Annotated in this window: 44 protein-coding genes (1 of these 44 running past the window's edge); 26 read left to right on the forward strand and 18 right to left on the reverse strand. The window is 73.5% G+C overall.

The window, feature by feature from the left end; translation table 11 throughout:
• Window positions 1–92: 92 nt before the first annotated feature.
• From ACIQU6_RS01835 to ACIQU6_RS01850, 4 genes are all read right to left on the reverse strand, one after another.
• The gene (locus ACIQU6_RS01835; protein ID WP_403479658.1) at window positions 93–377 is read right to left on the reverse strand and encodes a hypothetical protein; all 285 of its coding nucleotides are present in this window, start codon (window positions 375–377) and stop codon (window positions 93–95) included.
• Window positions 378–518: 141 nt separating this feature from the next.
• Window positions 519–1,247, reverse strand: a complete 729-nt coding sequence (locus ACIQU6_RS01840) for a phosphatase PAP2 family protein (protein WP_403479659.1) — start codon at window positions 1,245–1,247, stop codon at window positions 519–521.
• A complete protein-coding gene (locus ACIQU6_RS01845; RefSeq protein WP_403479660.1) occupies window positions 1,244–1,900 on the reverse strand; it encodes a phosphatase PAP2 family protein in 657 nt (218 codons plus the stop codon). The genes ACIQU6_RS01840 and ACIQU6_RS01845 overlap by 4 nt, the downstream gene beginning before the upstream one ends.
• Before the next feature lie 106 nt (window positions 1,901–2,006).
• Window positions 2,007–2,732 carry a DedA family protein gene (locus tag ACIQU6_RS01850; RefSeq protein WP_403479661.1) on the reverse strand — a complete coding sequence of 242 codons (726 nt, stop codon included), beginning with the start codon at window positions 2,730–2,732 and terminating at the stop codon, window positions 2,007–2,009.
• Window positions 2,733–2,846: 114 nt separating this feature from the next.
• Between ACIQU6_RS01850 and ACIQU6_RS01855 the strand changes: the two genes are divergently transcribed.
• Both ACIQU6_RS01855 and ACIQU6_RS01860 read left to right on the forward strand, forming a co-directional pair.
• Window positions 2,847–3,296, forward strand: coding sequence for a BlaI/MecI/CopY family transcriptional regulator (locus ACIQU6_RS01855; RefSeq protein WP_403479662.1), 450 nt, complete (start codon window positions 2,847–2,849; stop codon window positions 3,294–3,296).
• Window positions 3,293–4,255 carry a M56 family metallopeptidase gene (locus tag ACIQU6_RS01860; RefSeq protein ID WP_403479663.1) on the forward strand — a complete coding sequence of 321 codons (963 nt, stop codon included), beginning with the start codon at window positions 3,293–3,295 and terminating at the stop codon, window positions 4,253–4,255. Before ACIQU6_RS01855 ends, ACIQU6_RS01860 begins: the two co-directional genes overlap by 4 nt.
• A 177-nt stretch (window positions 4,256–4,432) precedes the next feature.
• Here the strand turns inward: ACIQU6_RS01860 and ACIQU6_RS01865 are convergent, their stop codons facing one another.
• Window positions 4,433–5,938: an ATP-binding protein gene (locus tag ACIQU6_RS01865; protein WP_403479664.1), complete on the reverse strand. Its 1,506-nt coding sequence runs from the start codon at window positions 5,936–5,938 to the stop codon at window positions 4,433–4,435.
• A 1-nt stretch (window position 5,939) separates the two neighbouring features.
• Entirely contained in the window at window positions 5,940–6,674 is a 735-nt protein-coding gene (locus tag ACIQU6_RS01870; RefSeq protein ID WP_403479665.1) for a response regulator transcription factor, read from the reverse strand.
• A gap of 293 nt (window positions 6,675–6,967) precedes the next feature.
• Here ACIQU6_RS01870 and ACIQU6_RS01875 point away from each other — a divergent pair, with 293 nt between their 5' ends.
• The 4 genes from ACIQU6_RS01875 to ACIQU6_RS01890 all read left to right on the forward strand — a co-directional run bounded on the left by ACIQU6_RS01875 (window position 6,968) and on the right by ACIQU6_RS01890 (window position 10,460).
• Entirely contained in the window at window positions 6,968–8,221 is a 1,254-nt protein-coding gene (locus ACIQU6_RS01875) for a glycosyltransferase (protein ID WP_403479666.1), read from the forward strand.
• Between the two features lie 217 nt (window positions 8,222–8,438).
• Window positions 8,439–8,993 carry a GH25 family lysozyme gene (locus ACIQU6_RS01880; protein ID WP_403479667.1) on the forward strand — a complete coding sequence of 185 codons (555 nt, stop codon included), beginning with the start codon at window positions 8,439–8,441 and terminating at the stop codon, window positions 8,991–8,993.
• A 99-nt stretch (window positions 8,994–9,092) separates the two neighbouring features.
• A complete protein-coding gene (gene nadE / locus ACIQU6_RS01885; protein ID WP_403479668.1) occupies window positions 9,093–9,923 on the forward strand; it encodes an ammonia-dependent NAD(+) synthetase in 831 nt (276 codons plus the stop codon).
• Between the two features lie 174 nt (window positions 9,924–10,097).
• Window positions 10,098–10,460 (forward strand): hypothetical protein, encoded by a 363-nt coding sequence (locus tag ACIQU6_RS01890; protein ID WP_403479669.1) that lies wholly within the window; start codon window positions 10,098–10,100, stop codon window positions 10,458–10,460.
• A gap of 15 nt (window positions 10,461–10,475) precedes the next feature.
• Here the strand turns inward: ACIQU6_RS01890 and ACIQU6_RS01895 are convergent, their stop codons facing one another.
• From ACIQU6_RS01895 to ACIQU6_RS01925, 7 genes are all read right to left on the reverse strand, one after another.
• Entirely contained in the window at window positions 10,476–11,360 is an 885-nt protein-coding gene (locus tag ACIQU6_RS01895) for a cytochrome c biogenesis CcdA family protein (protein WP_403479670.1), read from the reverse strand.
• Entirely contained in the window at window positions 11,357–12,121 is a 765-nt protein-coding gene (locus tag ACIQU6_RS01900; RefSeq protein WP_403479671.1) for a DsbA family protein, read from the reverse strand. Before ACIQU6_RS01900 ends, ACIQU6_RS01895 begins: the two co-directional genes overlap by 4 nt.
• Window positions 12,122–12,179: 58 nt before the next feature.
• Window positions 12,180–12,602, reverse strand: a complete 423-nt coding sequence (locus tag ACIQU6_RS01905) for a hypothetical protein (protein WP_403479672.1) — start codon at window positions 12,600–12,602, stop codon at window positions 12,180–12,182.
• Between the two features lie 353 nt (window positions 12,603–12,955).
• Entirely contained in the window at window positions 12,956–13,483 is a 528-nt protein-coding gene (locus ACIQU6_RS01910; RefSeq protein WP_403479673.1) for an ATP-binding protein, read from the reverse strand.
• A gap of 274 nt (window positions 13,484–13,757) precedes the next feature.
• Window positions 13,758–14,525 carry an enoyl-CoA hydratase/isomerase family protein gene (locus ACIQU6_RS01915; RefSeq protein WP_403479674.1) on the reverse strand — a complete coding sequence of 256 codons (768 nt, stop codon included), beginning with the start codon at window positions 14,523–14,525 and terminating at the stop codon, window positions 13,758–13,760.
• Between the two features lie 99 nt (window positions 14,526–14,624).
• A complete protein-coding gene (locus ACIQU6_RS01920; protein ID WP_403479675.1) occupies window positions 14,625–15,851 on the reverse strand; it encodes an Ig-like domain-containing protein in 1,227 nt (408 codons plus the stop codon).
• Window positions 15,852–16,058: 207 nt separating this feature from the next.
• Complete coding sequence (locus ACIQU6_RS01925; RefSeq protein WP_403479676.1) at window positions 16,059–17,333, reverse strand: Ig-like domain-containing protein; 1,275 nt, start codon at window positions 17,331–17,333, stop codon at window positions 16,059–16,061.
• Window positions 17,334–17,636: 303 nt separating this feature from the next.
• Here ACIQU6_RS01925 and glgX point away from each other — a divergent pair, with 303 nt between their 5' ends.
• From glgX to glgB, 9 genes are all read left to right on the forward strand, one after another.
• On the forward strand, window positions 17,637–19,946 hold the full coding sequence (gene glgX, locus ACIQU6_RS01930) for a glycogen debranching protein GlgX (protein ID WP_403479677.1): 2,310 nt from the start codon (window positions 17,637–17,639) through the stop codon (window positions 19,944–19,946).
• 154 nt (window positions 19,947–20,100) lie between these two features.
• On the forward strand, window positions 20,101–21,984 hold the full coding sequence (locus ACIQU6_RS01935; protein WP_403479678.1) for an ABC transporter ATP-binding protein: 1,884 nt from the start codon (window positions 20,101–20,103) through the stop codon (window positions 21,982–21,984).
• Window positions 21,981–23,888, forward strand: a complete 1,908-nt coding sequence (locus ACIQU6_RS01940; protein ID WP_403479679.1) for an ABC transporter ATP-binding protein — start codon at window positions 21,981–21,983, stop codon at window positions 23,886–23,888. The genes ACIQU6_RS01935 and ACIQU6_RS01940 overlap by 4 nt, the downstream gene beginning before the upstream one ends.
• A gap of 387 nt (window positions 23,889–24,275) precedes the next feature.
• Window positions 24,276–26,267, forward strand: coding sequence for a M4 family metallopeptidase (locus ACIQU6_RS01945; RefSeq protein ID WP_403479680.1), 1,992 nt, complete (start codon window positions 24,276–24,278; stop codon window positions 26,265–26,267).
• A 295-nt stretch (window positions 26,268–26,562) separates the two neighbouring features.
• Window positions 26,563–28,194: a M4 family metallopeptidase gene (locus ACIQU6_RS01950; RefSeq protein ID WP_403479681.1), complete on the forward strand. Its 1,632-nt coding sequence runs from the start codon at window positions 26,563–26,565 to the stop codon at window positions 28,192–28,194.
• A 648-nt stretch (window positions 28,195–28,842) separates the two neighbouring features.
• On the forward strand, window positions 28,843–30,846 hold the full coding sequence (locus tag ACIQU6_RS01955) for a maltotransferase domain-containing protein (RefSeq protein ID WP_403479682.1): 2,004 nt from the start codon (window positions 28,843–28,845) through the stop codon (window positions 30,844–30,846).
• The gene (gene treS, locus ACIQU6_RS01960; protein WP_403479683.1) at window positions 30,843–32,570 is read left to right on the forward strand and encodes a maltose alpha-D-glucosyltransferase; all 1,728 of its coding nucleotides are present in this window, start codon (window positions 30,843–30,845) and stop codon (window positions 32,568–32,570) included. Before ACIQU6_RS01955 ends, treS begins: the two co-directional genes overlap by 4 nt.
• 339 nt (window positions 32,571–32,909) lie before the next feature.
• The gene (locus ACIQU6_RS01965; RefSeq protein ID WP_403479684.1) at window positions 32,910–34,364 is read left to right on the forward strand and encodes a phosphotransferase; all 1,455 of its coding nucleotides are present in this window, start codon (window positions 32,910–32,912) and stop codon (window positions 34,362–34,364) included.
• Between the two features lie 91 nt (window positions 34,365–34,455).
• Window positions 34,456–36,813 (forward strand): 1,4-alpha-glucan branching enzyme, encoded by a 2,358-nt coding sequence (gene glgB, locus ACIQU6_RS01970; protein ID WP_403479685.1) that lies wholly within the window; start codon window positions 34,456–34,458, stop codon window positions 36,811–36,813.
• A 117-nt stretch (window positions 36,814–36,930) separates the two neighbouring features.
• Here glgB and ACIQU6_RS01975 read toward each other — a convergent pair whose 3' ends face one another.
• The gene (locus ACIQU6_RS01975) at window positions 36,931–38,331 is read right to left on the reverse strand and encodes a cation:dicarboxylate symporter family transporter (RefSeq protein ID WP_403479686.1); all 1,401 of its coding nucleotides are present in this window, start codon (window positions 38,329–38,331) and stop codon (window positions 36,931–36,933) included.
• Between the two features lie 154 nt (window positions 38,332–38,485).
• Between ACIQU6_RS01975 and ACIQU6_RS01980 the strand changes: the two genes are divergently transcribed.
• The 8 genes from ACIQU6_RS01980 to ACIQU6_RS02015 all read left to right on the forward strand — a co-directional run bounded on the left by ACIQU6_RS01980 (window position 38,486) and on the right by ACIQU6_RS02015 (window position 48,587).
• Window positions 38,486–40,138 (forward strand): ATP-binding protein, encoded by a 1,653-nt coding sequence (locus ACIQU6_RS01980; RefSeq protein ID WP_403479687.1) that lies wholly within the window; start codon window positions 38,486–38,488, stop codon window positions 40,136–40,138.
• Complete coding sequence (locus ACIQU6_RS01985) at window positions 40,135–40,839, forward strand: response regulator (RefSeq protein WP_403479688.1); 705 nt, start codon at window positions 40,135–40,137, stop codon at window positions 40,837–40,839. The genes ACIQU6_RS01980 and ACIQU6_RS01985 overlap by 4 nt, the downstream gene beginning before the upstream one ends.
• 106 nt (window positions 40,840–40,945) lie before the next feature.
• The gene (locus tag ACIQU6_RS01990; protein ID WP_403479689.1) at window positions 40,946–42,307 is read left to right on the forward strand and encodes an extracellular solute-binding protein; all 1,362 of its coding nucleotides are present in this window, start codon (window positions 40,946–40,948) and stop codon (window positions 42,305–42,307) included.
• Window positions 42,307–43,161 carry a carbohydrate ABC transporter permease gene (locus ACIQU6_RS01995; RefSeq protein WP_403479690.1) on the forward strand — a complete coding sequence of 285 codons (855 nt, stop codon included), beginning with the start codon at window positions 42,307–42,309 and terminating at the stop codon, window positions 43,159–43,161. The genes ACIQU6_RS01990 and ACIQU6_RS01995 overlap by 1 nt, the downstream gene beginning before the upstream one ends.
• Window positions 43,161–44,015 carry a carbohydrate ABC transporter permease gene (locus ACIQU6_RS02000; RefSeq protein ID WP_403479691.1) on the forward strand — a complete coding sequence of 285 codons (855 nt, stop codon included), beginning with the start codon at window positions 43,161–43,163 and terminating at the stop codon, window positions 44,013–44,015. The genes ACIQU6_RS01995 and ACIQU6_RS02000 overlap by 1 nt, the downstream gene beginning before the upstream one ends.
• Before the next feature lie 151 nt (window positions 44,016–44,166).
• Window positions 44,167–44,913, forward strand: coding sequence for a helix-turn-helix domain-containing protein (locus ACIQU6_RS02005; RefSeq protein ID WP_403479692.1), 747 nt, complete (start codon window positions 44,167–44,169; stop codon window positions 44,911–44,913).
• A gap of 194 nt (window positions 44,914–45,107) precedes the next feature.
• Window positions 45,108–45,899 (forward strand): ABC transporter ATP-binding protein, encoded by a 792-nt coding sequence (locus ACIQU6_RS02010; protein ID WP_403479693.1) that lies wholly within the window; start codon window positions 45,108–45,110, stop codon window positions 45,897–45,899.
• Window positions 45,900–46,013: 114 nt separating this feature from the next.
• The gene (locus ACIQU6_RS02015) at window positions 46,014–48,587 is read left to right on the forward strand and encodes an ABC transporter permease (protein ID WP_403479694.1); all 2,574 of its coding nucleotides are present in this window, start codon (window positions 46,014–46,016) and stop codon (window positions 48,585–48,587) included.
• 99 nt (window positions 48,588–48,686) lie between these two features.
• On the opposite strand, the gene ACIQU6_RS02020 is transcribed toward ACIQU6_RS02015, so the two are convergent.
• Entirely contained in the window at window positions 48,687–49,712 is a 1,026-nt protein-coding gene (locus tag ACIQU6_RS02020) for an ATP-dependent 6-phosphofructokinase (protein WP_403479695.1), read from the reverse strand.
• Window positions 49,713–49,989: 277 nt separating this feature from the next.
• Between ACIQU6_RS02020 and pta the strand changes: the two genes are divergently transcribed.
• From pta to pyk, 3 genes are all read left to right on the forward strand, one after another.
• Window positions 49,990–52,137 carry a phosphate acetyltransferase gene (pta, locus tag ACIQU6_RS02025; RefSeq protein WP_403479696.1) on the forward strand — a complete coding sequence of 716 codons (2,148 nt, stop codon included), beginning with the start codon at window positions 49,990–49,992 and terminating at the stop codon, window positions 52,135–52,137.
• A gap of 25 nt (window positions 52,138–52,162) precedes the next feature.
• Complete coding sequence (locus ACIQU6_RS02030; protein WP_403479697.1) at window positions 52,163–53,407, forward strand: acetate kinase; 1,245 nt, start codon at window positions 52,163–52,165, stop codon at window positions 53,405–53,407.
• A gap of 117 nt (window positions 53,408–53,524) precedes the next feature.
• Window positions 53,525–54,952 carry a pyruvate kinase gene (gene pyk, locus ACIQU6_RS02035; RefSeq protein ID WP_403479698.1) on the forward strand — a complete coding sequence of 476 codons (1,428 nt, stop codon included), beginning with the start codon at window positions 53,525–53,527 and terminating at the stop codon, window positions 54,950–54,952.
• A gap of 132 nt (window positions 54,953–55,084) precedes the next feature.
• On the opposite strand, the gene ACIQU6_RS02040 is transcribed toward pyk, so the two are convergent.
• The 3 genes from ACIQU6_RS02040 to ACIQU6_RS02050 form a co-directional block, all read right to left on the reverse strand.
• Window positions 55,085–56,431 (reverse strand): hypothetical protein, encoded by a 1,347-nt coding sequence (locus tag ACIQU6_RS02040; RefSeq protein ID WP_403479699.1) that lies wholly within the window; start codon window positions 56,429–56,431, stop codon window positions 55,085–55,087.
• Window positions 56,421–56,981 (reverse strand): DUF6114 domain-containing protein, encoded by a 561-nt coding sequence (locus ACIQU6_RS02045; protein ID WP_403479700.1) that lies wholly within the window; start codon window positions 56,979–56,981, stop codon window positions 56,421–56,423. Before ACIQU6_RS02045 ends, ACIQU6_RS02040 begins: the two co-directional genes overlap by 11 nt.
• Window positions 56,982–57,238: 257 nt before the next feature.
• Window positions 57,239–57,671, reverse strand: the 3' portion of a protein-coding gene (locus ACIQU6_RS02050) for a DUF6230 family protein (RefSeq protein WP_403479701.1). It continues 188 nt past the right edge of the window; the window shows 433 of its 621 coding nt (coding positions 189–621); its start codon lies beyond the right edge, outside the window — the gene reads right to left on this strand; the stop codon is at window positions 57,239–57,241.

Below are 57,671 nucleotides of genomic sequence, written 5' to 3' on the forward strand. Positions count from 1 at the left end.
CGGCAACGCCGCAGGGGGTCCCCCCGCGCCCTTTAGGCGTGGGGGAGTGCGTGCCAGACGCCGCGACGCCGCGGAGATCCGTCAGAAGCGCCCTAGCGCCCGATCTCCCAGGCGAACGGCGGGAGTTCGCAGGCCCGGACGTAGATGTCCAGGGCCTGGGCGGCGGGGACGAAGGGGTGGACGCGGGCGCCGTCGAGGCCGGGGAGCAGCCGGGCGCAGTGCTGGACGCAGCCGGCGACCTCCCGGCCGTGCCGGTCGACGAGGGTGGCGGCGTCGGGCGGTCCGTCGCACGGGGTCGGGTCGGCGGGCGCGGCGGCGGGGCAACGGTGGAGGCCGCCCGTCGGGGCGACCGGCGGGACGCTCGTCTGCTGCTTCATTGCGATCCCCCCAGGGCGTGCGCGGTCAACGGGCGCGGCACCGGCGGTGGCGGTGGCCGGGCGCGGCCTCCGGTGCTCAGCACAGTGGCTGCTCGTCGCGACGGGGGTCCATGCGGCCTTGGGCAAGACCTGGGCCGATCGTCAGCGATTCATGGACAAGCTGCCGGGAGGGCTTTCGCGGCGCCCGTCGGGTGGCGGGACGACCAGGGGGTCCAGCAGCAGCGCGAGGGCGAGCAGGGCGGCGGCCAGCAGCCAGCCGGCCAGCACGTCGCCGGCCCAGTGGACGCCCAGGTAGACCCGGGTGAGGCCGACGCCGACGGCCCACAGGGCGAGCAGCGCGCACCAGGGGCGGCCGGTACCGGGGCGGACGCGGCGCAGCACGCCCCAGGCCAGCAGGCCGGCGGCCAGCGCGGAGGTGGTGGAGTGGCCGGAGGGGAAGGAGTAGCCGGTGGCGACGCCGATCCAGCCCGCGGCCGGCGGCCGGGGGCGGGCGAGCAGCTCCATCAGGCCGTAGCGAACGGCCTGGCAGGCGGCGAGGACGAGCACCGTGCCGGCCGCCGCGCGGAGCCGACCGCGGGCGTCGCGGGCGGCCAGCAGGCCGGCGAGCAGCGCCATCAGGTAGGGGACGACGCCGGTGCCGGTGGCGGTCAGGGCGCTCGCCAGGGAGCGCAGCGGCTCCCCGCGGTGGGCCAGCGCCCAATGCAGCGCGCCCCGTTCGGGAGCGAACGGGGCGCCGTGCCGCGCGGCCGTGGTCACGGCCAGGGCGGCGAAGAGTGCGGCGAAGACGGCCGCCAGGACGAGCAGGTGCCTCGGGGGCACACCGAAGCGCGGGCCGGTGGCCGGCTCCGGCGGCGCCCCCGAGGGCGTCACCGGGGGGATACCAGGGGGCGCAGTGGGGTCTCCAGTACGCGTTCGACGAGCGGGGCGGCCCGCCGGGCGAGCGGCATCAGGACCGCGGCCACCAGGGAGCCGACGATCAGGCCGACCAGCACGTCGTGCGGGTAGTGGGCGCCGACCCAGACCCGGGAGGCGCCCATCAGCAGCGCGGCCGGGATGGCGATGGCGCCGAGCCGGCGGTCCAGCAGCAGCAGCGCGATGGCCGCGGAGGCGGCGATGACGGAGTGGTTGCTCGGGAAGGACCAGTCGCCCAGGGGCGGGCACGGCTCGACGGTGGTGACGCTCAGGGTCTGGCAGGGGCGCTGTTCGTGGAAGAAGCTCTTGATCACGTCGTTGGCCACGTAGGCCAGGACCACGATGACCGGGACGGCCAGCGCCATCGCCATCGTCACGGGGGCGGGGTACCGGCCCTCCCCCGGGCCCAGCCGGCGGCGGGAGCTGCCGCCGAGCCGCTGCCGGGCGCGCCACCAGCCGGCCAGCATCAACAGCGCGAAGACCCCCAGCCCGAAGTCGGTCCAGTAGGAGACCAGGACGTTGAGGAAGTGCGGCATGTCCTGGGCGAAGCCGGTCACGGACTTGTACAGGCCGCCGTCGATCGAGGCTCCGCCGAGGGCGAGGTCGGTCACTGGGCTTACTCCTTGGCGGGTCGATGCGTGGTGCGTGGGCTGGAGCTACCGGGCGGTCTCGATGGGTGTCGACCGCCGGTGTGCACCAGCAAGTGTGCCGGGTCGTTCAGGGTGCCGGTGGCGCGGTGGCGTGATCCGGCGCATCGGCGGGCTCCTCGTCCGGCCCGCCGGACGGGCGCCGCCGCCGGGAACGCAGCACTTCCAGCGCGATCGGGGTCAGCGATGCCAGGACCACCAAGCCGACGACGGGCAGCAGGTAGCGGTCGACGTTGGGCACCGACGAGCCCAGCGCGTATCCCGCGAAGGTGAGGCCGAACGTCCAGATCAAGCCACCGGTGATCTGCCAGAGGGCGAAGGCGCGGGCCGGGACGTTCAGGGCGCCGGCGAGCGGGTTGAGCACGGTGCGGACGATCGGCACGAAGCGGGCCAGCACGATCGCCTTGGCGTGGCCGTAGCGGGCGAGGTACTCCTCGGCGCGGGCGGCGCCCTCCTGCAGCTTGCGGGAGCGGCCGCGGGCGAGCAGCGCGCGGCCGCCGCGGCGGCCGATCCAGTAGCCGGTCTGCGAGCCGAGGAGCGTGCCGACCGCCGCGGCGGCCAGCACCTGCGGCAGGGCGAGGTGGACGGCGCCGCCGACGCCGGGCGCGCACAGCAGCCCGGCGGTGAACAGCAGCGAGTCGCCGGGCAGGAAGAAGCCGACCAGGAGGCCGGTCTCGGCGAAGAGGACGACGGCGACCCCGAGCGCGCCGAAGGCGGCGAGCAGGGAGCCGGCGTCGAGGATGTTGACCGCCTGGGTGACGGTGTCGACGTGCAGTGCAGCGGCCGCTACGGCCATGTCAGTGGCCCCTCCCATAATGGGTTGTGGGCCTGCCGAAGCGGCGGACCCACCGTCTACAGTTCCGTAGACGGTCTACGGAACTGTAGACGACGGAAGGGTGGAGGCCGTTCCATGTCGGAGACACCACCCGCACAGCGCCGCCCCGCCGGCGAGCTGGAGGCGAGCGTGCTGGCGGCCCTCTGGGCGGCCGACGGCCCGCTGACCCCGGCCGAGGTGCAGGGCGAACTGGACGGCCGGCTGGCCCGGACGACCGTCACCACCATCCTCAGCCGGCTGCACGACAAGGGCGCGGTCTCCCGCACCCGGGCCGGCCGCGGCTTCGCCTACTCCCCGATACACGACTCCGCCGGGCTCACCGCCCGGCGGATGCGCAGCGAGCTGGACAAGCAGGACGACCGCACCACCGCGCTCGCCCGCTTCGTCTCCGAGCTGACCACCGAGGACGAGCGGCTGCTCCGCGCGCTGTTGGACGAGGTGGAGCCGGGGGGCGCGGCCGCCGGCGGCGCGGTCCCGTACGGCGCCGACGACGGCCACCACCCCGACCCCGGGACCACGCCGTGATCTTCGCCGTCTGGGTCCCGCTGCTGATGCCGCTGCTGGCGGTGCCCGCCGCCCGCCGGCTCGCCGAGTCGCTGCCGCCGCGGGCGGCGGCCTGGCTGCTGACCGGCTGCGCCGCCGTGCTCGCCGTCTGCACGGCCGCGGCGCTCGGTCTGCTCGCGGTCGCCGGGGCGCTGCGGCTGCCGCCGGTCGCCGCCTTGGGCCACCTCCAGCGCGGACTGCCGGGCACCGACGCGGTGGTGACCGTCCCGGCCGCCCCGGTCGCCGGGGCGCTGCTGGCCTGCGGCGTGATCGCGGTCGCCCGCCGCGCGCTGCGCCACCGCGCCGAGCTGCGCGCCGCCCGGCGCACGGCCGACGGCCACGCCGTCGCCGGCGACCTGTGCGTCCTGCCGGACGCGGTGCCCGACGCCTACGCCCTCCCCGGGCGCCCGGACCGGGTGGTGGTCACCGCCGGGATGCTGCGCGCGCTGCCGTCGGCCGAGCGGGAGGCCCTGTTCGCCCACGAGCGCGCCCATCTCGCCGGCCGCCACCACCTCTTCCTGCTGACCGTCGCACTGGCCGCGGCCTGGCACCCGCTGCTGCGCGGCCTGCGCGCCCCGCTGGCGTACGCGCTGGAGCGCTGGGCGGACGAGGCCGCCGCCTCCCGGGTGGGCGACCGTCAGCTCACCGCCCGCGCGATCGGCCGCGCCGCGCTGGCGACCCGCACGCACCCCGCGGCCCCGCCCCGCCCCGGCCCCGCGCTCGCCGCGACGACCGGCCCGGTCCCCCGTCGCGTCGCCGCCCTGCTCAGCCCCGAGCCCCCGACGGCCCGCCCCCGCCGCCGCGCCGTCCTCGGCGCCCACCGCCTGGTAGCCGCCGCCCTGCTGGCCTGCGTCGCCTTCTCCGCGGCGGGCGCGGTGGACGCCGCGGCCGACCTCCACCAGAACGTGGAAACGGCCCAGGGGGAGCATCCGGGGCGGTAGGGCGGGACACCTGGCGAAGGGCAGCCCCGCCGCTCCCCACCCGGTGCCCGGACCGTACGGCACCCCTCGGGCACCCGGACGAGCCCGTCAACTCCCGGCCGCCGCCCGGCCCTTGGCGCCCAGCGGGCAGGCGACACCCCGTAACGCCCCCGGGCGGCGGGCGTCGCGGCCGCCCGCTCATCCGCCCGCGCCCCCGGCCGCCTCCGTCCCTTCGACGGCCGGCTCCGGGGCGCACTCCGCGACCGTGAAGCCCAGGCGGGCGCCGCCGCCGGGACGGGGAGCGGCGAAGGCCCGGCCGCCGTGGGTCAGGGCTATCTCGCGGACGATGGCCAGGCCCAGGCCCGAGCCGGGGAGGCCGCGGGCGGCCGGGGCGCGGTAGAAGCGGTCGAAGACGTAGGGCAGGTCGCACTCGGCGATGCCGGGGCCGCGGTCGAGGACCTCGACGCGGGCCCCGGCGACCACCACCTCGATCGGCGCGGTCCCGTCGGCGTCGAACTTGGCGGCGTTCTCCAGGAGGTTGCCGACGGCCCGGTGCAGGGCGGCCGGGCGGCCCGCGACCACCGCCGGGCGGTCGGTGCGCACGGTGATCTCCCGGCCGGTGCGCCGGCGGGTCGCGGCGGCCGCCCGCTCGACGACCTCGGCCAGGTGCACCTCGGACGCCGGGTCGTCGCCGTGCCGCCCGGCGGCCAGCGCGACCAACTCGTTGACCAGGTCGGTCAGTTCGCGGGCCTCGCCGGCCAGGTCGGCGAGGAGCTCCTCGCGGGCGTCCGGCGGCAGCTCGTCGAAGCGCTTGAGCAGCGAGATGTTGGTGCGCAGCGAGGTCAGCGGGGTGCGCAGCTCGTGCCCGGCGTCCTGGACGAGCCGCTGCTGGTCGCGGACCGCGACATTCAGCCGACCGAGCATGTCGTCGAAGGCCCGGCCGAGCCGGGCGACCTCGTCCCGGCCGGCCACCGGCACCTGCACATCGACCCGGCCGTGCCCGGCGACGCTCTCCGCGGCCGCGGTCAGACGGACCAGCCGCCCGGTGATCCGGCGGGCCAGCCACCAGCCGACGGCCCCGGCCAGCGTGATCACCCCGGCGGCCAGCAGCACGGTGCGCTGCTGGAGCGCGGCGAGCAGGTCCTCGGTGCCGCTGAACTTCTGGGCGACCTGGACGGCGCCGCGGCCGCCGCCGAGCGCCACCGTGGCGACGTGGTACTCCGTCTCGCCGACGACGGCGACCCGTTCCGCGAAGCGGCCGGCCTCCCGCTGGGCGGCCAGGCGGCGTTCGCCGTCGCCCACCGGGAGCGCGGGGCGCCCGGCCTCGGCGATCCGCCCGTCGGCGGTGAGGACCTGGACGTCGGTGCGGGTGGCGCCGGTCAGTTCGTCCCGCGGTCCGCCGGGGTCGCGGCCGGGGCCGGTGGCGTAGTCGGCAACGGTGTGCGGCTCCTGTTGCACCTGGGCCCGCAGGTCCCGGACGACCTCGGTGAAGAACGACTTCTCGTCCATCCGCACCAGCCGGGCCGCCGCGTCGTAGCTGAGGAACCCGACCAGCACCGTCACCCCGGCGGCGCCGGCGGCGAAGGCCAGCGCGAAGGAGGTGCGCAGGCTGGCCGGCTTACGGGCGCGCAGCCAGGCCGCCAGCCACCGGCGGGCCCGGTGGGCCCCCGGCGGCCGGGCGGACGGACCGCGGCGCCCAGACACCTCAGTCCTCCCGGAGGACGTAGCCGACGCCGCGCACCGTGTGGATCAGCGGCCGGCTGCCCGGCACGTCCACCTTCCGCCGCAGATAGCCGACGTAGACCGCGAGGTTCTTCGAGCCGGGTCCGAAGTCGTAGCCCCATATCCGGTCGTAGATCGTCGAGTGGTCCAGGACGATCCCGGCATTCCGGGCCAGCAGCTCCAGGAGCTCGAACTCGGTGCGGGTCAGCTCCAGTTCGCGCTCCCCGCGCCAGGCGCGCCGCGAGGGGCCGTCGATCCGCAGGTCGGCCGCCTCGACGACGCCGCTCTCCGCGGCCCGGGCGTCGTACCCCTCGCCGGGCCCGGTGCCGTCGGCCGCCCGCGCCGGCGGCTCCGCGGTGCGCCGCAGCAGCGCCCGCAGCCGGGCGAAGACCTCCTCGATCTCGAACGGCTTGACCACGTAGTCGTCGGCGCCGGCGTCCAGGCCGGCGATCCGGTCCGCGGTCTCGACCCGGGCGGTGAGCATCAGGATCGGGGTGCGGTCCTGTTCGGCGCGGAGCACCTGGCAGACCTGGAGCCCGTCGATCCCCGGCATCATCACGTCCAGCAGGATCACGTCCGGCCGCTCGCGGTGGGCGGCGGCCAGCGCCTGGATGCCGTCGGCGACGGCGGTGACGCGGTAGCCCTCCAGGGTCAGGGCGCGTTCCAGCGCGGTGCGGATGGGGCGGTCGTCCTCGGCCAACAGCACGGAGTGGGTCACCCGGCAAGTCTGCCAAGGCCCCTTTCCCCGGGTGCGGCTCCCCCCGCGCGGCCGGCCCCCGCCGGGCGCTTTCTTACCGCGCTCTCACCCTCGCTTACCGGCCTCTCACCCGGGACACGCCCTCGGCTTACCCGCTCCCGGGACGGTGGCCGGTGCCGGACGGGCCATCCACGGGACCGGACGCGACCGGCCGGCCGACGTAACGACGGCCCGGCGCCGAGGGGGCACGGCGCCGACACCGACACCCGTGGCCGCGTCCCCGGAACACCTCGCAGAGACCCCGCACGACACCCATGAAGATCACGTTCCTGCTGCACAACGCGTACGCCGTCGGCGCCCCCCTGCGCGCCACCCTCGCGCTCGCCGCCGCGCTCGCCGACCGCCACGACGTCGAGCTGGTCTCGATGCTGCGCCACCGGGAGGTCCCGCGGTGCGCGGTGGACCCCCGGCTGCGCCTGGTGCCCCTGGTGGACACCCGGGTGGGCAGCGACGACATGGCGCACCCGCTGTTCGGCGCGCCCGCGCTGGACTTCCCGCGCGCCGACCGGCACCACCACCAGTACAGCCGGCTGGTCGACCTGCGGGCCGCGGAGTTCCTGCGCGGCACCGACGCCGACGTCCTCATCGGGACCCGGCCGGGCGTCAACGCCTACCTGGCCCGCTTCGGCCCCCGCCGGGCCCTGCGGATCGGCCGGGTGCCGCTGCGGTACGACGCGCACGGCGCCCCGCTGCTGGCCGAACTCGTCGGCCCCTACCGGGCGTTGGACGCACTGGTCACCACCACCGAGGCGGAGGCGGCCCGTTGGCGGGCGCGGCTGCCGCTGCCCGGCGTGCGGGTGCTGGCGGTGCCGACCGTCGTCCCGCCGCCGGACGCCCCGCCGACCGGCCCGGGCGCGGAACCGGCGGCGGCCCGCGCGGCGGAGCACGGCGCGCCGACGCTCGTCGCCGCCGGCCCCCTCGTCCCCGGTGAGCGCTTCGGCCTGCTCGTCGAGGCGTTCTCCGCGGTCTGCGCCCAACACCCGGACTGGCGGCTGCGGATCCACGGCGAGGGCCCGGAGCGCGCCCGGCTGCGCAGCCTGATCGACGGACTGGGGCTGGCCGGGCGGGCGGAGTTGGCCGGGCCGCGGACGCCGGACGGGGCGGAGTTCGCGGGCGCGACGCTCGCCGCGTCGGCCTCCGACGCGGAGGCGTCCGGGCCGGCTCTGGTCGAGGCGATGCGGCGCGGCGTCCCGGTCGTCGGCACCGGCCGGCCGCCCGGCCCGACGGAGCTGCTCCAGGGCGGCGGCGGGGGCGGGGTGTTGGTGCCGTGCGACGACGGACGAGCCCTGGCCGGGGCGCTGTTGGAACTGGCCGGGGACCCGGAACGGCGCCGGGCGATGGCCGCGGCCGCGCTGGAGAGCGCCCGCCGGCACGGCCCCGGGCCGGTCGCCGAGCGCTACCGGGCGCTGATCGCGGAGCTGCGCGCCACCCGCCGGGCCCGGTTCGTCCGCCGCGTGTTCAGCCTGGCCCTCGCCCCGGCACCGGCCCGCAGAAACGAACGACACTGAAACGACCGGACGAACGGGACGGGTCCACCCACCCGTCCCTCCCACCCCACACATCCCAACCGCGCCTCGCGTCACCAACTCGCCGGCGCCGTCGGGAACTTCGGCGCGGCAATCTGGCGTCTCCGGTCGTGAACATGCTGAACTGCTGAAGGGGCGACTGCCGCTTCGCGCAGATGACGCTTCGCTTTTCCGTAGGTCCGACGGCAGGAGGCCGCTCATGCTGCACGGTGTCGATGTCAGCTCCTACAACACCGGATATTCCGCCACGGGACTGGACTTCGTCCTGATCAAGGCGACCGAGGGCCGCTCCTACGTCAATCCGCACCAGTCGGCGCAGGCGGCGCGGGCCCGCGAGGCGGGGGCCGTGGTCGGCTTCTACCACTTCCTGTGGCCGGGCAACATCGCCGCCCAGGCCCGCTATTTCGTGGAGAAGTGCGCGTCGGTGCACGGCGACATCCTGGCCGCGGACTGGGAGACCACCGGCGCCGGCTCCTACGCCAGCAACGCGCAGAAGGACCAGTTCCTCCAGGAGGTCAAGAAGCTGCGCCCCACCCACCGGGTGCTGCTCTACTGCAACCGCGACTTCTGGCTGCACCGCGACACCACCTCGTACGCCGCGGACGGGCTGTGGATCGCCGACTACGTCGCGGCCGGACACCCGCGGATCAAGGCGAAGTGGCGGATCCACCAGTACACCGACACCCCGCTGGACAAGAACGTCGCCACCTTCGGCAGCAGGGCCGAGCTCAAGAAGTGGGCGCACCCCGCCTAAACTTCTCGGGCAGTACCCCGATACGCCTGGCCGACACTCCGCGTGACCCGATCCCGCGGTGGGGGAACAGCGCGTGACGAAGAGCGTGAAGGAGCACCCGTGACGGACCCGGCGGCCAAGGCCCTGCAGCAGGAGATAGCCCAGGAACTCCAGGTGACCGCGGAGTTCGACGCCGCCCGGGAGATCGAGCGCCGGGTGTCCTTCCTCACAGCGCAGCTCACCTCCACGGGGCTGCGCTCCCTGGTGCTGGGGATCAGCGGCGGGGTCGACTCCACCACCGCGGGTCGGCTCTGCCAGCTCGCCGTGGAGCGGGCCCGCGCCGAGGGGCACGACGCGACGTTCTTCGCGATGCGGCTGCCCTACGGGGTGCAGGCGGACGAGAAGGACGCCCAGCGGGCGGTGGACTTCATCCGCGCCGACCGCCTGCTGACCGTCGACGTCCGACCGGCCAGCGATGCCGCGCTGGCCTCCGCGCTGGCCGGCGACGTCGCCTTCCGCGACGCCCACCAGCAGGACTTCGTGCACGGCAACATCAAGGCCCGCCAGCGCATGATCGCCCAGTACACGGTGGCGGGCGCGGAGGCCGGCCTGGTGGTGGGCACCGACCACGCCGCCGAGGCGGTCTCCGGCTTCTTCACCAAGTTCGGCGACGGCGCGGCCGACGTGGTCCCGCTGACCGGGCTGACCAAGCGCCGGGTGCGCGCCGTCGCCCGGGAGCTGGGCGCCCCCGCCGAACTGGTCGAGAAGGTCCCGACGGCCGACCTGGAGACCCTCGACCCGGGCAAGCCCGACGAGGACGCGCTGGGTGTCAGCTACGACCAGATCGACGACTTCCTGGAGGGCGAGCCGGTCGAGGAGGCCGCGTTCGAGGCGATCGTCCGGCGCTACCGCCTCACCGCCCACAAGCGGGCGCTGCCGATCGCCCCCTGACAGCGCGGGCGGGCTACCGCGCCCGCCCGGCACCGTCCCGTCACACGACGGCCAGGCGACGGTCATCGCCACGGTGCTAAACCATGGCCCGCAGCGGGCATGCATCCGGCCATGGGAAGCCACGAAGTGCGATCGGAAGATCAATTGTCAGTGGGGCCGCCTACTCTCCACGGTATGGGTGACGCACGCCTGCACGAACTCCAGACCGCGCTGACCGCTGCCTCCGACCTCGCCTCCGCGCTGCACTCGGCGCCGACCCGGCAGGACGCCGACGAGCTCGTCGACGTCCTGCGCCGGGCGCTGACCGCCGCCAGCTCGCTGGGCGAAGCCACCCCCGGCCCGACGGGCTGCGCCCTGCATCCCCACGGCGCGGTGGACCCCCTCCACGGCGACCCCGAGGACCCGCTGCCCCCGGGCTACGGCAAGTGCCTGCTGTGCAACGACCGCAGGCGCCGGGCGGACGCCCACCCCGGGCACGTCCGCCCGATCGCCCGCCGGCGCCCGCACCTGGACTGGCACCGGCGGCTCAGCGCCTAGGGTGGGCCCGCGCGGCTAGCCGGACGCGCCGTCGGAGCCGTCGGACTCCGCCGCGCCGGGTCGACCCGCGGCGTCCCGTTTGCGGTCCGGGCGCAGGGCGATCCAGCCGAGCACGGCGGCGACGGCCAGCGCGGCGACCGCCAGCAGGACCGCGTTCGGCACGGCGTTGCCCAGTTGGGCCGCCCACTTCTCCACCCGCATGTCGGAGTCCGCGTCGACGATCCCGGGCAGCGCGCTGGTCCCGTTGAAGGTCAGGAACAGCACGCCGATGCCGATGAAGAACAGGCCGGAGACCACCGACGTGGTGTGCAGCCGCAGCCGGCCGAGGGCGAACTCGCGGCCGCGCAGCCAGCCCCGGGTGCCGAGCCGGAAGCGGTCCCAGAGCAGGGCGAGCACGAACAGCGGCAGCGCCATGCCCAGCGCGTAGACGGCGAGCATCGAGGCGCCGTAGACCGGGGAGCCGCTGACCGCGGTCACGGTCAGCACCGAGCCGAGGATCGGCCCGGCGCAGAAGCCGGCCAGGCCGTAGACGCAGCCGAGCAGGAAAGTGGACAGGGCGGTGCGCGGGGTTATCCGGGCGGCCGCTTCCTGCGCGCGCCGGGAGGCGAAGCCCAGGCCGACGATCTGCGCCAGGCCGAGCGCGATGACCAGCCAGCCGCCGACCGCGATCAGCAGGTCGCGGTTGCCATTGAACAGCTTGCTGGCGGCGGTGCTGGCCGCGCCCAGCGGCACCAGGGTGGTGGCCAGCCCCAGGTAGAACACCCCGGTGCGGGCCAGCAGTCGGCCGGGACTGGCCAGCGAGTAGGCGAAGAACGCCGGGAGCAGCAGGGCGCTGCACGGGCTGATCAGCGCGAGCGCCCCGCCGAGGAACGCGGCGAGGTAGCCGATGTCGCCGGTCACTTGCCGGCCCCCGCGCCCTTGTGGCGCGCGCTCGCGGCGGCCTGCTCGATGGTCTGCTCGAAGAGCCGGGTCTCCTGCGCGCCGGCGATCGGCCGGCCGTTGACCAGGAAGGACGGGGTGGACTGCACGCCGATCTGGTAGCCCTCCTCCTGGTCCTTCTTCAACGCCTGCTCGGCGGCCGGGGAGTTCAGGTCGGTGCGGAATTTGTCCAGGTCGGGCACGCCGGCGGTGCGGGCCAGCTCGACCAGCTTGTCCTCGGCGAGCGCGTCGCCCTTGCGGGTCTTGGCGTAGAGCTCGTCGTGCAACTGCCAGAACTTGCCCTGCCGGCCGGCGGCCCAGGAGGCGCGGGCGGCGCGCTCGGAGTCGGCGCCGTAGATGGTGAAGTTGCGGAACTCGATCCGCAGGGTGCCGTCGTCGACGTACTTCTTGACCAGGTCGGGCTTGGTCTCGCGGTTGAAGCGGCCGCAGAACGAGCACTGGTAGTCGGCGTACTCGACCAGGACGACCGGGGCGTCGGGCTTGCCGAGGGCCAGCGGGTCGCCGGCGGTGCGGCGGCTGGTGCGCTTGGCGAGGTCGTCGTACAGCTTCTGCTGGCCGTCGTCCTCCTGGGGCGTGACGGAGGCGGCGGCGCCGGGGGCGGTGCCCCGGTCGTTCTCGACGGCCTTGCCGACCGCGACGGCGACGGCGATCACCGCCACCACCAGCGCGAGGACCGCGCCGACGGCGGCGAGTTTGCGGGCAGGGGAAGCGGAAGCGGGCATGCGAAAGCTCCTGTGGTGCAAAAGGGGTGTACGGGAGGGGAAGGCCGGGCGGGACGGCCTATATCCGCAGTACGGGCAGGAGCGCGGTGTGGTCCGTGGCCGGATCGCCGTCGGTGGGTGGGCGGGCCAGGGCGAAGGTCCGGGGGAGGTCGGCGGCGAGCGGCCCGGGGCCCGTGGCGTCCGGGGCGAGCGGCTCGGCGCGGTGCGGGGCCGGCAGCGGGGCGGCCTCGCCGGGGCTCGGCGCATGGCGGCCGGAACAGTGCTTGACGCCGTCGGCCACCGCGATCGGGGCGGTGGCGGCCGGCGCCGCGGCGGACGCGGTGGTCGGGCCCGCGAGGGCGCCGCGCCAGATGTCGGCGGCCGCGGCGGCGCGGCCGGCCAGCCACGCCTGGTCGCCGCCGATCCGGCAGAGCAACGGGCCGAACGCCACCGCGAGGAGGAGCAGCAGGGTCAGCGGCGCGGAGCGGCGCAGTCGGCGCATGGTCCCTCCCCCTCGGTGTCGGTCCGTGTCGTATGGGTCCGTGTCATTCGGAACGTCCCATCCTACGGACCGCCGGCGGCGGGCGACCGCGAACGGCGGCGGTGGCATACCTCACCCCGGCACGCCCCTCATTTGATGGTGAGTTGTCGAGATATTTCCTCTTTGTCGGCTTTGGTCGGCGGCGGGGCGGCCTGCGATAGTCGTCCGCGGCGACCCCCCGTTGGCGCGGGTGCGGTCGCGTCCGGCCGCGCGGGCCACCCCCTTCCGCCCGCCGACGGCCGGGAACCGGGGCTCGCCCCGCGGCATCCCGCGGGACGGCCCCGGTCCCGTTCGCGAGGGGAACGCGCCGGCGGTCAGCGGTCGGTGACCCGGATCTCGAACCAGGTCGTCTTGCCGCGCGGCAGCAGGTCCACGCCCCAGCGGTCCGAGAGCTTGTCGACGAGGAAGAGCCCGCGCCCGCTGACGTCCATCGCCTGCACCGGCATCAGGCAGGGCAGCCCGCGCGAGGGGTCGCGCACCTCCACCCGGATCCAGCCACGGCGGCGCAGTATCCGCAGCCCGAACGTCCGGGCGCCGGTGTGCCGCACGGCGTTGCCCACCAGCTCCGAGACCAGCAGCACGGAGTGCTCGGCGAGTTGGGGCGTCAGCGACCACTGCGTGAGGAGGATGGCGGCGGTCAACCGGCGCGCGATGCGGGCGGACTGGGGGCGCGAGGGGAGCCTGACCTCGCCCAGGGTCGGGTCGCCGACCAGGTCGAGCCCGACGGGCACCGCTCCGGCCGGGGCCGGGGGCGACTGCCCCTCCGCGCCGGGAATCCCCCAGCGTGCGGCGGCCGTTCCGCTCCGCGGCCGCGGCTGCTCCGTTCCATCCAGGCCCGCCATGCCCCCATCATGACCGCTCGTCAGCGCGTTGGGGGGCGGAACCTGTGGAATCCATTGTCCGGAATCACCGGCTCCGCGCCGCCCGCGCGACATATGCCAACGGCAGCGGAAGGCCGGCACCACCCCGCTGACCTGCGGCGCTCTCGTGTGGGCGACGACGGCTCAACGGCCGCCGGCGGGGCCCTATTACGGTGTACCGAGCGTTTCCGCAATTCGCCCACACGAGGCATGGCGTACCGGCCACTTCACATACGCCACGTCAACAACAGCCGCCTCAGAGGAACTTGGCCTTGCCCGGCCCGTCCTCGACGAAGCTGCGCATCCCGATCTCCCGGTCCTCGGTCGCGAACAGCCCGGCGAACCAGTTGCGTTCGACCGTCAGGCCGGTCTCGATGTCCGTCTCCAGCCCGGCGTCGACGGACTCCTTGGCGGCCCGCAGCGCCAGCGCGGGGCCGGACGCCAGCCGCGCCGCCCAGTCGTGCGCCTGCGCGCGGACCTCCTCGGCCGGCACCACCCGGTCCACCAGGCCGATGGCGAGCGCCTCGTCGGCCTTGACGTGCCGGCCGGTGAAAATCAGGTCCTTGGCCTTCGACGGGCCCACCAGCCGGGCCAGCCGCTGGGTGCCGCCGGCGCCCGGGATCAGGCCGAGCAGGATCTCGGGCTGACCCAACTTGGCGTTCTCCGCGGCGATCCGGAAGTCGGCGCAGAGCGCCAACTCGCAGCCGCCGCCGAGGGCGTAGCCGGTGAGGGCGGCGACCACCGGCTTGGGGATCCGGGCCACGGCGGTGAACGAGTCCTGCAGGGCCTTGGCCCGCACGATCATCGCGGCGTGGTCCATGGCCTGCATTTCCTTGATGTCCGCGCCGGCCGCGAACACCTTCTCGCCGCCCCAGAGGACGACCGCGCGGATGTCGTCGCGGCGGCCGGCCTCCTCGGCGAGTTCGCGGAGCCGGTCCTGGGTGGCGATGTCCAGGGCGTTCATCGGCGGGCGGTCCAGGCGGATGGTGCCGACGCCGTCGGCGACCTCAAGATGCACAGTCATGCCGGCAGGTTAGTACGCGTTAACGCCCGCGCGCCGCCCCGCCTCCGGCCGTCCTGCCTTCGCGGCACCTGGCCGCCCGCGCCCCCTCTGCCTACGCCCTTACCCGGCCCGCCACTTGGCCCAGGAGAGGTTCCAGTCGCCGAAGCCGTTGTCGGGCTGGACGGTGCGGTCGTGCGAGTTCTTGACGATGACGAGGTCGCCGATGAGGGAGTTGCGGTAGAACCAGGCCGCGGGGGTGTCGGGGTCGCCGCCACCGCGCTGGTCGTAGAGGCCGACGCAGCCGTGGCTGGCGTTGCGGGTGCCGAACGCGGCCCGGCCGGACCAGTAGTTGCCGTGGATGAAGGTGCCGGAGGCGCTCAGCCGCATCGCGTGTGGGACGTCCTTGATGTCGTACTCGCCGCCGTAGCCGACGGTCTGGCCGTTCATCCGGGTCACCAGGCTCTTCTCGCTGATCACCATCTGGCCGTTGTAGGTCTCGGTGCCGGGGGCGCCCGCGGTGATCGGCACGGTCTTGAGGGTCCTGCCGTCGCGCACCACCGTCATCTGCTTCGTCCGGACGTCGACGGTGCTGACCTGGCTGCGGCCGACGGTGAACGAGACCTGCTTGGTCTGGGTGCCGTAGACGCCGGGGCGGCCCTCGACGCCGTTGAGGTCGAGGCGGAGGGTGACCTTGGTGCCGGGCGCCCAGTACTTCTCCGGGCGGAAGTCGAGGCGGTCGTTGCCGAACCAGTGGCCGACGATCGGGACGGCGGGCCGGGCGGTGACCGTGACGGCCCGCTCGACGGCCCGGGGGTGGGTGATGCCGCGGCTGAAACGGATCGAGACCGGCATCCCGACGCCGACCCGCTGGCCGTTCTCGGGGCTGTACTCGCCGATGAAGGTGTTCTTCGGGACGAGGGTGGTGAACGAGGCGTGCTCGGCGGCCTGTCGGCCCCGGCGGTCCACAGCCACCGCTTCGACGGTGTACCGCGTCGAGGCGCCGAGATGGGTGCTGGGCCGCCACAGGGCGCCGCCGCCGGATATCTGCCCGTCGACCTCGTTGCCCTTGGCGTCGGTGACCTTCACCGAACGCAGCCTCCCCTGCTGGGCGGTGACCTTCAGGGCGCCGTTGGTGGCCACGTCCCGGGCGCCGTCCCCGGGCGCTATCACCACGGCGGCCTGTGAGGCGGTCCCCGCCGTCGACCGCCCGCTCGGCGTGCCGTCGGCGTCGCCGCCGCAGGCGGAGACCAACAGCAGCAGCGGAGCGAGCAGCAGCGCGAGCGGACCGCCCGCGCGGCGCACCGGCGACCGGCGCACCGGCTCCCCCGGCATCGGTTGGACGTTCACGACTGGCCCCTTTCCCCCTCGCACGGCCCGCGACTGGCCCGCGCCCGGGCGACGCCGACCGGGTGCGTGCCGCTAGATAACCACATCGCACCGACAGTCAACTCCCCCCGCTGGTAGGCGTTTAGTCGCGTGCGGCGGGTGGGGCTGCGGGCATGCGTACGAGCGCCCGGTGGCTCGCGCCGGGGGCTCAGAACGGCCGGGGCGAGTTCACTTCCGCGCGCTGCCCGCCCGCCAGGCCGACCACGGCATGTTCCAGCCGCCCAGGCCGTTGTCGGCGGCGACGGTGCGGTCCGGGGAGTTGTGGACCACCACGGTGTCGCCGACGATCGAGTTCCGGTAGAGCCAGCCGGCCGGGGTGTCCGGGCCGCCGCCCCGGACGTCCTTCAACCCGACGCAGCCGTGGCTGGTGTTGAGGCCGCCGAAGACCCGCGGCGAGGCCCAGTAGTTGCCGTGCAGGAAGGTGCCGGAGCGGGTCAGCCGCATGGCGTGCGGCACGTCCGGGATGTCGTACTCGGTGCCGAAGCCGACGGTGTCCCCGTCCATCCGGGTCACCGCGTGCCGCTCCAGGATCACCATCGTCCCGTTGTAGGTGGGGTTCTCCTCGTTGCCGGCGGTCACCGGCAGGACGGCCAGTTGCCGACCGTCGCGGTGGACGGTCAGCGTGTGCCGGGCGGCGTCCACGACGCTGATCTGGTCCCGGCCCACCCGGTAGGAGAGGGTCTTGCGTTGGACCCCGTAGGAGCCGGGGCCGGTCCGCACCTCGCGCAGCCGCAGTTGGACGGTGAGGCGGGTGCCCGGCCGCCAACGGGTGCGGGGGCGGAAGTCCAGCCTCCGGTGGCCGAACCAGTGCGGGGCGATCTCGACGGCGGGCCGGGCGCTGACCGTGACCGCGCGCTCGACGGCGGCGCGGTCGAGCACCGGCCGGTTGAAGACCAGCGAGAAGATCAGGCCGGTGCCGACCGTGGTGCCGCTCTCCGGCGAGTAGAAGCCGAGGACGCGGTGCGCGGGCGCGAAGGTGGTGAAGGTGGTCCGCCGGCTGGTGCGACGGCCGGCGCCGTCCAGCGCGACCGCGTCCACGGTGTACCGGGCGCCGAGTTCGAGGGAGTCCGTCACCGGCCGCCAGATGGTGCCGTCCCGGGAGATCCGGCCGGCGACCGGCTGCCGGCCGCCGGCGGCGGTGCGGTTGACCTCGACCCGCTCCAACCGGCCGGTCGGCACCCGGACCTCCAGCCGCCCGTTGGCCCGTACGCCGCGCGCGCCGTCCCCGGGGACGATGCGGATCGCCTCCTCCGGGGCGGGCGGCGCGCCCCCGAGGAAGAGGTCCGGTTGGGCGCAGCCGGTCAGCGCCACCGCGCCGGTGAGCGCGGCCAGCAGCGCGCGGGTGGTACGGCTCAGGCGGTGCGGCCGGCGGCCCGTCGGCGCGCGGCCCGCGGCGCGGCCCCGGGGGGCGCCCCCTGGTCGGTGGTCCTGATGGCCGGTCATACGCCGGATTGTGACGGATGATGCGCGAGTTGGACGGTATGCCGCGTATCGGAATGTCATGGACGCGCCGCGGGCGCGGGCGGGGCGGCTCCGCCGGGCGCACCGCGGACCGCGGCGGGGCGGACCCGGGACAACGGAACTCCGCAGCGGCACCTTAAGCGTGAGGCAACGCCCGGTTGCGGGCAGAACAACGGTGCAGCACCGCACCGCGGGCGGCGGCCCCGCGCACGGCCGGGACGCCCCCGGCCGACGACCGGGCGCCACCGCCCGGACTTGAGCCCTTCAGCCGCAGGAGGCCGGCACGTGTCCAGCGCACCCGAGCAGGAGGCGGTGGCGGACCAACCGCTCGCCCCGCCCGCGGACGTCCGCCCCGGCAGCCCGACGCCCCTGGGGGCCCGCCACCGCACCGGGCCGGACGGGACCGCCGGCACCAACTTCGCCCTCTGGGCGGGCGGCGCCGAGGCCGTCGAGCTGTGCCTCTTCGACGACGAGGGGCAGGAGACCCGCTACGCCCTCACCGAGCTGACCCACGAGATCTGGCACGGCTTCCTGCCCCACGTCGGCCCCGGCCAGCGCTACGGCTACCGGGTGCACGGCCGCTGGGACCCGTGGACGGGCGCCCGTTGGAACCCGGCGAAGCTGCTGCTCGACCCGTACGCCCGGGCCGTGGACGGCGACTTCGGGACCCGCACCGAGACCGGCCCCACCGGTCCCGCGCTGCCCGCCCAGCTCTACGGGCACGTCCGGGACTGGCCCGAGCAGCACATCGCCGACACCGTGCGGGACGACCGCGACTCGGCGCCGCACGTCCCCAAGGGCGTGGTGGTCGGCGAGGACGACGACGGGGGCGACGAGTGGCGGGACGACCGGCGGCCCAAGACCCCGTGGCCGGATTCGGTCCTCTACGAGCTCCACGTCAAGGGCTTCACCATGCGCCACCCCGGCATCCCGGAGCGGCTGCGCGGCACCTACGCCGGCCTCGCCCACCCGGCGGCGCTCGCGCACCTCACCCGCCTCGGGGTGACCGCCGTCGAACTGCTGCCGGTCCACCAGTTCGCGCACGAGGACCACTTGGTGCGCCGCGGACTGCGCAACTACTGGGGCTACAACTCCATCGGCTATTTCGCGCCGCACGCCGGGTACGCCGCCACCGGGACCCGCGGCCAACAGGTCGGCGAGTTCAAGCGGATGGTGCGGGCGCTGCACGACGCCGGCATCGAGGTGATCCTCGACGTTGTCTACAACCACACCGCGGAGGCCGGTGAACGGGGCCCGACCCTCTCCCTGCGCGGCATCGACAACCGCGGCTACTACCGCCTCCCGGGGGACCCGCGCCGCTACGCCGACTACACCGGGTGCGGCAACACCCTCCACGTCGTCCAGCCGCAGGTCCTGCGGCTGATCACCGACTCGCTGCGCTACTGGGTCACCGAGATGGGCGTGGACGGCTTCCGCTTCGACCTGGCCGCGGCGCTGGCCCGTTCACTGCACGACGTCGACATGCTCTCCCCGTTCCTCGCGGTGATCGCCCAGGACCCGGTGCTGCGCCGGGTCAAGCTGATCGCCGAGCCGTGGGACGTCGGCGCCGGCGGCTACCAGGTCGGCGCCTTCCCGCCGTTGTGGACGGAGTGGAACGACCGCTACCGCGACACCGTCCGGGACTTCTGGCGCGGCGCCGCCCACGACGTCCGCGACCTGGGCTACCGGCTCTCCGGGTCCAGCGACCTCTACGCCTGGGGCGGCCGCCGCCCGTACGCCTCGGTCAACTTCGTCACCGCGCACGACGGCTTCACCCTGCGCGACCTGGTCAGCTACGAGCACAAGCACAACGAGGCCAACGGGGAGGACAACCGGGACGGCACCGACGACAACCGGTCCTGGAACTGCGGCGCCGAGGGCCCCAGCGACGACGCGGCCGTCACCGCGCTGCGCCGCCGCCAGCTCCGCAACCTGCTCACCACGCTGCTGCTGTCCACCGGCGTCCCGATGCTGGTGGCCGGCGACGAGCTGGGCCGCACCCAACACGGCAACAACAACGCCTACTGCCAGGACGGCGCGACCAGTTGGCTCGACTGGTCGCTGCTGGAGGACCCCCACTGGCGGGCCCTGGCCACCCTCACCGCCCGCCTGATCGCGCTGCGCCGCGCCCACCCGGTGCTCCGCCGCCGGGCGTTCTTCTCCGGCCGCCCGCAGCACCGCGGCGGCCTGCGCGACCTGGCGTGGTTCCGCGCGGACGGTACCGAGATGACCGAGGCGGACTGGTACGCTCCCGGCGCCACACTGGCGATGTACCTGTCCGGCAACGACATCCCGCAGCGCGACGCCCACGGCACCCGGGTCACCGACGACAGCTTCCTGGCCGTGCTGCACGCCGACCACCGCCCGCGGGACATCGTCCTGCCCGGCCTGCCCTGGGCGGGCGCCTACGAGCTCCTGGTGGACACCTCCGTCGAGCCGGGCGAGCCGGTCGAGTCGGCCGAGCCCGCCGGTCCGGTCGATCCGCCGGCGGACGGCGGGCCCGAACTCCCCGCGCGCGCCCGCCGGTTCGCGGCCGGCGCCGAACTCACCGTTCCGGAACGGACGGTGCTACTGTTCCGCGCGGTGCCGGGCTGACGGTACGGGCGCTCCGGGCCGGAGGCCGGATACCTGAATCCGCGTCAACACGCCATACGACAAGGCGTTTTACCGGCCCCGACTCATCTCGATCCGGCCGCTCCGGCGAAATCCGCGTGAGCGATGTCAGTGGGGCACCGTACGCTCGCGGGTGATGGCCACGACCATGCGTTCGACGTCCAGTGGCGGGCGGACCGGAGCGGTACGGCGCTCCGCGGTGCGCTCGCTCCTCCGCCTGTGGCCGTTCGTCCGGCCGGTGCGGGCGCGGCTGTTCACCGCCGCCGGCGTGGCGGTGGTGGCGTCGTGCATCTCGGTGGTCATCCCGCTGGTGCTCAAGTGGCTGGTGGACGGCCCGGTGGCGCACGGGGACACCGGCGGGGTGTGGCGCGGCGGCGGGTACCTGCTGCTGCTCGGGCTCGTCGAGGCGGCGCTGTTCGGGCTGCGGCGGTGGCTGGTGGCGCGCCCCACGGCCGCGGTGGAGGCGTCCATGCGGGACGCGCTCTACCGCCATGTGCAGCGGCTGCCGGTGGCCTTCCACGACCGCTGGGCCTCCGGACAGCTGCTCTCCCGTGCCACCACCGATCTCCAACTGCTGCGCCTGTTCCTGGTGTTCCCCATGACGTTCCTGCTGGTGAACGGCGCGACGATCGTGGTCGGCGGGGCGCTCCTGCTGGCCCAGCGGTGGACGCTGGGGCTGGTACTGATGGTGCCGGTGCTGCCGCTGATGGTGTTCTGCTCGGTCTTCCAGGCGAAGTACGGCCGGGCCGCCCGGCTGGCGCAGGACCAGGTCGGCGATCTGACCACGGTCGTCGAGGAGTCGGTGCTCGGCATCCGGATCATCAAGGGGTTCGGGCGGCACCGCAGCCAGGCCCGCGCGTTCCGGGAGCTGGCCGGCGCGGTCCGCACCACCGAACTGGCCAAGGCCCGGCTGCTGTCGGTGCTCTGGGGCGTGGGCACCCTCCTGCCGGAGCTGGCGCTGGCCGCCGCGCTGGTGCTGGGCACGGTCCAGGTGGCCGACGGACAGGTGTCCGCCGGCACCCTCGTCGCCTTCCTGTCGACCGCGCTGGCGCTGCGCTGGCCGGTGGACTCGATCGGCTTCCTGCTGGCGATGAGCAGCGCCGCGGCGACCGCCGCCGACCGGTACTTCGAGGTGCTGGACGAGCCGCCGCTCCAGGAGGACGGCCCGCCCCCGCGCCGGCCGGGCGCGCGCCCCGAACGGGCCGGCGGCGGGCTGGTCTTCGAGGGGGTGGAGTTCCGCTACCCGGATGCTCCCCCCGGGTCCCCGCCGACCCTGCACGGCGTCGATCTGCACGTCCGCCCCGGGGAGACGATGGCGCTGGTCGGGGCGACGGGCAGCGGCAAGACCACGCTCACGGCGCTGGTACCGCGGCTCTACGACCCCACCGCGGGCCGGATCACCCTGGACGGCCAGGATCTGGCCGCGCTCACCCGCGAACAGGCCCGGACGCTGGTCGCGGTGGCCTTCGAGGAGCCCACCCTGTTCTCCACGACGGTGGCGGAGAACGTCCTGATGGGCACCGCGGACGACACCGCGGACGACACCGCGCGCGGCACGGCGGCGGACCGCGCGGCGGATCTGCGGCGGGCGCTACGGGTGGCGCAGGCCGAGGAGTTCGTCGCGGCCCTCCCCCGGGAGGCGCACACCGAGGTCGGCGAGCAGGGGATGAGCCTGTCGGGCGGGCAGCGCCAACGGCTGGCGCTGGCCCGCGCGGTGGTCGGCCGGCCGCGGTTCCTGATCCTCGACGACCCGCTCTCCGCGCTCGACGTGCACACCGAGGCGCGGGTGGAGGCGGCGCTGCGCGAGGTGCTGGCCACCACGACGGCCCTGGTGGTCGCCCACCGGCCGTCCACGGTGCTGCTGGCCGACCGGGTGGCGCTGCTGTCCGGCGGCCGCATAGCCGCCGTCGGCACCCACCGCCAACTCCTGCGGGAGAGCGCGGAGTACGCGGCATTGATGTCGGGCGGCCCGGAGCGCGGCGCGGGCCCGGGGCGGCACGAGGGGGAGGGCGCGCGATGACGACGACGGAGACCGGGCGGCCGGCCGACGGCCCGGGGAGCCGACTTCCGGGGCGGCGGTCCGCCCCGCACGACACCGCGCCCGGCGCCCCACCCGACGCACCGGGCGACGCCCCGGACGCCGTGGCGGCGGACCTGCTGCCCACCCCCGAGGGCGCCTCGCGCGCCCTGTTGGGCTCCCTGCTCGCCCCGCACCGCGGCCGGGTGGCGGCGGCCACTCTCGCGCTGCTGCTCCAACAGGCCGCGGCGCAGGCCAGCCCGCTGCTGGTCGCCTATGCGCTGGACCGCGTGGTGCCGGCCCTACGGGCGGGCGACCGCGGCCCGTTGCTGATGCTGGCCGTGCTGGCGGGCCTGAGCGCCGTGGCGTCCGGCGGCCTCCAGTGGGTCTTCATCCGGCTCTCCACCCGGGCCGGCCAGGACGTGCTGCTGGACCTGCGCGGCCGGATCTTCCGGCACGCCCAGGCGCTCGGTCTGGACTTCCACGAGCGCTACACCTCCGGCCGGCTCATCTCCCGCTCCACCACGGACGTCGAGGCGCTCCGCGAGCTCCTGGAGGAGGGCCTCCAGGAGCTGGTCACGGTCGTCCTCTCGACGGTCTACATCACGGTGACCCTGCTCTGGCTGGACGTCGGCCTGGGCGCCGCGGCGCTGCTCTCGGCGGTGCCGCTGACGCTGCTGGTCAGGTCGTTCCGGCGCCGCTCGGAGCGGGCCTACCGCGCCAAGTCCACCGCCATCGCGGCGGTCATCGTGCGGATCGCGGAGACCCTGGGCGGCATCCGCCCGGTGCAGGCGTTCCGCCGCGAGCGGGCCAACGACGCGGCCTTCGACGGGCTCAACTCCCGCCACCGGAAGGTCAACGGCGACGCGATCCTGGAGATGGCCCGCTTCGTCATCGGCTCCCGCGCGGTGGCCAACACCGCGGTGGCCGCGATCGTGCTGTGGGGCGCCTACCGCGTCGCCGACGGCTCGCTCGCCCTCGGCGTGCTGGCCGCCGCGACGCTCTACCTCCGCCGGCTCTACGACCCCATCGACCGGCTGGGCGTCTTCCTCAACGCCTACGAGTCCGCGGCCGCCTCCCTGGAGAAGATCGCCGGGCTGCTGGCCCAGCGGCCGACGGTGGCCGAGCCGGCGGCCCCGCGCGCGCTGCCGCCCGCCGCCCCCGACCGGCCCGGCCGCGAAGTGGCCTTCCGCGGCGTCCGGTTCGGGTACCGCACCGGCGGCGAGGTACTGCCGCGCTTCGACCTCACGCTGGCCGCCGGCACCACCGTCGCGGTGGTCGGCGCCACCGGAGCCGGCAAGTCCACCCTGGCCCGGCTGCTCGCCCGGTTCCACGACCCCACCGACGGCCGGGTGGTGCTGGACGGCGTCGACCTGCGCGAGCTGTCCGGGGCCGAACTGCGCCGGGCGGTGGTGATGGTGACCCAGGAGGCGTTCCTGTTCTCGGGCACGGTCGCGGACAACATCGCGCTGGGCCACCCGGACGCCGACCGCGCGGAGATCGAGCGGGCCGCCCGGGCGATCGGCGCCCACGACTTCATCACCGCCCTCCCGGAGGGCTACGACACCGACGTCCGCAAGCGCGGCGGCCGACTCTCCGCCGGCCAGCGGCAGTTGGTCAGCTTCGCCCGGGCGCTGCTGGCCGATCCGGCGGTGCTGATCCTGGACGAGGCGACCAGCTCTCTGGACATACCGGGCGAGCGGGCGGTGCAGCGGGCGATGGGCGCGGTGCTGCGCGGCCGCACGGCCCTGGTGATCGCACACCGGCTCTCCACGGTGGAGACCGCCGACCGGGTGCTGGTGATGGCCGACGGCCGCATCGTCGAGGACGGCGCCCCGGCGGCGCTGATCGCCGGCAAGGGCCGGTACGCCGCGCTGCACCGGGCCTGGCGGGACAGCGTGGCCTGACGACCTCCGACACCGGCCAACTCCCTCTGCGCCACACGGTGTTGACCACCCCAAACCCACCAGAGCGTCCGGTTTACGGACACAGATTTCGCCCAACGGACGTTTTCCGGCCATTTAGTTGAACGGTGCCTGACAACCACGCGTCGACGGTGGCACTCTTCCCGGCAGTCGCGCCCCGGACCCCCACGGCACCGCCCCGGGCGGCCGCGACCCCGGTTCACCCCGCTTCACCACCCCCCACACACGCTCCACCGTTCTGCCTCGCTCTGCCCGGACGGCCCCTTCGCCGCCCGGCCCCCCCCTTGGCCGCCCGGCTCGTCTCGCGGCCCCGCAGAAGGAGTCAGTGTGAGAAGCACCCCCCATAGACCCCGCCCGCAGCGGCGCGCCGTGGCGACCGGCGCGCTGGTTGCGGTCACCGCCCTCCTGGCCGTCGGCGTCCAGGCGGGCACCGGCGCGGCCGCCGCGCCGCACCGGAACACCCCCGCCCCGCACGCCGCCCCCGCCGCCGGTGCGCTGCCCGCCAAGCTCTCCCCGTCGCAACGGGCCGAGCTGCTCCGCACGGCGCACGCCACCACCGACGCCACCGCCCGGCGGCTCCAGCTCGGCGCGCAGGAGAAGTTGGTCGTCAAGGACGTCGAGCAGGACGCCGACGGCACCGTGCACACCCGCTACGAACGCACCTACCAGGGGCTGCCGGTGCTCGGCGGCGACCTCGTCGTGCACACCGCCAAGGGCGGCGCCGTCAAGGCCGTCACCAAGGCCACCCGGGGCGCCCTCAAGGTCGCCTCCGTCACCCCGAAGGTCGCGCCGGCCGCGGCCGAGGCCAAGGCCGTCTCCGCCTCCAGGACGCTCGGCGCGAAGAAGGCCGACGCCCAGACCCCGCGCAAGGTGATCTGGGCCGCCGACGGCACCCCGGTGCTGGCGTACGAGACCGTGGTCGGCGGGAGCCAGGACGACGGCACGCCCAACCAGTTGCACGTCGTCACCGACGCCAACACGGGCAAGAAGCTCTTCCAGTACCAGGGCATCGAGAACGGCATCGGCAAGAGCGAGTACAGCGGCCAGGTCACCCTCGGGACGTCCGGCTCGGCGCCGAACTTCACGCTGACCGACACCGCCCGCGGCAACCACAGGACCTACAACCTCAACCACGGCTCGTCGGGCACCGGTTCGCTGTTCACCAACGCCACCGACACCTGGGGCGACGGCACCCCCAGCAACCCCGAGACCGCGGCCGTCGACGCCGCCTACGGCGCCCAGGAGACCTGGGACTACTACAAGAACGTGCACGGCCGCACCGGCATCCGCGGCGACGGCGTCGGCGCCTACTCCCGCGTGCACTACGGCAACAGCTACGTCAACGCGTTCTGGGACGACAGCTGCTTCTGCATGACCTACGGCGACGGCCAGGGCAACAACAAGCCGCTGACCGCCCTTGACGTGGCCGGCCACGAGATGTCGCACGGCGTCACCGCCGCCACCGCCGGCCTGGAGTACAGCGGCGAGTCCGGCGGCCTCAACGAGGCCACCTCGGACATCTTCGGCACCGCGGTGGAGTTCTACGCCAACAACCCCGCCGATCCCGGTGATTACCTCATCGGCGAGAAGATCGACATCAACGGCGACGGCACCCCGCTGCGCTACATGGACAAGCCGTCCAAGGACGGCGCCTCGGCCGACTACTGGTCGAGCGACGTCGGCAACCTCGACGTGCACTACTCCTCCGGCGTCGCCAACCACTTCTTCTACCTGCTGTCCGAGGGCAGCGGCCCCAAGGACATCGGCGGCGTCCACTACGACAGCCCGACCTACGACAACCAGCCGGTGCCGGGCATCGGCCGGGCCAACGCCGAGAAGATCTGGTTCAAGGCGCTCACCCAGTACATGAACGCCAACACCGACTACGCCGGCGCCCGCACCGCCACCCTCCAGGCCGCCGCCGACCTCTTCGGCCAGGGCAGCGCCACGTACAACACGGTCGCCGACACCTGGGCGGCGGTGAACGTCGGCTCCCGCACCACCCCGGGCGGCGGCGACAACGTCTTCGAGAGCACCGCCAAGGTGGCCATCCCGGACCGCGGTTCGGCGATCACCTCACCGATCACGGTCAGCCGCGGCGGCCAGGCCCCCAGCGCGCTGAAGGTGACCGTGGACATCAGCCACGCCTTCCGCGGCGACCTGGTCGTCGACCTGCTGGCCCCGGACGGCACCGCGTACCGGCTGAAGAACGCGAGCGCCTGGGACTCGGCGGCCGACGTCAGGACCACGTACACCGTCAACGCCTCGACCAAGGCCGCGAGCGGCACCTGGAAGCTGCGCGTGCAGGACGTCTACGCGGGCGACGCCGGCACCCTCAACGGCTGGAAACTGACGTTCTGACAGCGGTCAGTCACCTTCCGGTCACCGTGATGTGACAGGGCGGGTCAGCACCGGACGCATCCGCCCGATCACGACAACTGATCGACCGCACGGCCGTGTTGGGCGCCGTTCCCGGACCTCCGGGGGCGGCGCCCCACTCCGTTATCCGGACAACGCGCGCCCCTGGACGAACGATTTTCGGTCAACCTCTTAACAGAGTCCTGACATGCACCCGCTCAGCTGGCAGTCTTCCCGACGCATGTCACACCCGCATCGCTTTGCACCCCCACCACTTGGCAAAGTTGAAGGAGCACGCGTGACCCCCCACATATCCCGCAAGACCCGGGTGACCGGTGCCGCGGCCGCCGCTGCCGCCCTGCTCGTCGCCGGCATCACCGCGGCCGGCACCGCCGGCGCCTCGCCCGCCCCGGCCGCGCCGAACGGCGCCCCGCTCGCGCTCAGCACCTCGCACCACGCCGAGCTGATGCACACGGCGAGCGCCGCCGCCGCGCAGACCGCCGCGGCGCTGAACCTGGGGTCCCAGGAGAAGCTGGTCGTCAAGGACGTCGTCAAGGACGCCGACGGCACCGTGCACACCCGCTACGACCGCACCTTCGCCGGCCTGCCGGTGCTCGGCGGCGACCTGGTCGTGCACACCGCCAAGGGCGGCGCCGTCAAGGGCGTCACCAAGGCCACCGACAAGAAGGTCACGGTCGCCTCCACCACCCCGAAGATCGCCCCGAAGGCCGCCGCGCTGGCCGCCCAGTCGGACGCGACGAAGACCATCGGCGCCAAGAAGGCCGACGCCCAGACCCCGCGCAAGGTGGTCTGGGCCGCCAAGGGCACCCCGGTGCTGGCGTACGAGACCGTGGTCGGCGGCCTCCAGAAGGACGGCACGCCCAACCAGTTGCACGTCATCACCGACGCCAACACCGGCAAGAAGCTCTTCCAGTACCAGGGCATCGAGACCGGCGTCGGCAACAGCGAGTACGCCGGCAAGGTCGACCTGTCGACCAAGAAGGGCAGCAACGGCTACGAGCTGACCGACGACACCCGCGGCGGCCACCAGACGTTCAACCTCAGCGGCAGCGAGAGCGGCGACGGCAAGCTGTTCACCAAGTCGACCGACACCTGGGGCGACGGCAAGCCGAGCAACCCCGAGACCGCCGCCGTCGACGCCGCCTGGGGCGCCCAGGAAACCTGGGACTACTACAAGGAGGTGCACGGCCGCAGCGGCATCAAGGGCGACGGCAAGGGTGCCACCTCCCGCGTGCACTACGGCCAGAACTACGTCAACGCGTTCTGGGACGACAGCTGCTTCTGCATGACCTACGGCGACGGCCAGGGCAACAACAAGCCGCTGACCGCCCTTGACGTCGCGGGTCACGAGATGTCGCACGGCGTCACGTCCGCCACCGCCGGCCTGGAGTACAGCGGCGAGTCCGGCGGCCTCAACGAGGCCACCTCCGACATCTTCGGCGCCTCCGTCGCGTTCCACGCCAAGAACCCGACCGAGCCGGGCAGCTACTTCATCGGCAAGAAGATCGACATCAACGGCGACGGCAAGCCGCTGCGCTACATGGACAAGCCCTCCAAGGACGGCCAGTCCCTGGACAGTTGGACCCCGGACGCCGGCAACGTGGACGTCCACTACTCCTCCGGCATCGCCAACCACTTCTTCTACCTGCTGTCCGAGGGCAGCGGCCCGAAGGACGCCAACGGCGACCACTACGACAGCCCGACCGCCGACGGCTCGAAGGTCACCGGCATCGGCCGGGACAAGGCCGAGAAGATCTGGTACAAGGCGCTGACCACGTACATGACCTCGACCACCGACTACAAGGCGGCCCGCGAGGCGACCGTCAAGGCGGCCACCGACCTCTACGGCAAGGACAGCGCCGAGGTCAAGGGCGTCGAGTCGGCCTGGAACGGCGTCGCGGTCAAGTAACGTCACGTCACACCACAGGCGTCAACGGGCCGCGCACCGCGGCCGGTTGACCGCAGCGCACCACACCGGCGTGGCCGGGGGGACTCCCCCGGCCACGCCGGCTTTTTTCGGCCATGCCCCGGCGCCCGTCGGCAGGTCGCCACCGGTCCGTACTGCCACGTCCGTCGATCCGTACTGCCGAGTCCGTCGATATGGCCGATTCCGGCCCCGCAGGTGCTCTTGTACGGACTCCTGTGCGGCGAGAGGCTGCGGTGGTGGCGCCGACGGGCCCCGGCGCGGCGACGGACTTCCGCACACCGCAACTCCGCTGTGATCACACCGAGTTGAGGAGTCGCATGCCGAACCGTGTCGACACCGCTCCACCGCCGCCCTCCACGGCGGCACCCCGGGCCCCTGGGAGCGCACCGCGTGAGCGGCTACGAACCGGTAGTTCACATTCCCCCGGCTTTTCCGGCCGCCGCCCGCGGGAAGGCTCATTCGGTACGCCGTACCGCGCCCCCGGACGGCGGGGCCCGATCCGGCCCGCCGCGCCGTCCGCCAGCGGAGTGAAAGCGGACAGGAGCGCCCCTGCCCGCACCCCGCACCCCCACCACGGAGCCGATACAAAGGACAAAACCCCGCAAAGCATCACAATCCCCAGGTGAGCCCATGATCGGTCGCATCCCCGTACTGGACATCCGCCCGCAGATCGACTGCGGTCGCCGCCCGGCGAAGGCCGTGGTGGGCGAGACCTTCGAGGTCTCCGCCACGGTCTTCCGAGAAGGCCACGACGCGGTCGCCGCCAACGTGGTGCTGCGCAACCCGGCGGGCCGCTGCGGCCCGTGGACCCCCATGCGGGAGCGGGCGCCGGGCACCGACCGGTGGGCGTGCGGGGTCACCCCCGACGTCGAGGGGCGCTGGACCTTCACCGTGGAGGCGTGGTCCGACCCGATCGCCACCTGGCGCCGGCACGCCGGCATCAAGATCCCCGCCGGCATCGAGCCCGAACTCGTCCTCGCCGAGGGCGCCGACCTGCACGAGCGGGCCGCCGCCGAGGTCCCCAAGAGCGACGGCCGGGAGGCCGTGCTGGCCGCCGTCGACGCGCTGCGCGACCCCGCCCTGCCGGCCGCCGCCCGCCTGGCCACCGCGCTCGCCCCGGAGGTCACCGGCGCCCTCGACCGCCACCCGCTGCGCGAACTCCTCACCGTCTCCCGCCCGATGCCGCTGTTCGTCGAGCGCCGAAGAGCCCTGTACGGCTCGTGGTACGAGCTCTTCCCGCGCTCCGAGGGCGCGGTGACCGCCCCCGACGGAAGCGTCGTCGGCGGCACCCTGCGCACCGCCGCCGAACGGCTGCCCGCGGTCGCCGCGATGGGCTTCGACGTGGTCTACCTCCCGCCCGTCCACCCCATCGGCACCACCCACCGCAAGGGCCCCAACAACGCGCTCTCCGCGGGCCCTCAGGACGTCGGCTCCCCCTGGGCCATCGGTTCGTCGGCCGGCGGCCACGACGCGCTCCACCCGGACCTGGGCACCTTCGCGGACTTCGACCACTTCGTGCGCACCGCCCGCGACCTGCGGATGGAGGTGGCGCTGGACTTCGCCCTCCAGTGCTCCCCGGACCACCCCTGGGTCAGGCTGCACCCCCAGTGGTTCCACCACCGCGCCGACGGCACCATCGCCTACGCGGAGAACCCGCCGAAGAAGTACCAGGACATCTATCCGCTCGCCTTCGACGCCGACTTCCGCGGACTGGTCCGGGAGACCGAGCGGCTGCTGCGCTTCTGGATGGCCAAGGGCGTGCGGATCTTCCGGGTGGACAACCCGCACACCAAGCCGGTGGCGTTCTGGGAGAAGGTGCTCGGCGACATCAACCGCACCGACCCCGATGTGCTCTTCCTGGCCGAGGCGTTCACCCGCCCCGCGATGGTGCACACCCTCGCGCAGATCGGCTTCCAGCAGTCCTACACCTACTTCACCTGGCGCAACACCAAGCAGGAGCTGACCGAGTACCTCACCGAGCTGACCGGCGAGAGCGCCGGCTACCTGCGGCCCAACTTCTTCGTGAACACCCCCGACATCCTGCACGCCCACCTCCAGGAGGGCGGCCGCCCGGCCTTCGAGTCCCGCGCCGTCCTGGCCGCCACCCTCTCCCCCGCCTGGGGCGTCTACGCGGGCTACGAGCTGTGCGAGGCGACCGCGGTGCGGCCCGGCAGCGAGGAGTACCTGGACTCCGAGAAGTACCAACTCCGGCCCCGCGACTGGGAGACGGCGGCCCGCGAGGGGCGCACCATCGCCCCTCTGATCACCGCGCTCAACCGCATCCGCCGTCGCCACCCCGCCCTGCAGCAGCTGCGCAACCTGCACTTCCACCGCGTCGACAACGACGCCGTCCTCGCGTACTCCAAGCGCGCCGGGGACGGCGACGGGACCGACACGGTGCTCACGGTGGTCAACCTCGACCCGCACCACACCCACGAGGCGACGGTGTCGTTGGACATGCCGGAACTCGGCCTCGGCCGGCACGAGTCCTTCCCGGTGCGCGACGAGCTCACCGGCGACACCTACCACTGGGGCAGGGACAACTATGTGCGCCTGGAGCCGGGCAGCTCGCTGGCGCCCGCTCATGTGCTGTCGCTGCGACCGTCCTCACCGATCGGAGGGTCACCCAATTGATCGTCAATGAGCCTGTTCCCGACACGTTCGAAGACACCCCGGCGAAGGACCGCGATCCCGAATGGTTCAAACGGGCGGTCTTCTACGAGGTCCTGGTCCGCTCCTTCCAGGACAGCAACGGTGACGGCATCGGGGACCTCAAGGGCATCACGTCCAAACTGGACTACCTCCAGTGGTTGGGGGTGGACTGCCTCTGGCTGCCACCGTTCTTCAAGTCCCCGCTACGGGACGGCGGGTACGACGTCGCGGACTACACCGCGGTCCTCCCCGAGTTCGGCGACCTGGCCGACTTCGTGGAGTTCGTGGACGCCGCCCACCAGCGCGGCATGCGGGTCATCATCGACATGGTGATGAACCACACCAGCGACCAGCACCCGTGGTTCCAGGAGTCCCGCACCGACCCGGAGGGGCCCTACGGCGACTACTACGTCTGGGCGGACGACGACAAGCAGTACGCCGACGCCCGGATCATCTTCGTCGACACCGAGGTCTCCAACTGGACCTTCGACCCGGTCCGCAAGCAGTACTACTGGCACCGCTTCTTCTCCCACCAGCCGGACCTCAACTACGAGAACCCGGCGGTCCAGGAGGAGATGATCTCCGCCCTGCGCTTCTGGCTCGACCTGGGCATCGACGGCTTCCGGCTGGACGCGGTGCCCTACCTCTACGCCGAGGAGGGCACCAACTGCGAGAACCTGCCGGCCTCGCACGCCTTCCTGAAGCGGGTCCGCGCCGAGATCGACGCGCACTACCCGGACACCGTGCTGCTGGCCGAGGCCAACCAGTGGCCGGAGGACGTCGTCGACTACTTCGGCGACTACGGGGTCGGCGGCGACGAGTGCCACATGGCCTTCCACTTCCCGGTCATGCCGCGGATCTTCATGGCGGTGCGCCGGGAGTCGCGCTACCCGGTCTCGGAGATCCTCGCCAAGACCCCGGCGATCCCGTCCGGCTGCCAGTGGGGCGTCTTCCTGCGCAACCACGACGAGCTGACCCTCGAAATGGTCACGGACGAAGAGCGCGACTACATGTACGCGGAATACGCCAAGGACCCGCGGATGCGCGCCAACATCGGCATCCGCCGCCGGCTGGCCCCGCTGCTGGACAACGACCGCAACCAGATCGAGCTGTTCACCGCCCTGCTGCTGTCGCTGCCCGGTTCGCCGATCCTCTACTACGGCGACGAGATCGGCATGGGCGACAACATCTGGCTCGGCGACCGGGACGCGGTGCGCACCCCGATGCAGTGGACCCCGGACCGCAACGCCGGCTTCTCCTCCTGCGACCCCGGCCGGCTGTTCCTGCCGACGATCATGGACCCGGTCTACGGCTACCAGGTCACCAACGTCGAGGCCGCCATGAGCTCACCCTCGTCGCTGCTGCACTGGACCCGCCGGATGATCGAGATCCGCAAGCAGAACCCGGCCTTCGGACCCGGCAGCTACACCGAACTGCCGTCGTCCAACCCCGCGGTGCTGGCCTACCTCCGGGAATCCCCGGGCAAGGACGGCACCGACGACGACCTGGTGCTGTGCGTGAACAACTTCTCCCGCTTCGCCCAGCCCACGGAGCTGGACCTCCAGGCGTTCAGCGGTCGCCACCCGGTGGAACTCATCGGCGGCGTCCGCTTCCCGGCGATCGGCAAGCTGCCGTACCTGCTGACCCTGGCGGGCCACGGCTTCTACTGGTTCCGGCTCCGCAGGAGCGGGCACCACGCCGGCTAGCCGACCGTGCCACCACCGGGCACGGGCCCCGTGAAGACCCGCGCCCGTACGCGACCGAGCCGCGCGTACGGGCGTTTTTCGACCTTTCGCCAGGGCACCCTCCCGGTACCGCTCGGGCCGGGCGGGCCTTGGTCGGCCCCCTCGGCCCGTCATGCGGGGCCTCCTGCTCGACGGGGCCCGGGCGACGCCACCGAGCAGCGAAGCGAACGCCGAGAAACGCCGGGAACGCGCGCGTAAGGACGATCTCGCCCGACACGTCCCACACCACCGCACCGTAAAGGCCGCATTCCGGGACACTTTGCCCTGTCTGTCGTGTGCCCGGGGAAAGGACGCGACGCCATGTCGGACACCGCCTCGACCCGCGCCACCCGCCACGCCCCCGACCGCTCGCCGGTCGCCGCACCCGATCTGCTCTCCTCGTTGGCGCCGCTGCTGGCCGAATGGGTGCCGCGGCAGCGGTGGTTCGCCGGCAAGGGCCGGCTGCTCACCGGCTTCGCGCTGGTCTCGGCGACCGAACTGCTGCCGGGCTCCGGCGAGGGCGGCGCACCCGGACTGCTCCACCTGCTGGTCCGTGCCCAGCAGAGCGCCCCGCCCAGCCGCACCCCGGCCGGCGGCGACTGCTACCAACTGCTGCTGGGCACCCACCCCGCGCCGCCGCCGCACCTGGCGCCCGCGGTGGTCGGCCGCCCGGCCGGCGGCCCGCTGCGCGGCCGCACCGTCTACGACGCGCTGCTGGACAACCGGCTGTGCGGGCTGCTGCTGGAGCGGCTGCGGGTGCCCGGCCGGATCGGCGCGCTGCGCTTCTGCCGCGAGTCGGGCCTGGACATCCCCTCCGGGCTCACCGCCCGGCCGATCGCCGTGGAGCAGTCCAACTCCTCGGTCGTCTACGGCGATACGTTCATCCTGAAGGTCTTCCGGCGGATCGAGCCGGGGATCAATCCGGACCTGGAGCTGCCGCGGGCGCTGGCGGCCGCCCGGTGCGCCCGGGTGCCGGCGCCCGCCGCGTGGTTCGAGTCGGTGCCCGGTGAGGGCGGCGAGGCGACCACCCTGGGCGTGCTCCAGCCGTTCCTCGCCGGCTCCACCGACGGCTGGCAGTTGGCCCTCAACGCCCTCGCGGTACGGGCCGACTTCACGCGCTCGGCGCGGGCGCTGGGCCACGCCACCGCCGAGGTGCACACCGCGCTCGCCCAGGCCCTGCCGACCACCGAGCTGCGCCGCCCGCAGTTGGACGCGATCGCCGCCCAGATGAACGAGCGGCTGGAGTCCACCGCCCGCGCGGTGCCGGTGCTCCAGCCCTACCGGGCGCCGCTGCGGGCCGCGTTCGACGCGCTCGCCGCGATGAGGCACGACGGCCGGAGCTGGGCCGCCCAGCGCATCCACGGCGATCTGCACCTGGGGCAGACCCTGCGCACCGCCGAGGGCGGCCGCTGGGCGCTGATCGACTTCGAGGGCGAACCGGCGCGGCCGCTGGTCGAGCGGCGCCGCCCGCAACCGGCCGTCCGCGATGTCGCCGCGATGCTCCGCTCGTTCGACTACGCGGCCCGCAGCGGGCCGGCCGGCGGCGACCCGTGGGCGCTGGACTGGGCCCGCCGCACCCGCGCCGCGTACTGCCTGGGCTACGCCGAGGCCGGCGGCCCGGACCCGCGCGCGGCCCCCGAGTTGATGCGCGCCTACGAGACCGACAAGGCCGTCTACGAGGTGCTGTACGAGGCCCGGCACCGGCCCGACTGGCTGGCGGTGCCGATGGCGGCGATCCGGCGGCTGGCGGCCCCCGGCGACCAGGGGGCCGGCTGAACCCCGCGCCCGGCCGTCCCGTACGCCGCCCGTCGCCCGCCGCCCGTCGCCCGCACCGACCGACCGATCCCCGCCCGAGGAGGCCCCGCCCGTGACTGCCCGCCCGTCCCCTCCCCCTCCCGCCCCGGACGGCGCCTCGCCCGCGTCGCCGCCGTCCCGGACCGCCACCGCCCCCGCGCCCGCCCCCGCGCCGAGTGCGCCGTCGACCGGCGGCGGTTCCGGAGTGCGCCGCGCCGAGCCGCTGTCCGCGGAGGACCGCGGGCGGCTGCTCGCCGGGGCGCACCACGACCCGCACGCCCTGCTCGGCGCCCATCCGGTGCCCGGCGGGCTGCGCTTGCGCACCCTGCGGCCGCACGCCGAGTCCGTCACGGTCATGGCGCCGGGGCTGCGGGTGCCGCTGCGCTCCGAGGGGGACGGGCTGTTCGCGGGGGTGCTGCCGCTGCGCGAGATCCCCGACTACCGGCTGCGGGTCGACTACGGCGACACCGCACTGACCGTGCGGGACCCATACCGCTTCCTGCCCGCGGTCGGCGAGTTGGACCTGCACCTGTTCCGGGAGGGCCGGCACGAGGAGCTGTGGCGGGCGCTCGGCGCGCGGGTGATGACGCACCAGGGGGCGACCGGCACCCGCTTCACCGTGTGGGCGCCCAACGCCCAAGGGGTGCGGGTGGTGGGGAACTTCAACTACTGGGACGGCACCGGCTCCCCGATGCGGTCGCTGGGCTCGTCCGGGGTGTGGGAGCTGTTCCTGCCCGGTCTCGGCGAGGGCGAGCTCTACAAGTTCGAGATCACCCGGCCGGACGGGACCCGGACGGTGCGGGCCGACCCGATGGCCCGGCGCACCGAGTGCCCGCCGGCCACCGCCTCGGTGGTGCACGACTCGCACTACACCTGGCGGGACGAGGCATGGCTGGAGCGGCGCGGCGAACGGCCCGTGCACACCGCGCCGTTCTCCGTCTACGAGCTGCACCTGCCCTCCTGGCGCCCCGGGCTGACCTACCGCCAACTGGCCGCGCAACTCCCCGGCTACGTCAAGGACCTGGGCTTCACCCACGTCGAGTTCATGCCGGTCGCCGAGCACCCCTTCGGCGGCTCCTGGGGCTACCAGGTGACCGGCTTCTACGCGCCGACGGCCAGGATGGGCACCCCCGACGACTTCAAGTTCCTCGTCGACGCCCTGCACCGCGCGGGCATCGGCGTCCTGATGGACTGGGTGCCGGCGCACTTCCCGCGGGACGACTGGGCGTTGGCGGAGTTCGACGGGCGGCCGCTGTACGAGCCAGGGGACCCGAACCGGGCCGCCCATCCGGACTGGGGGACGCTGGAGTTCGACTACGGCCGCACCGAGGTGCGCAACTTCCTCGTCGCCAACGCGGTGTACTGGTGCGAGGAGTTCCACATCGACGGCCTGCGGGTGGACGCGGTCGCCTCGATGCTCTACCTCGACTACTCGCGCGAGGACGGCGGTTGGACGCCGAACGCGCACGGCGGGCGGGAGAACCTCGACGCGGTCGCGTTCCTCCAGGAGATGAACGCGACGGTCTACCGGCGCTGTCCCGGCGTGGTCACCATCGCCGAGGAGTCCACCGCCTGGGACGGCGTCACCCGCGCCACCCACCACGTCGGCCCGGGCGGCTTCGGCGGGCTGGGCTTCGGGCTGAAGTGGAACATGGGGTGGATGCACGACTCGCTCGGCTACGTCGAGAAGGAGCCGGTGCACCGCAAGTACCACCACGGCGAGATGACCTTCTCGATGATCTACGCCTACTCCGAGAACTACGTGCTGCCGATCTCGCACGACGAGGTGGTGCACGGCAAGCGCGCGCTGGTGTCGAAGATGCCCGGCGACTGGTGGCAGCAGCGCGCCAACCACCGGGCGTACCTGGGCTTCATGTGGGCCCACCCGGGCAAGCAACTGCTCTTCATGGGGCAGGAGTTCGCCCAGGGCGCGGAGTGGGCCGAGAGGCACGGCCCGGACTGGTGGCTGCTGGACCCGTCCTACGAGGCGGAGCCGGACCACCGGGGCGTGCGCGACCTGGTCCGCGAGCTGAACCGCCGCTACGCGGCCACGCCCGCGCTGTGGGAACGGGACACCGACCCGGAGGGCTTCTGTTGGATCGACGCGGACGCGGGCGAGGACAACGTCTTCGCCTTCCTGCGGTTCGCCGCAGGGGGGCACCTCCCAGGCCGTCCAGGCTCTGGGGGAGGGCGCCCGCTGATCGCGGTCAGCAACTTCTCGCCCGTGGTCCGGCACGGCTACCGGCTGGGCGTCCCCGGCGACGTGCCCGTCTGGCGGGAGGTGCTGAACACCGACGACCCGCGCTACGGCGGCAGCGGCGTCGCCAACCCCGAACCGCTCAAGACCGAGCCGGTCGCCTGGCACGGCCGCCGCACCTCGATCCCGGTGGTGCTGCCGCCGCTGGCGACGCTCTGGCTTACGCCGGCGTAAGACGGGCCCGACGGGCGGCCGTCGGGCGGTACGCGGAAGGGGCGGGCGCGCGCGGCGCCCGCCCCTTCTCCCCTCCTGCGCCCCGAGGGCACCGCCCGGCGCGGGCCGGGCGGCGGGTCAGACCGCGGCGGACGCCCTGCCGGCGTCGGCCGGGGCGGCGGGGGCGTCGTCGGCCGGCGCGCCGTGGTCGTCGGCGGTCAGCGTCCGCTCGTCGAACGGCAGCCGGCCGGCGAGCACTTCGCCGACCCGCTCCTTGTCGATCTCCTTGGTCCAGGTGCCGATCAGGATGGTGGCCACCGCGTTGCCGGCGAAGTTGGTCATCGCCCGGGCCTCGCTCATGAAGCGGTCGATGCCGACGATCAGCCCGACGCCGTCGACGAGTTCGGGGCGGTGCGACTGGAGGCCGCCGGCCAGCGTCGCCAGGCCCGCGCCGGTGACCCCGGCCGCCCCCTTGGACGCGATGATCATGAAGACCAGGAGGGAGACCTGCTGGCCGAGGGAGAGCGGCTTGTCCATCGCCTCGGCGACGAACAGCGCGGCCATGGTCAGGTAGATGGCGGTGCCGTCGAGGTTGAAGCTGTAGCCGGTCGGCACGGTGATGCCGACGACCGGGCGGCTGACGCCCAGGTGCTCCATCTTCGCGATCAGCCGGGGCAGCGCCGACTCCGAGGAGGAGGTCGACAGGATCAGCAGGAACTCCCGGCCCAGGTACTTCAGCAGCGCGAGCACGTTCACGCCGGCGACCAGCCGGAGCAGCGTGCCCAGCACGACGACGACGAAGAGCAGGCAGGTCAGGTAGAAGCCGACCATGATGACGGCCAGCGACTTCAGCGCGGCCACTCCGGTGGCGCCGACCACCGCGGCCATCGCGCCGAACGCCCCCACCGGCGCCGCCCACATGATCATCGACAGCACCCGGAAGACCAGCTTCTGGACGTGGCCTATGCCGCGCAGCACCGGCGCCCCGGCCGGGCCGAGCGCCTGGAGCCCGAAGCCGACCAACAGCGCCACCAGCAGGGTCTGGAGCACCTCGCCCTGGGTGAGCGCGGAGACCAGGGAGGTCGGGATGATGCCGAGCAGGAAGTCGGTGGTGGACTCGTGGGCTCCGGCGGTCTGGGCCTGGCCGGCGTGCCGGAGCGCGTCGGTCAGGTGCAGGCCGGAACCGGGGTCGAGGAGGTTGCCGACGAGCAGGCCGATGGCGAGCGCGACGGTGGACATCACCATGAAGTAGCCCAGGGCCAGCCCGCCGACCGCACCGACCTTGGCCGCCTTCCGGACCGAGCCGATGCCCAGCACGATCGTGCAGAAGATGACGGGCGAGATCATCATCTTGATGAGGTTGACGAACCCGGTGCCGACCGGCTTGAGCTGCACCGCGAAGCCGGGCGCGACCAGGCCCACGGCGATGCCGAGCAGCACCGCGCCGATCACGGCGAGGTACAGGAAGTGGGTCCGGTCCCGCTTGGCCGGTGGGGCGTCCTCGGCGGCGCCCCGGGACGACGGGGTCTGTGCGGCCACGGCTGGCCTGCCTTTCTGACGGGGGCACGGTTCCGGGCCGCTTTCTGCGGCTCGCGGCGCGGAACGAGTCCCGGCGACTATGCACGGCGGTGTGGCGGCCGTCACCCTTACGTACATTTCGTTCATGTAAAAGTGACCCGGCAGACTGTTCCGCATGAACCCGCCCCGTCCCCGCCGGCCGCGGCGGCTGCGCGGCCCGCGCAGCCTCGCCGGGCAACTCTTCGCCATGCAGGTGGTCCTGGTGGCGGCGGCGGTCCTGGGCTGCGTCGTCTTCGCCTACGTCAGCGCCGGGCGGCAGGCGGAGGAGACCGCGCGGCGGCAGGCGACCGCGGCGGCCGCCGCCGTCGCCGACTCGCCGGCCGTGGTGGCGGCGGCCCGCACCAAGGACCCGACCGCCGCGCTCCAGCCGTACAGCGAGCGCCTGCGGCGGGACGCCGGGGTGGACTTCGTCGTGGTGATGGCGCCGGACGGGACGCGCTGGACGCACCCGGAGCCGTCCGCGATCGGCGGGAAGTACCTCGGCCACATCGGGCCCGCGCTGCGCGGCGAGCTCTTCCAGGAGACCCACCAGGGAGTGCTCGGCCCGTCCGTGCGGGTGGTCGCCCCGGTGCGCGACCCCGAGCGGGGCGGCGCGATCACCGCGCTGGTCAGCTCCGGGATCACCGTCGCCACCATCGGCGAGCAACTGCAGGACCAGGTCCTCGCGCTGGTCGCGGTGGCCGCGGCGGCGCTGGCCCTGGGCGGCGCCGGCACCTACGTGATCAACGCCCGGCTGCGCCGGCACACCCACGGCATGAACACCGCCGAGCTGTCCCGGATGTACGCCTACCACGAGGCCGCGCTGCACGCCGTCCGCGAGGGGTTGTTGATGGTGGACGCGGACGACCGGGTCGCGCTGATCAACGACGGCGGGCGGGAGTTGCTCGGGCTGACCGGGGACGCGGTGGGCCGGCCGGTCGCCGGGCTGGGGCTGCCGGAGCCGCTGACCGGGGCGCTGCGGGCGGCCGGCCCGCGCGTCGACGAGCTGCACCTGACCGGCGAGCGGGTGCTGGTCGTCAACTCGGCGCCGGTCTCCGGCGGGCAGCACCGCGGCAGCGTCGTCACCCTGCGCGACCACACCGAACTCCAGGCGCTGTCCGGCGAGTTGGACTCCGTACGCGGCTTCGCCGAGGCGCTGCGGTCGCAGGCGCACGAGGCGGCCAACCGGCTGCACACCGTGGTGTCGCTGATCGAACTGGGCCGGGCCGAGGAGGCGGTGGAGTTCGCCACCGCCGAACTGGAGCTGGCGCAGGCGCTGACCGACCGGGTGGTGGGCGCGGTCGCCGAGCCGGTGCTGGCCGCGCTGCTGCTGGGCAAGGCCGCGCAGGCCAACGAGCACGGCGTGGAACTGGTGTTGACGCCGGACAGCCGGATCGACGACGGGGTACTGCCGCCGGACCTGCCCGCCCGCGACCTGGTGACGGTGCTCGGCAACCTCGTCGACAACGCCCTGGACGCCGCCGCCCCGCCGCAGGGGGACGGCGCGCCGCCGCAGGTGCGGGTCACCGCGCGGGCCGACGGCGGCGAGCTGCTGCTGCGCGTCGTGGACAACGGCCCCGGGGTCGCCGCGGACGCCACCGAGGAGGTCTTCCGGCGCGGCTGGAGCACCAAGGAACGCGCCGGCGGCGGCCGCGGGTTGGGGCTGGCGCTGGTCCGGCAGGCGGTGCACCGGCACGGCGGTACGGTCCGGCTGGACCGGGGACCCGAGGGCGGCGCCCGGTTCACCGTGCAGTTGCCGCTGCGGGCGGCGGAAGGCGCGGGCCGGTGAGCGGCCGGGGGCCCGGCGCGGCGGGCGGTGCGGCGATCCGCGTCCTGGTCGTCGAGGACGATCCGGTCGCGGCGGCCGCGCACGCCCTGTACGTCGGGCGGGTGCCGGGCTTCGCGGTGTCCGGCACCGTGCACTCGGGCACCGAGGCCCGCCGCCACCTCGAACACCACCCGGTCGACCTGCTGTTGCTCGACCTGTTCCTGCCGGACGGGCACGGGCTCCAGTTGGTGCGGACGCTGCGCGCCGCCGGGCACGGCGCGGACATCATCGCGGTGACCTCCGCCCGCGATCTGGCGATGGTCCGCGAGGGCGTCTCGCTGGGCGTCGTCCAGTACGTGCTGAAACCCTTCACCTTCGCCACCCTGCGGGACCGGCTGCTGCGCTACGCCGAGTTCCGCGCCACCACCGGGGAGGCCAGCGGGCAGGACGAGGTGGACCGGGCGCTGGCGGCGCTCCGCGCGCCCCGCCCGGCCGCGCTGCCCAAGGGGTTGACCGCGGCCACCCTGCGAGCGGTGACGGACGTGCTGCGGGCCGCCGCCGACGGGCTGACCGCCACCGAGGCCGCCGCCGACGTGGGAATCTCCCGGATCACCGCCCGACGCTATCTGGAGCACCTGGTGGAGAGCGGCCGGGCCGCCCGGGCGCCGCAGTACGGGCAGGTCGGCCGCCCGGAGTTGCGCTACCGCTGGTCGGGCCATTGACCCGGTGTGACCGGTGGCTTACGTTCAGCAGGCAGTAGGCCGTGGCTAGTTGACCGTGCGCGGCCGGTCCGCGACGGGTCGGCCGCGGTTCGTTGGAGGTCGTGCCGTGCGCTCCACCACCCCCCTGGCCCTGTTCGCCGCCGCCGCGCTGACCGCCGGCACGCTCACCGGCTGCGGCGGTTCCGGCGGCGACCCGAACACCGTCAAGGTCGCCTTCATCAAGGACACCAACGCCAAAGTGAAGGTCCGGGACGACTATCTCGCCCTGGTGGCACGGCAGTTCGAGAAGGCCAACCCCGGCAAGAAGGTCAAGCTGATCCCGATCCAGGCGTCGGAGAACGACTACTACACCAAGATCCAGCAGATGATGCGCTCCCCGAAGACCGCGCCGGACGTGGTCTACGAGGACACCTTCCTGATCAGCTCCGACATCAAGGCCGGGCTGCTGCGGCCGCTGGACACCCACCTCGACTCCTGGGCCGACTGGCGCCAGTTCGTGCCCACCGCCCGGGCCGCGGCCCGCGGCCAGGACGGGCGCACCTACGGCGTCCCGGACGGCACCGACACCCGCGGGCTGTGGTTCAACCGCACCGTCTTCGCCCGGGCCGGGCTGCCCGCCGACTGGCACCCCCGCACCTGGGACGAGGTCCTGGCCGCCGCCCGCACCATCAGGCGGAAGGTGCCGGGGGTGATCCCGCTGAACGTCTTCACCGGTCGGGGCGCGGGCGAGGCCGCGGTGATGCAGGGCTTCGAGATGCTGCTCTACGGCACCGGGCGGGACCCGCTCTACGACCCCGGCGCGAAGAAGTGGGTGGTCGGCTCCCGCGGCTTCATCGACAGCCTCCGCTTCCTCGACACGGTCTACAAGGAGAAGTTGGGCCCGGACGTCTCCGACGCGCTCAGCCCCAACATCCAGACGAACGTGGCCGCCGAGCTGCTGCCGCAGCAGAAGCTGGCGATCGACCTCGACGGCTCCTGGCTCGGCCAGCAGTGGCAGCGCACCGGCGGCGGCAACCCCTGGCCGCAGTGGTCCCGCACCCTCGGCCAGGCGCCGTTCCCCACCCGGTCCGGCGCCCCGCCCGGCCGGGTCAGTCTGGCCGGCGGCTGGGCCTGGTCGGTGCCGGCCCGGGCGCAACACCCCGAACCGGCCTGGAAGATGATCGAGACCCTCCAGTCGCGCGCCAACGCGCTGGAATGGTGCGTGCGCGGCGCCCAGATCGCCGTCCGCCGGGACGTCGCGGCCGAGCCGCGGTACCGCACGGCGGTGCCGGGCATCGGCTTCTTCACCAAGCTGGTCGAGGTGAGCCGCTACCGGCCGGCGCTACCGGAGTACCCGCAGGTCGCCGCGGCGATCGGGGAGGCGACGGAGTCCGTCACCGCCGGCGACGCCACCCCCGCGCAGGCCGCCGCCCGCTACGACCGGACGGTGCGCTCCCTGGCGGGCGGCGCGGTCGTCGACAAGCCGTGATGCGGCACCTGGTGCGCTGGTCGCCGCTGGCCCCGGCCACCGCGCTGCTGCTGCTCTTCCTGGCCGGCCCGGTCGGCTACTGCGCCTACCTCGCCTTCACCGACACCCAACTCACCGGCCAGGAGTCGGCGTCGTTCGTCGGGCTGGCCAACTTCCGCCACGCGGTGGGCGATCCGGAGTTCCGCAACGCCGTCCTGCTGACCGTGGTGTTCACCCTGATCTCGGCGGTGCTCGGGCAGAACACCCTGGGGCTGGCGCTGGCCGGGCTGCTGCGGCGCGCCTCGCGACCGGTGCGGGCGGTGACCGGCACGGTGGTGATCACCGCCTGGGTGCTTCCGGAGATCGTCGCCGGCTTCCTGCTCTACACCTTCTTCGAGCGCCGCGGCACCCTCAACGCGCTGCTCGCCTGGCTCCATCTCCCCGCCCAGGACTGGCTGTTCACCCTGCCCATCCTGGCGGTGTCGTTCGCCAACGTCTGGCGCGGCACGGCGTTCTCGATGCTGGTGTACTCGGCGGCGCTGGACGGCATCCCGCAGGAGGTCGCCGAGTCGGCGGAGGTGGACGGCGCCCGCGGGCTGCGCCGGCTGTGGCACATCACCCTGCCGATGATCCGCCGCTCGGTCGGCACCAATCTGATGCTCAACACCCTCCAGACGCTGTCGGTGTTCGGGCTGATCTGGGCGCTCACCCGGGGCGGCCCCGGCAACCGCAGCCAGACCCTCCCGGTGTTCATGTACGACCAGGCGTTCGTGAAGTCGCTGATCGGCTACGGCACGGCGGTGGCGCTGCTGCTGCTCGTGGTGGGCGCGCTGTTCTCGGCGGTGTACCTGCGGCTGCTGCGGGAGGAGGTCTGATGCGGGCCGGACGACGGCGGTGGTCGCCGGTGCGCGCGGCGGTCCGGCGGCGCCTGGCGGCCGACGCCGCGCTGCTGGTCGTCGCGGTGGCGTTCGCGGTGCCGCTGGCATGGCTGGTGCTGGCGTCGCTGGACGCGCGGGCGACGCTGCGGGTGCGCCTGCCCGCCTCCCCCACGCTGCACAACTTCTCGGCGGTGCTCACCGACGAGATCACCTTCACGCCGATGCTCAACAGCCTGCTGATCTGCGGCGGGGCCACGCTGCTCACGGTGGCCTGCGCGGCGTCGGCCGCCTACCCGCTGTCCCGCTTCCGGTCCCGCTTCGCCCGGCCGTACCTGCTCACCGTGGTGTTCTCGGCCTGCCTGCCGGTCACCGCGGTGATGGTCCCGGTCTACGCGCTGTTCGTCCGGGTGAACCTGGTCGACACCCGCTACGGGACGGCGCTGTTCCTGGCCGCCGCCCAACTGCCGTTCGCGATCTGGCTGATGAAGAACTTCATGGACGGGGTGCCCACGGTGCTGGAGGAGGCGGCGTGGACCGACGGCGCCTCCCGGCCGCAGGGGCTGCTGCGGATCGTGCTGCCGCTCATGGCCCCGGGCGTCGGCGTGGTCGCGGTCTATACCTTCATCATGATGTGGGGGAATTTCTTCGTCCCGTTCATGTTGCTGCTCTCCCCGGAGCAACTCCCGGCGTCGGTCAGCATTTTCACTTTCTTCGGGAATTACGGTGCCATCGCCTTCGGTGAACTCGCCGCATTCTCGATCCTGTACTCGACACCGGTGCTCCTTCTGTACATCCTTATTTCCCGGCGGTTGGGCGGCGGATTCGCTCTCGGCGGCGCCGTGAAGGGGTGATCCGTCCCGCGTGGAACCCCTGGTCGGAGGGGTGGTCGCACGGTCCGGGCGCCGAAATCCGGCCCACGGGCGGCCACTTCTCGTACGTTCCCCCAACCGCCAACCTTGGATATCCGCACGATAGGTCCGCGGCATCGCCCTCCCCTACCGTGTGCCGGTGAGCACGGACGACGGGGAAGCCCGCAGACCCCCTTTCAATGCCGCCGTCGCCCGCCACCTGCGGGAGGCCCTCGGCATGACCCACGCCCACGTCGCCTACGGAATCTGGGCGGCCTACGGAAAACGCCTGGAACCGGCGGCGGTGGCGTCCTGGGAACTGGGCGAGACCTCGCCCACCGAGGCGGAGTTGGCCGCGCTGGCCGGCGCCCTGTGGTGCGCCCCCGCCGAACTCCTCGGCACCCCCGAGACCCTCCGCGAGTACCGGCTGGCGCTCGGCCTCGCCCCTGCCGATCTGGCACGCCGGATCGGCATGGACGTGGCCGGGTACGCGCGCCTGGAGGCCGGCGGGCGGTGGCGGGGCACCGACCGGCAGGCGGCGGCGCTGGCCGAGGCGTTGGCGCTGCCGCTGCCCGCGCTGATCCGCTTCACCGACCAGGAGGACCGCCTGGTCGAGCTGTTGACCAGCGCCGCCACCACCCGCTGGCAGGGCTACGTCCGCCCGGTCGGCAGGCTGGCGCCGCTGCCCAAGGAGCACCTGGCACAGGCCCTCCAGGAACTGCACGAGGAGTACCACGCGACGATGGCCGCCTCGCTGAGCTGGACCGGCGGCCGGGCCCCGGACGAGGCGGGCCGGGCGGGCCGGGACTTCCTCGACGGCATCCTGGCGGAGTTCTGGCGCCGGGCCGGCGGGCCGCCGCCCGCACCGCGCGACGGGGGCGAGCCCCAGGACCGGCCCTAAGGGGCGCGCGTCGGTCTGCGGGTGGACGTCCGTCCGTCCAGAGATGGACGCGGGCGCCGGGCATGGCACTTGCGGCCGGTCCGGCTTTCGGTCCCTGCGGGCGAAGCCCCGGGCGGGGTGCGGCATCGAGGATGGGAGCACGGCGTTCCCGCCGAGTTCCGTCCCGTCCCTTCACCCCTTCCTGGGAGTTCGTGGTGCCGCACGCCGCCGTCCCCCGTCCCGTTTCGCCCCTCCGCCCCGCCACCCCGGCCGTCGCCGCCCGCGCCACCGACCTGAGCAAGGTCTACGGCCAGGGCGAGACCCGGGTGGTGGCGCTGGACTCCGTCTCGGTGGAGTTCGGCCGGGCCCGCTTCACCGCGATCATGGGCCCGTCCGGCTCGGGCAAGTCCACCCTGATGCACTGCATGGCGGGGCTGGACTCGGTCTCCTCCGGCTCGGCCCGGATCGGCGACATGGAGCTGGCCTCGCTGGGCGACAAGCAGTTGACCCGGCTGCGCCGCGACAAGATCGGCTTCATCTTCCAGGCGTTCAACCTGCTGCCGACGCTCACCGCGCTGGAGAACATCACGCTGCCGATGGACATCGCGGGCCGCCGCCCCGACCAGGAGTGGGTCGGCCGGGTCGTGGACACCGTGGGGCTGTCGGAGCGCCTCAACCACCGGCCCGCCCAGCTCTCCGGCGGCCAGCAGCAACGGGTCGCGGTGGCGCGGGCGCTGGCCGCCCAGCCGGAGATCATCTTCGCGGACGAGCCGACCGGCAACCTCGACTCCCGCTCCGGCGCGGAGGTCCTGGGCTTCCTGCGGGAGTCGGTGCGGGCGATGGACCAGACCGTGGTGATGGTCACCCACGACCCGGTCGCCGCCGGCTACGCGGACCGGGTGGTCTTCCTCGCCGACGGCCGGATCGTCGACGAGCTCCACGAGCCCACCGCGGACGCCGTGCTGGACCGGATGCGCCGCTTCGAGGCCGCGGGCCGGACGAGCTAGCGGCACACCGGACGCGCCGACCGGCCGGCCGATCACGCGAGTTGGCCTGTTCGGCCACCGCCGCCCGTACCCGAGCCCCGCCCGGGCCCCGTACCCAGGATTGACACCACCACCATGTTCAGAACCGCCCTGCGCAACGTCCTCGCGCACAAGGCCCGCCTGTTGATGACCGCGCTCGCGGTCCTGCTCGGCGTCGCCTTCGTCGCGGGCACCCTGATCTTCAGCGACTCCGTCGGCGAGGCCGTCAAGAACGCCTCCGCCAAGAACCTCAAGGACGTCGCCGTCTCCGTCCAGGCCGTCTCGGACCCCGACGCCGGCCCCGGGCCCGCGAAGGACGGCAGGCGGGCCACCGCCCTGGACCAGCACCTGGCCGACCGGATCCGCGCGCTGCCCGGCGTCACCGGCGTCCGCGCCGACGTCACCGGCGAGGCGACCCTGGCCGGCCGGGACGACCAGCCGATCGGCAACGGCTGGCAGAACCGCGCGGTCAACTACCAGCCGGGCAAGGACGGCAAGGACCCCCGCTACCCGCTGGTGCAGGGCCGCGGCCCGGCCGCCGACGGGGAGTTGGCACTGGCCGAGACCACCGCGAAGGCGGCCGGCGTGCGGGTCGGCGACACCGTGCGGTTCGCCACCGACGGCCCGGTGCTGACCAAGAAGCTGGTCGGCATCGTGGCGACCGACGACCCGGCGGTGACCGCGGGCGGCAGCCTGGCGCTGTTCGACACCGCCACCGCGCAGAGGCTGTATCTGCACCCGGGCCAGTTCGACGAGTTGGTGGTGGCGGCCGCCCCCGGCACCGACCAGCGGGCGCTGACCGCCAAGGTCCGCGCACTGCTGCCGGCCGACCGCGCCGTGGCGAGAAGCGGGCACGACCTGGCCGCCGAACAGGCCCGGCGGATCGCCGAGCAGAACAGCGCGCTCAGCAAGACCCTGCTGACCTTCGCCGGAATCGCCCTGTTCGTCGGCGTCTTCATCATCGCCAACACCTTCACCATGCTGATCTCCCAGCGCAGCCGCGAGATCGCGCTGCTGCGCGCGGTGGGCGCCTCCCGCCGGCAGGTGGTGCGCTCGGTGCTCGCCGAGGCCGGCCTGTTGGGCCTGATCTCCTCGGTCGTCGGCTTCGCGCTGGGCACCGGGATCGCGGTGGGGCTGCGGGCCGTGCTGGACGCCAACGGCGCGGGCTTCCCGGACGGCCCGGTCGTCATCAGCCCGTCCGCGGTGCTCGCCTCGCTGGGCGTGGGCGTCGTGGTGACCGTCCTGGCCGCCTGGCTGCCGTCCCGCAAGGCGGCGCGGATCGCCCCGGTGGAGGCGCTGAGCACCGTCGAGGCGCCGCCGGCCACGCGCAGCCTCGTGGTCCGCAACACCATCGGCGCGCTGATCACCGGCGCCGGCGTCGCGGTGATGCTGTGGGTCTCCACCCTCACCTCCGGCGACGACCTGCCGATCGCCATGGCGGGGTCGGCGCTGACCCTGACCGGCGTGATCATCCTGGCCCCGCTGCTGTCCCGGCCGCTGGTGTCGCTGGCCGGCGCGGTCACCACGCGCCTCTTCGGCGTCACCGGCAAGTTGGCCAAGGAGAACGCGCTGCGCAACCCGCGGCGGACGGCGGCGACCGGCTCGGCGCTGATGATCGGCCTGACCCTGATCACCGGGATGACCGTGGCGGGCCACTCCGCCCAGGTGGCCATGGACAAGATGGTCGGCAGCGGCGTGACCGCCGACTACCAGGTCAAGACCTCCACCTACGTCGGCCTCGACCCGAAGCTGTCGCCGAAGGTGGCCCAGGTCCCCGGCGTCGAGGCGGTGGCGCCGTTGCGCGGCACGGGCTTCTCCACCGAAGCGGGCCCCGGCCGCGACAGCTCCTTCGGCTTCCTCCGCGGCACCGACCTCGACCAGATCGGCAAGGTCACCCAACTCGACATCACCCAGGGCTCGTTGGCGGCCGTCAGGGCCGGCGGCATCGCCGTCTCGCAGAGCGGCGCCAAGGAGCACGGCTGGCGCGTCGGCGACACCGTGAACGTCGAGTTCTACGACAAGAAGAAGGCCCGCCTGAAGGTCGCCGCGCTCTACGCCGACAACGAGGTCCTCGGCTCCTCCTTCGCCGGGACCGCCCTGGTCGATCCGCACCTGGACCGGTTCCGCGACGACGAACTCCTGGTCAAGACGGCGAACGGCGGCTCCCCCGAGTTGGTCAAGGAGATCCGCCGGGCGCTCGGCGACAGCCCGCTGCTGAAGGTGCAGAGCCGCGATGACCTGCGCAAGGAGAACGCCGGGCAGATCGACACCATCGTGAACATGGTCTACGGGCTGCTGGGCATGGCCGTGATCATCGCGGTGGTCGGCGTGGTCAACACCCTGGCCATGTCGGTCTTCGAGCGCACCCGCGAGATCGGGATGCTGCGCGCCATCGGCCTGGCCCGCAGCGGCATCAAGCAGATGGTCCGGCTGGAGTCGGTGGTCATCTCGCTCTTCGGCGCGGTGCTCGGCATCGGCCTGGGCATCTTCCTGGCCTGGGCCGGCGGCAGCCTGGTCGGCTCGTCCTTCCCGACCTACTCGATGGTGCTGCCCTGGGGCCGGCTCGGCCTGTTCCTGCTGATCGCCCTGGTCGTCGGCGTGCTGGCGGCGCTGTGGCCGGCCCGCCGGGCCGCCCGCCTCAACATGCTGGAGGCCGTCGCCTCCCAGTGAGGCCGCACGCAGAGCCGCCGGCGACGCACCCAACGGTGCGTCGCCGGCGGCTCGTTGGCGTCGGCTCGGGCCGACGCGGCGTCAGGAGAGGGGCCGGCCCTAGAAGACCGACTCGGCCTCGGCCATGCGGTCCTCGGGGACCCGCTTGAGCTCGGTGATCGCCTCGGCCAGCGGGGTCATCACGATGTCGGTGCCGCGCAGCGCGGTCATCTGTCCGAAGTCGCCGCGGTGCGCGGCCTCGACGGCGTGCCAGCCGAAGCGGGTGGCCAGCACCCGGTCGTAGGCGGTGGGGGTACCGCCGCGCTGGACGTGGCCGAGGATGACCGGACGGGCCTCCTTGCCCAGGCGGTGCTCCAGTTCGCGGGCGAGCGCGGTGCCGATGCCGGAGAACCGCTCGTGGCCGTACTGGTCGATGGCGCCCTTCTTGTAGTCCATGGTGCCGGGCCGCGGGTGGGCGCCCTCGGCGACGCAGACCACGGCGAACTTCTTGCCGCGGGCGAACCGCTCCTCGACCATCTTCACCAGGTCGTTGACGTCGAACTCGCGCTCCGGCAGGCAGATGCCGTGGGCGCCGCCGGCCATCCCGGACTCCAGCGCGATCCAGCCCGCGTGCCGGCCCATGACCTCGACGACCATCACCCGCTGATGCGACTCGGCGGTGGTCTTCAGGCGGTCGATGGCCTCGGTGGCCACGCCGACGGCGGTGTCGAAGCCGAAGGTGCGGTCAGTGGAGGAGATGTCGTTGTCGATGGTCTTGGGGACGCCGACGACCGGCATCCCGGCGTCGGCGAGCATCCGCGCCGCGGTCAGCGTGCCCTCGCCACCGATCGGGATCAGGACGTCTATCCCGTACTCGCGGGAGAAGTCCTTGGCGCTCTCGCACGCCTCGCGCAGCCGGGCGCGCTCCAGGCGGGCGGAGCCGAGGATGGTGCCGCCGCGGGCCAGGATGCCGCTGACCGCGTCCAGGTCCAGCTTGCGAAAGCGCCCGTCGAGCAGGCCCTTGAAGCCGTCCTCGAAGCCGATGACCTCGTCGCCGTGGCCGGTCAGGGCGCGGTGGACGACGGACCGGATCACAGCATTCAGGCCGGGGCAGTCGCCGCCCGCGGTGAGGACTCCGATACGCATCGTGCTGTGTCTCCTGTGCTCGCTGTCGGTTCGTGTGAGCCGGTTCGATTCTTTCACGTGCGGCGTGCCCGCACCCCGGCGCGGTGCCGCGCGCGGGCGGCCACCCCCACTGTCCCCCGGCCCGCACCCCACAGGGAAACTGGGAGAGCGACTTATCCATCCGCGCAGGTATTGTCAAGAGGGTCAAGCCCACCATAACGGGTAATTTTGACCTTGTGACCAGGGAAAATCCGCAGGCCGGGCGCCTCGCGGCCATCGGAATGGACGGAGAGACCGCGTGACGCGCAGCGTGTACGTGACCGGTATCGACCGCGGCGACGGCCGCCAGGTCGTCGAGCTGGGAGTCATGGAACTCCTGACCCGCCACGTCGATCGGGTGGGGGTCTTCCGGCCCCTGGTGCACGACGGACCGGACCGGCTCTACGAACTGCTGAGGGCCCGCTACCGCCTCGCCCAGCCCGCCGAGTCCGTCTACGGCATCAGCTACACCGAGGCCGCCGCCCTCCAGGCCGAGCAGGGCACCGACGAGCTGGTCTCCCGGCTCGTCGACCGCTTCCACGCCGTCGCCCGCGACTTCGAGTACGTCCTGGTCCTCGGCTCGGACTACGCCGACACCAGCCTCCCCGACGAACTGGCGCTCAACGCCCGGCTGGCCAACGAGTTCGGCGCCGCGGTGATACCCGTCGTCGGCGGCCAGGGCCAGGAGGCCGAGTCCGTCCGCGCCGAGGCCCGCAACGCCTACCGCGCCTACACCTCGCTGGGCTGCGACGTGGTCGCGCTGGTCGTCAACCGCGTCGCCGCCGAGCAGCGCGCGGCCGTCGTCGAGCGGCTCGCCGCCCGGCTGCCGGTGCCCTGCTACGCGCTCCCCGAGGACGGCTCGCTCTCCGCGCCGACCGTCGGCCAGATCGTGCACGCGCTCGGCGCCGAGGTGCTGCTGGGCGACGACTCCGGCCTCGCCCGGGACGCGAGGGACTTCGTCTTCGGCGGCGCGATGCTGCCGACCTTCCTCCAGGCGCTCACCCCCGGCTGCATGGTGATCACCCCCGGGGACCGCGCCGACCTCGTCATCGGCTCGCTCGCCGCGCACAGCGCCGGCGCCCCGCCGATCGCCGGCGTGGTGCTCACCCTCGACGAGCGCCCCGGCCCGGACATCATGGCGCTGGCCGCCCGCCTCGCGCCCGGCACCCCGGTCGTCTCCGTCCCCGGCGGCTCCTTCCCCACCGCCGCCGAGCTGTTCGCCATCGAGGGCAAGCTGAACGCCGCCTCGCCGCGCAAGGCGGAGACCGCGCTCGGCCTCTTCGAGCGGCACGTGGACACCGCCGAGCTCACCGACCGGATCTCGGTCGCCCGCTCCGAGCGGGTCACCCCGATGATGTTCGAGCACGAGCTGATCGAGCGGTCCCGCGCCGGCCGCCGCCGGGTCGTCCTCCCCGAGGGCTCCGAGGAGCGGGTGCTGCGCGCCGCCGATGTGCTGCTGCGCCGCGACGTCTGCGACCTGACGCTGCTCGGCGAGGAGGAGACGATCCGCAAGCGCGCCGCCGACCTCGCCATCGACCTGGCCGACGCGCAAATCATCGACCCGCAGACGTCGCCGCTGCGCGAGCGGTTCGCCGACCTCTACGCCACCCTCCGCGCCCACAAGGGCGTCAGCTACGAGCTGGCCTTCGACATGGTCGCCGACGTCTCCTACTTCGGGACCCTGATGGTGCAGGAGGGCCTGGCCGACGGCATGGTCTCCGGCGCGGTGCACTCCACCGCCGCCACCATCCGCCCGGCCTTCGAGATCATCAAGACTCAAGGGGCCGCGCGCAGCGCGTCGGCTGGGGTGGTGGCGGGCGACGGGCGGGCCAAGCCGGGCGCGCAGATCGTCTCGTCGGTCTTCTTCATGTGCCTGGCCGACCGCGTCCTGGTCTACGGCGACTGCGCGGTCAACCCGGACCCGGACGCCGAGCAGTTGGCCGACATCGCCATCCAATCCGCCACCACCGCAGCCCAGTTCGGCGTTGAGCCGCGGATCGCGATGCTGTCGTACTCCACCGGCACCTCCGGCTCCGGCGCCGACGTCGACAAGGTCCGCAAGGCCACCGAGCTGGTCCGCGAGCGGCGCCCGGACCTGCTGGTCGAGGGCCCGATCCAGTACGACGCGGCGGTGGACGCGGCGGTCGCCGCGACCAAGCTGCCGGACTCGGACGTGGCCGGCAAGGCCACCGTGCTGATCTTCCCGGACCTCAACACCGGCAACAACACCTACAAGGCCGTCCAGCGCTCCGCCGGCGCGGTCGCGGTCGGCCCGGTCCTCCAGGGCCTGCGCAAGCCGGTCAACGACCTCTCCCGCGGCGCCCTCGTCCAGGACATCGTCAACACCGTCGCGATCACCGCGATCCAGGCCCAGGGCGCCGAGCCCGGCACCGGCCACACCAGCTGACCCCACCCCCCACGGAAAGCCCTTCATGACTGCCAACGCCACCCGCGTCCTCGTCCTCAACTCCGGCTCCTCGTCGGTGAAGTACCAACTGCTCGACATGGCAGCCTCGGACGGCGGCTCCGCCGCGGGCGGTGCGCGGCTCGCCGTCGGCCTGGTCGAGCGGATCGGTGAGACGACCTCGCGCCTGGTCCACACCCCGCTGGCCGCCGGCGGCCAAACCCGCGAGATCACCGGCCCGATAGCCGACCACGACGCCGCGCTGAAGGCGGTGGCCGACGAACTGGCGGCCGACGGGCTCGGGCTGGACTCCCCGGAACTGGCCGCGATCGGGCACCGGGTGGTGCACGGCGGGCTGAAGTTCACCGCGCCGACCGTCGTCGACGACGCGGTGCTCAAGGAGATCGAGCGGCTGGTGCCGGTCGCCCCGCTGCACAACCCGGCCAACATCACCGGCATCAGGACCGCCCAGGGCCTGCGCCCCGACCTCCCGCAGGTCGCGGTCTTCGACACCGCCTTCCACACCACGATGCCGGAGCACGCGGCCCGTTACGCCATCGACGTGGAGACCGCCGACGCGCACCGCATCCGCCGCTACGGCTTCCACGGCACCTCGCACGCCTACGTCTCCCGCCGCACCGCCGAACTGCTCGGCAAGGCGCCGGAGGACGTCAACGTGATCGTGCTGCACCTGGGCAACGGCGCCTCCGCCTCCGCCGTCCAGGGCGGCCGCTGCGTGGACACCTCCATGGGCCTGACCCCGCTGGAGGGCCTGGTCATGGGCACCCGCTCCGGCGACATCGACCCGGCGGTGACCTTCCACCTCAAGCGGGTCGCCGGGATGTCCGTCGACGAGATCGACGAGCTGCTCAACAAGAAGAGCGGCCTGCTCGGGCTGTGCGGCGACAACGACATGCGGGAGATCCGCCGCCGGATCGACGCCGGCGGCGAGGACGGGGCGCGGGCCGCGCTCGCCTTCGACATCTACATCCACCGGTTGAAGAAGTACATCGGCGCCTACTGCGCGGTGCTCGGCAAGGTCGACGCGGTGGCCTTCACCGCGGGCGTCGGCGAGAACGCCGCCCCGGTCCGCGCCGCCGCGGTCGCCGGCCTGGAGGAGCTGGGCCTGGCGGTGGACGCCGCGCTGAACGACGTGCGGTCCGACGAGCCGCGGCTGATCTCGCCCGGGTACGCCCGGGTCGCGGTCGCGGTGGTCCCCACCGACGAGGAACTGGAGATCGCCCGGCAGACGTACGCCCTGGTCACCGCCTAGATCAGCGCCCGGCCCGCGGGGCGGCAGCCCGCGGGCCCGCCGGGCCCCGGCCCGGCTGAAGAGTCTGTGAAGCAGAGCGAAATATTCCGCTCCGAAACAAACCGATAGGATCGAGACATGCGCCGTTCCAAAATCGTCTGCACCCTGGGCCCCGCCGTCGACTCCTACGAGAAGCTGAAGACGCTGATCGAGGCCGGCATGAACGTGGCCCGCTTCAACATGAGCCACGGGACCCACTCGGAGCACGAGGAGCGGTACCACCGCCTCCGCAAGGCCGCCGAGGAGACCGGCCGCGCCGTCGGCGTGCTGGCCGACCTCCAGGGCCCCAAGATCCGCCTGGAGACCTTCGCCGAGGGCCCCGTCGAGCTGGTGCGCGGTGACGAGTTCGTCATCACCACCGAGGACGTCCCCGGTGACAAGCACATCTGCGGCACCACCTACAAGGGCCTGCCCGGTGACGTCTCCAAGGGCGACCCGGTCCTGATCAACGACGGCAACGTCGCCCTCCAGGTCGTCGAGATCGACGGCCCGCGGGTGCGCACCATCGTCATCGAGGGCGGGGTCATCTCCGACCACAAGGGCATCAACCTGCCCGGCGCGGCGGTCAACGTCCCGGCGCTGTCCGAGAAGGACATCGAGGACCTGAAGTTCGCCCTGCACATGGGCTGCGACATGGTCGCGCTCTCCTTCGTGCGGGACGCCAAGGACGTCCAGGACGTGCACCGCGTCATGGACGAGGTGGGCCGCCGGGTCCCGGTCGTCGCCAAGGTCGAGAAGCCGCAGGCGGTCGCCAACATGCACGAGGTCGTGATGGCCTTCGACGCGGTGATGGTGGCCCGTGGCGACCTGGCGGTGGAGTACCCGCTGGAGAAGGTCCCGATGGTGCAGAAGCGCCTGGTGGAGATGTGCCGGCGGAACGCCAAGCCGGTGATCGTGGCGACCCAGATGATGGAGTCGATGATCACCAACTCCCGGCCCACCCGCGCCGAGGCGTCCGACGTCGCCAACGCCATCCTCGACGGCGCCGACGCGGTCATGCTCTCCGCGGAGTCCTCGGTCGGCCAGTACCCGATCGAGACCGTCAAGACCATGTCGAAGATCGTCGAGGCGGCCGAGGAGGAGCTGCTCTCCAAGGGCCTGCAGCCGCTGGTGCCCGGCAAGAAGCCGCGCACGCAGGGCGGTGCGGTGGCCCGCGCGGCCTGCGAGATGGCGGACTTCCTCGACGGCAAGGCGCTGGTGGCGTTCACCAAGTCCGGTGACACCGCCCGCCGGCTCTCCCGTTACCGCGCCGCCCAGCCGATCCTGGCCTTCACCACCGACCTCGCCACCCGCAACCAGCTCACCCTGAGCTGGGGCGTGGACTCCTTCGTCGTCCCGCACGTGGACAACACCGACGCGATGGTCGACCTGGTCGACGCCGAGCTGCTCAAGCTCAAGCGCTACAACGAGGGCGACACCATGATCATCACCGCCGGCTCGCCCCCCGGCGTCCCCGGCACCACCAACATGGTCCGGGTGCACCACCTCGGCGGCGAGCGCGCCTGACGCGCCGCCCGACGGGCAGCGCAACGGCGGTGGGCCGCCCCCTCGTTCGCAGGGGGCGGCCCACCGCCGTTTCTCCGCGGCTCCCGGAGGTCTCGTCGGCGCCGGCCGGTCCGCTTCAGCCCTCGACGGACATCAGTCCTCGATGGACAGGTGCATGCCCGGGACGTGCAGGTTGCCGCCGAACTGGCCGGCCTGGTCCAGCTTCACCTTGCTGAAGTAGGCGTACGGGACGTTCAGCGGCGGCGGGTGCTCGGGGTCGAAGACGATCGGGATCAGCCCGAAGAGGTTGCCCTGCAACCGCTCGGTGTAGAGCGTCACCTTGCCGCCGCGGATGGTGGACGTGGAGCCCGGCGTGGACCGCACGTGGTAGTGCTTGCCCGACCTCGGGTCGTCCACGATCTGGTGCAGGTCGCCGATGTCGATGCTGTCCGCGGTGAACTTCAGCGCCTGCTTGGTGTGGCCGCTCTGCGTCGAGACGTTGACCACGCCCTCGTAGTTCAGGCCGCGCAGGGTCAGCCCGCTGGACTCCAGGTGCCAGGGGAGGTCCGGGAGGGTGGCGGGGGTCTGCTCGTCCTTGCCCTTCTGCTTGTTCTCCACGACGCAGGGGAACGCGGGCTTGCCGTTCTTGTCCTTGCCGTCCAACCCGCCGCCGGGCAGGGCGTTGTCGACCGTGCCGACGGCGCCGTGCACGGTGTCGTTGACCGCCTTCGACGGGTCCTTCAGCGCATCGCCGACCGGCTTGGTGACCTCGTCCAGGCCGGGCCCGGAGCCCGGCGAGGGCGACGCGTCCTCGGCCGCCGGCTCCTTGGCCGCCGAACCCGCCGACGGGGTCGGGGACTTGGTGGCGGACGCGGACGGCGAGGGGGTCGGCGAGGCCGACGGCTGGTCGGACTTCCTGTGCACGCCGAGGAGGCCGCCCAGCGCGTCGCCGATCCCGCCCAACAGGCCGCCGTCGTCCTTCTTCGGCGGGGCCGACGGGGACGGGGTCGCCGAGGCGGACGGGCTGGGCGCTCCGCCGCCGCTCGCGTCCTTGCCGGCCGAGGGCGACGACGACGGCGAGGCGGACGGCGACGACGACGGCGAGGCCGAGGGCTCCGCGGACGGCTTGCCCCCGTCCTTCCCGGCGTCCTTGCCGTCCTTCTTCTGGTCCTTCTGGTCCTTGCCGTCGTCCTTCGCCTTGGCGTCCTGGCCGGACGTGTCCGGGACGGTGACGCAGGGGCCGTCCCGGAAGGGGCTCTCGGGCGGCACCGGCTTGGCGATCGCCATCTGGGGCGTGAGCCCCATGCCCATGAGGACGGCGGACGGCATCGCCGCGATGGCGATCGCCTTGCCCGCGGGCACGTGCAGGCGGGTCAACAGCGGCTTCTTGGGCGCCGCGTGGCGCGGTCCGCTCCCCGTGCCCGAACGGCCGGTCGTCCCGGAGGCCGCGCCCTCGCCCTCCGGCGGGGGTGTCCCCACGTGCACTTCGTCACCCGGCACGGTGCCTCCCGTTCCTTCCGTTGGTCGGGCTCGTTCCTGACAGATCGTCCAGTCCGTTGCCCAACCCGGGACCACCGGCCGCCGGCGCGGGGTGGGTGGCGACCACCGGCCCGACGACGTGGTTCCCCTCGCCGGGCTCGTCCTCGCTGCGCACCGCCTTGCCCGGCGCCCACGAGACGCCCAGCGCGCCGCCGATCAGCCCCAGCAGGAAGCCGATCAGGAAGGCGCCGAAGTTCGAGACGACCAGCGAGACGAGGGCCAGCAGGATCGCCGCGACGCCCGCGAAGACCCGCGAGACCGGCTGGAACCACATGGTGAGGCCGAGCACCACCAGCAGCACGCCGATGATCAGCGAACCGGCGCCGGCCGTGGTCGCCATCCGGACGGTGAGGGATCCGATGGTGAGGTTCGCGTAGGGGATGTACATGATCGGGATGCCCGCGAGGAGGGTCAACAGGCCGCCCCAGAAGGGGCGTTGACCGCGCCAGTGGCGGAACGCCTGCCGCTTCCGGCCGAGGATCTCGTTCAGCCGTGGTCGTTCTGCGCTCATGCGCCAGCCTCCCTGCGGTCGGCGGTCCCGCATCCGCGCCGCACGTACCTGTCGATGACTCTTCCCCCGGGGACACCGCCCGGCGTCGGCCGGGGAACCCCGGCCGGGGAGTCCCCCCTGCTCCAGTCGCTCATGTCCGGCTCCTCGGGACTGGCAATTCGGTGGTTCTGTGGGCACTTCCAGCGCTACCCGGCGTGCGGGCACGGGGAACGGCGCGACGCCGTACAGCTCCACCCCGCGCCCGCACGCTCAGTGCGTCAGTAGCACTCGCTCGCGCCCTTGGTGACGCTCATCTTGAGGCCGCTGAGCTTGAACGTGCCGGCCGTGGTGGCCCAGGCACGCTGGTGGACGCTGGTCAGCGTGGCCGTGTCGGCCTCCTGGGCGAAGGAGCCGGGGTCGGCCTTGTCGCCCTTCTTCATGCCGGGCCCCTTGGACGTGGAACCCGCCGCAACACCGATGTTGATGTTGTTGAAGGTCGCGTCCGCGTTCAACTGGTCCAGGTCGATGTAGAGGTTCTTGGCCTCCACGGGCTGGCTGCCGGCGCCGCCGGCCTGGAGCTTCATCGACACATCGCCGAAGACCGGGACCGGCACGACGACGGACTGGCACAGGTTGCGGATCTTGGCGTTGGAGAACGCCGAGACCGCGACCGGGACGTTCTTGCCGTTCTTCTGGGCGTCAACCGCGCCG

This window comes from Streptomyces sp. NPDC090442, from assembly GCF_044769405.1.
Taxonomy (GTDB): domain Bacteria; phylum Actinomycetota; class Actinomycetes; order Streptomycetales; family Streptomycetaceae; genus Streptomyces.

Excerpts from the sequence above, each read along its gene's own strand:
- ACIQU6_RS01835 (WP_403479658.1), bottom strand. The coding sequence starts at position 377 with ATGAAGCAGCAGACGAGCGTCCCGCCGGTCGCCCCGACGGGCGGCCTC.
- ACIQU6_RS01850 (WP_403479661.1), bottom strand. The coding sequence starts at position 2,732 with ATGGCCGTAGCGGCCGCTGCACTGCACGTCGACACCGTCACCCAGGCG.
- ACIQU6_RS01855 (WP_403479662.1), top strand. The coding sequence starts at position 2,847 with ATGTCGGAGACACCACCCGCACAGCGCCGCCCCGCCGGCGAGCTGGAG.
- ACIQU6_RS01875 (WP_403479666.1), top strand. The coding sequence starts at position 6,968 with ATGAAGATCACGTTCCTGCTGCACAACGCGTACGCCGTCGGCGCCCCC.
- ACIQU6_RS01880 (WP_403479667.1), top strand. The coding sequence starts at position 8,439 with ATGCTGCACGGTGTCGATGTCAGCTCCTACAACACCGGATATTCCGCC.
- ACIQU6_RS01890 (WP_403479669.1), top strand. The coding sequence starts at position 10,098 with ATGGGTGACGCACGCCTGCACGAACTCCAGACCGCGCTGACCGCTGCC.
- ACIQU6_RS01900 (WP_403479671.1), bottom strand. The coding sequence starts at position 12,121 with ATGCCCGCTTCCGCTTCCCCTGCCCGCAAACTCGCCGCCGTCGGCGCG.
- ACIQU6_RS01905 (WP_403479672.1), bottom strand. The coding sequence starts at position 12,602 with ATGCGCCGACTGCGCCGCTCCGCGCCGCTGACCCTGCTGCTCCTCCTC.
- ACIQU6_RS01910 (WP_403479673.1), bottom strand. The coding sequence starts at position 13,483 with ATGGCGGGCCTGGATGGAACGGAGCAGCCGCGGCCGCGGAGCGGAACG.
- ACIQU6_RS01915 (WP_403479674.1), bottom strand. The coding sequence starts at position 14,525 with ATGACTGTGCATCTTGAGGTCGCCGACGGCGTCGGCACCATCCGCCTG.
- ACIQU6_RS01925 (WP_403479676.1), bottom strand. The coding sequence starts at position 17,333 with ATGACCGGCCATCAGGACCACCGACCAGGGGGCGCCCCCCGGGGCCGC.
- ACIQU6_RS01935 (WP_403479678.1), top strand. The coding sequence starts at position 20,101 with ATGGCCACGACCATGCGTTCGACGTCCAGTGGCGGGCGGACCGGAGCG.
- ACIQU6_RS01940 (WP_403479679.1), top strand. The coding sequence starts at position 21,981 with ATGACGACGACGGAGACCGGGCGGCCGGCCGACGGCCCGGGGAGCCGA.
- ACIQU6_RS01955 (WP_403479682.1), top strand. The coding sequence starts at position 28,843 with ATGATCGGTCGCATCCCCGTACTGGACATCCGCCCGCAGATCGACTGC.
- ACIQU6_RS01965 (WP_403479684.1), top strand. The coding sequence starts at position 32,910 with ATGTCGGACACCGCCTCGACCCGCGCCACCCGCCACGCCCCCGACCGC.
- ACIQU6_RS01980 (WP_403479687.1), top strand. The coding sequence starts at position 38,486 with ATGAACCCGCCCCGTCCCCGCCGGCCGCGGCGGCTGCGCGGCCCGCGC.
- ACIQU6_RS01995 (WP_403479690.1), top strand. The coding sequence starts at position 42,307 with ATGCGGCACCTGGTGCGCTGGTCGCCGCTGGCCCCGGCCACCGCGCTG.
- ACIQU6_RS02000 (WP_403479691.1), top strand. The coding sequence starts at position 43,161 with ATGCGGGCCGGACGACGGCGGTGGTCGCCGGTGCGCGCGGCGGTCCGG.
- ACIQU6_RS02015 (WP_403479694.1), top strand. The coding sequence starts at position 46,014 with ATGTTCAGAACCGCCCTGCGCAACGTCCTCGCGCACAAGGCCCGCCTG.
- ACIQU6_RS02020 (WP_403479695.1), bottom strand. The coding sequence starts at position 49,712 with ATGCGTATCGGAGTCCTCACCGCGGGCGGCGACTGCCCCGGCCTGAAT.
- ACIQU6_RS02030 (WP_403479697.1), top strand. The coding sequence starts at position 52,163 with ATGACTGCCAACGCCACCCGCGTCCTCGTCCTCAACTCCGGCTCCTCG.
- pyk (WP_403479698.1), top strand. The coding sequence starts at position 53,525 with ATGCGCCGTTCCAAAATCGTCTGCACCCTGGGCCCCGCCGTCGACTCC.
- ACIQU6_RS02045 (WP_403479700.1), bottom strand. The coding sequence starts at position 56,981 with ATGAGCGCAGAACGACCACGGCTGAACGAGATCCTCGGCCGGAAGCGG.